Annotated in this window: 60 protein-coding genes and 1 tRNA gene (2 of these 61 running past the window's edge); 38 read left to right on the top strand and 23 right to left on the bottom strand. The window is 62.1% G+C overall.

Annotation, left to right across the window (positions count from 1 at the left end; genetic code table 11):
- Positions 1 to 713 carry the 5' portion of an aq_1923 C-terminal domain gene (locus tag NKH89_RS16720; RefSeq protein ID WP_023717248.1) on the bottom strand. 481 nt of this gene lie to the left of the window's left edge, so 713 of the gene's 1194 nt are visible here — the first part of the coding sequence; its start codon is at positions 711 to 713; its stop codon lies off the left edge, out of view.
- 367 nt (positions 714 to 1080) lie between these two features.
- Here NKH89_RS16720 and parC point away from each other — a divergent pair, with 367 nt between their 5' ends.
- Together parC and NKH89_RS16710 are read left to right on the top strand one after the other, a co-directional pair.
- A complete protein-coding gene (gene parC, locus NKH89_RS16715; RefSeq protein WP_352481243.1) occupies positions 1081 to 3333 on the top strand; it encodes a DNA topoisomerase IV subunit A in 2253 nt (750 codons plus the stop codon).
- A gap of 303 nt (positions 3334 to 3636) precedes the next feature.
- A complete protein-coding gene (locus NKH89_RS16710) occupies positions 3637 to 4857 on the top strand; it encodes an AI-2E family transporter (RefSeq protein ID WP_023717250.1) in 1221 nt (406 codons plus the stop codon).
- Here the strand turns inward: NKH89_RS16710 and NKH89_RS16705 are convergent.
- The 3 genes from NKH89_RS16705 to NKH89_RS16695 form a co-directional block, all read right to left on the bottom strand.
- Positions 4845 to 5741 carry a DMT family transporter gene (locus tag NKH89_RS16705; protein ID WP_352909341.1) on the bottom strand — a complete coding sequence of 299 codons (897 nt, stop codon included), beginning with the start codon at positions 5739 to 5741 and terminating at the stop codon, positions 4845 to 4847. The two genes, NKH89_RS16710 and NKH89_RS16705, sit on opposite strands and share 13 nt — an antisense overlap.
- A 122-nt stretch (positions 5742 to 5863) precedes the next feature.
- Positions 5864 to 6628, bottom strand: a complete 765-nt coding sequence (locus NKH89_RS16700) for an arginyltransferase (RefSeq protein WP_023717252.1) — start codon at positions 6626 to 6628, stop codon at positions 5864 to 5866.
- 136 nt (positions 6629 to 6764) lie between these two features.
- Positions 6765 to 7235 carry an RDD family protein gene (locus tag NKH89_RS16695; protein ID WP_023674465.1) on the bottom strand — a complete coding sequence of 157 codons (471 nt, stop codon included), beginning with the start codon at positions 7233 to 7235 and terminating at the stop codon, positions 6765 to 6767.
- A gap of 209 nt (positions 7236 to 7444) precedes the next feature.
- On the opposite strand from NKH89_RS16695, the gene sthA reads away from it, so the two are divergent.
- Positions 7445 to 8833 (top strand): Si-specific NAD(P)(+) transhydrogenase, encoded by a 1389-nt coding sequence (gene sthA, locus NKH89_RS16690; protein ID WP_023717254.1) that lies wholly within the window; start codon positions 7445 to 7447, stop codon positions 8831 to 8833.
- 9 nt (positions 8834 to 8842) lie between these two features.
- Here the strand turns inward: sthA and NKH89_RS16685 are convergent, their stop codons facing one another.
- Positions 8843 to 9517: an alpha/beta hydrolase gene (locus NKH89_RS16685; RefSeq protein ID WP_352481241.1), complete on the bottom strand. Its 675-nt coding sequence runs from the start codon at positions 9515 to 9517 to the stop codon at positions 8843 to 8845.
- A 216-nt stretch (positions 9518 to 9733) separates the two neighbouring features.
- Between NKH89_RS16685 and NKH89_RS16680 the strand changes: the two genes are divergently transcribed.
- Positions 9734 to 10906 (top strand): OpgC family protein, encoded by a 1173-nt coding sequence (locus NKH89_RS16680; RefSeq protein ID WP_023717256.1) that lies wholly within the window; start codon positions 9734 to 9736, stop codon positions 10904 to 10906.
- 22 nt (positions 10907 to 10928) lie between these two features.
- Here NKH89_RS16680 and NKH89_RS16675 read toward each other — a convergent pair whose 3' ends face one another.
- Entirely contained in the window at positions 10929 to 12011 is a 1083-nt protein-coding gene (locus NKH89_RS16675; RefSeq protein ID WP_023717257.1) for a LacI family DNA-binding transcriptional regulator, read from the bottom strand.
- Between the two features lie 166 nt (positions 12012 to 12177).
- Here NKH89_RS16675 and NKH89_RS16670 point away from each other — a divergent pair, with 166 nt between their 5' ends.
- Both NKH89_RS16670 and NKH89_RS16665 read left to right on the top strand, forming a co-directional pair.
- A complete protein-coding gene (locus NKH89_RS16670; RefSeq protein WP_023717258.1) occupies positions 12178 to 12321 on the top strand; it encodes a hypothetical protein in 144 nt (47 codons plus the stop codon).
- Between the two features lie 63 nt (positions 12322 to 12384).
- Positions 12385 to 12528 (top strand): hypothetical protein, encoded by a 144-nt coding sequence (locus tag NKH89_RS16665; RefSeq protein WP_023717259.1) that lies wholly within the window; start codon positions 12385 to 12387, stop codon positions 12526 to 12528.
- A 69-nt stretch (positions 12529 to 12597) separates the two neighbouring features.
- On the opposite strand, the gene NKH89_RS16660 is transcribed toward NKH89_RS16665, so the two are convergent.
- Positions 12598 to 12969 carry a DUF423 domain-containing protein gene (locus NKH89_RS16660; protein ID WP_023717260.1) on the bottom strand — a complete coding sequence of 124 codons (372 nt, stop codon included), beginning with the start codon at positions 12967 to 12969 and terminating at the stop codon, positions 12598 to 12600.
- Between the two features lie 56 nt (positions 12970 to 13025).
- Positions 13026 to 14285, bottom strand: coding sequence for a multidrug efflux MFS transporter (locus NKH89_RS16655; protein ID WP_352909340.1), 1260 nt, complete (start codon positions 14283 to 14285; stop codon positions 13026 to 13028).
- Positions 14286 to 14453: 168 nt separating this feature from the next.
- On the opposite strand from NKH89_RS16655, the gene NKH89_RS16650 reads away from it, so the two are divergent.
- Both NKH89_RS16650 and NKH89_RS16645 read left to right on the top strand, forming a co-directional pair.
- The gene (locus NKH89_RS16650) at positions 14454 to 15116 is read left to right on the top strand and encodes a GntR family transcriptional regulator (RefSeq protein WP_352909338.1); all 663 of its coding nucleotides are present in this window, start codon (positions 14454 to 14456) and stop codon (positions 15114 to 15116) included.
- A 96-nt stretch (positions 15117 to 15212) separates the two neighbouring features.
- Complete coding sequence (locus NKH89_RS16645) at positions 15213 to 15470, top strand: DUF982 domain-containing protein (protein ID WP_023674477.1); 258 nt, start codon at positions 15213 to 15215, stop codon at positions 15468 to 15470.
- Between the two features lie 52 nt (positions 15471 to 15522).
- Here the strand turns inward: NKH89_RS16645 and NKH89_RS16640 are convergent, their stop codons facing one another.
- Positions 15523 to 15681 carry a hypothetical protein gene (locus NKH89_RS16640; protein ID WP_023717263.1) on the bottom strand — a complete coding sequence of 53 codons (159 nt, stop codon included), beginning with the start codon at positions 15679 to 15681 and terminating at the stop codon, positions 15523 to 15525.
- 123 nt (positions 15682 to 15804) lie between these two features.
- Positions 15805 to 16848, bottom strand: coding sequence for an aldo/keto reductase (locus NKH89_RS16635; RefSeq protein ID WP_023717264.1), 1044 nt, complete (start codon positions 16846 to 16848; stop codon positions 15805 to 15807).
- A 280-nt stretch (positions 16849 to 17128) separates the two neighbouring features.
- On the opposite strand from NKH89_RS16635, the gene ppk2 reads away from it, so the two are divergent.
- Complete coding sequence (ppk2, locus tag NKH89_RS16630) at positions 17129 to 18049, top strand: polyphosphate kinase 2 (protein WP_023717265.1); 921 nt, start codon at positions 17129 to 17131, stop codon at positions 18047 to 18049.
- 51 nt (positions 18050 to 18100) lie between these two features.
- On the opposite strand, the gene NKH89_RS16625 is transcribed toward ppk2, so the two are convergent.
- The 3 genes from NKH89_RS16625 to NKH89_RS16615 all read right to left on the bottom strand — a co-directional run bounded on the left by NKH89_RS16625 (position 18101) and on the right by NKH89_RS16615 (position 21088).
- Complete coding sequence (locus tag NKH89_RS16625; RefSeq protein ID WP_352909336.1) at positions 18101 to 18748, bottom strand: dihydrofolate reductase family protein; 648 nt, start codon at positions 18746 to 18748, stop codon at positions 18101 to 18103.
- A gap of 399 nt (positions 18749 to 19147) precedes the next feature.
- Complete coding sequence (gene hemB, locus NKH89_RS16620; RefSeq protein ID WP_023717267.1) at positions 19148 to 20179, bottom strand: porphobilinogen synthase; 1032 nt, start codon at positions 20177 to 20179, stop codon at positions 19148 to 19150.
- Between the two features lie 87 nt (positions 20180 to 20266).
- Positions 20267 to 21088, bottom strand: a complete 822-nt coding sequence (locus tag NKH89_RS16615; protein ID WP_352495302.1) for a DUF2066 domain-containing protein — start codon at positions 21086 to 21088, stop codon at positions 20267 to 20269.
- Positions 21089 to 21282: 194 nt separating this feature from the next.
- On the opposite strand from NKH89_RS16615, the gene NKH89_RS16610 reads away from it, so the two are divergent.
- The 16 genes from NKH89_RS16610 to NKH89_RS16535 all read left to right on the top strand — a co-directional run bounded on the left by NKH89_RS16610 (position 21283) and on the right by NKH89_RS16535 (position 36061).
- Positions 21283 to 22326, top strand: coding sequence for an enoyl-CoA hydratase/isomerase family protein (locus NKH89_RS16610; protein WP_352495303.1), 1044 nt, complete (start codon positions 21283 to 21285; stop codon positions 22324 to 22326).
- On the top strand, positions 22323 to 22745 hold the full coding sequence (locus NKH89_RS16605; RefSeq protein WP_352495304.1) for a DUF6163 family protein: 423 nt from the start codon (positions 22323 to 22325) through the stop codon (positions 22743 to 22745). Before NKH89_RS16610 ends, NKH89_RS16605 begins: the two co-directional genes overlap by 4 nt.
- A 203-nt stretch (positions 22746 to 22948) precedes the next feature.
- Positions 22949 to 23464 carry a transcriptional regulator LdtR gene (gene ldtR, locus NKH89_RS16600; protein WP_023674486.1) on the top strand — a complete coding sequence of 172 codons (516 nt, stop codon included), beginning with the start codon at positions 22949 to 22951 and terminating at the stop codon, positions 23462 to 23464.
- A gap of 337 nt (positions 23465 to 23801) precedes the next feature.
- On the top strand, positions 23802 to 25055 hold the full coding sequence (locus NKH89_RS16595) for a L,D-transpeptidase family protein (RefSeq protein ID WP_023717271.1): 1254 nt from the start codon (positions 23802 to 23804) through the stop codon (positions 25053 to 25055).
- Between the two features lie 295 nt (positions 25056 to 25350).
- Positions 25351 to 26664 (top strand): serine hydroxymethyltransferase, encoded by a 1314-nt coding sequence (gene glyA, locus NKH89_RS16590; protein ID WP_352856119.1) that lies wholly within the window; start codon positions 25351 to 25353, stop codon positions 26662 to 26664.
- Between the two features lie 68 nt (positions 26665 to 26732).
- Positions 26733 to 27311, top strand: a complete 579-nt coding sequence (locus NKH89_RS16585) for an invasion associated locus B family protein (RefSeq protein WP_352909334.1) — start codon at positions 26733 to 26735, stop codon at positions 27309 to 27311.
- Positions 27312 to 27464: 153 nt separating this feature from the next.
- Positions 27465 to 27974 (top strand): transcriptional regulator NrdR, encoded by a 510-nt coding sequence (gene nrdR, locus NKH89_RS16580; RefSeq protein WP_023717275.1) that lies wholly within the window; start codon positions 27465 to 27467, stop codon positions 27972 to 27974.
- 2 nt (positions 27975 to 27976) lie between these two features.
- Positions 27977 to 29107 carry a bifunctional diaminohydroxyphosphoribosylaminopyrimidine deaminase/5-amino-6-(5-phosphoribosylamino)uracil reductase RibD gene (ribD, locus tag NKH89_RS16575; protein ID WP_023717276.1) on the top strand — a complete coding sequence of 377 codons (1131 nt, stop codon included), beginning with the start codon at positions 27977 to 27979 and terminating at the stop codon, positions 29105 to 29107.
- A gap of 30 nt (positions 29108 to 29137) precedes the next feature.
- Entirely contained in the window at positions 29138 to 29755 is a 618-nt protein-coding gene (locus NKH89_RS16570) for a riboflavin synthase (protein WP_023717277.1), read from the top strand.
- 130 nt (positions 29756 to 29885) lie between these two features.
- Entirely contained in the window at positions 29886 to 30380 is a 495-nt protein-coding gene (gene ribH / locus NKH89_RS16565; RefSeq protein ID WP_023717278.1) for a 6,7-dimethyl-8-ribityllumazine synthase, read from the top strand.
- Complete coding sequence (nusB, locus tag NKH89_RS16560; RefSeq protein WP_023717279.1) at positions 30377 to 30877, top strand: transcription antitermination factor NusB; 501 nt, start codon at positions 30377 to 30379, stop codon at positions 30875 to 30877. Before ribH ends, nusB begins: the two co-directional genes overlap by 4 nt.
- Positions 30874 to 32091 (top strand): MFS transporter, encoded by a 1218-nt coding sequence (locus tag NKH89_RS16555; protein WP_352909332.1) that lies wholly within the window; start codon positions 30874 to 30876, stop codon positions 32089 to 32091. Before nusB ends, NKH89_RS16555 begins: the two co-directional genes overlap by 4 nt.
- A gap of 159 nt (positions 32092 to 32250) precedes the next feature.
- Positions 32251 to 33162: a glycine betaine ABC transporter substrate-binding protein OsmF gene (gene osmF / locus NKH89_RS16550; RefSeq protein ID WP_352640062.1), complete on the top strand. Its 912-nt coding sequence runs from the start codon at positions 32251 to 32253 to the stop codon at positions 33160 to 33162.
- A 42-nt stretch (positions 33163 to 33204) separates the two neighbouring features.
- A complete protein-coding gene (locus tag NKH89_RS16545) occupies positions 33205 to 34371 on the top strand; it encodes an ABC transporter permease (protein ID WP_031193490.1) in 1167 nt (388 codons plus the stop codon).
- A gap of 5 nt (positions 34372 to 34376) precedes the next feature.
- Positions 34377 to 35315: an ABC transporter ATP-binding protein gene (locus NKH89_RS16540; protein WP_352481228.1), complete on the top strand. Its 939-nt coding sequence runs from the start codon at positions 34377 to 34379 to the stop codon at positions 35313 to 35315.
- Complete coding sequence (locus NKH89_RS16535; protein ID WP_352481227.1) at positions 35312 to 36061, top strand: ABC transporter permease; 750 nt, start codon at positions 35312 to 35314, stop codon at positions 36059 to 36061. The genes NKH89_RS16540 and NKH89_RS16535 overlap by 4 nt, the downstream gene beginning before the upstream one ends.
- Positions 36062 to 36086: 25 nt before the next feature.
- Here NKH89_RS16535 and NKH89_RS16530 read toward each other — a convergent pair whose 3' ends face one another.
- A complete protein-coding gene (locus tag NKH89_RS16530; protein ID WP_352481226.1) occupies positions 36087 to 36320 on the bottom strand; it encodes a hypothetical protein in 234 nt (77 codons plus the stop codon).
- A gap of 79 nt (positions 36321 to 36399) precedes the next feature.
- On the opposite strand from NKH89_RS16530, the gene NKH89_RS16525 reads away from it, so the two are divergent.
- Entirely contained in the window at positions 36400 to 36900 is a 501-nt protein-coding gene (locus tag NKH89_RS16525) for a DUF2165 family protein (protein ID WP_352481225.1), read from the top strand.
- Positions 36901 to 37153: 253 nt separating this feature from the next.
- Positions 37154 to 39295 carry a sodium-translocating pyrophosphatase gene (locus NKH89_RS16520; RefSeq protein ID WP_023717286.1) on the top strand — a complete coding sequence of 714 codons (2142 nt, stop codon included), beginning with the start codon at positions 37154 to 37156 and terminating at the stop codon, positions 39293 to 39295.
- Positions 39296 to 39416: 121 nt separating this feature from the next.
- Here the strand turns inward: NKH89_RS16520 and NKH89_RS16515 are convergent, their stop codons facing one another.
- Positions 39417 to 39950: an outer membrane protein assembly factor BamE gene (locus tag NKH89_RS16515; RefSeq protein ID WP_023717287.1), complete on the bottom strand. Its 534-nt coding sequence runs from the start codon at positions 39948 to 39950 to the stop codon at positions 39417 to 39419.
- A 114-nt stretch (positions 39951 to 40064) separates the two neighbouring features.
- On the opposite strand from NKH89_RS16515, the gene NKH89_RS16510 reads away from it, so the two are divergent.
- The 7 genes from NKH89_RS16510 (at position 40065) to NKH89_RS16480 (ending at position 44993) form a co-directional block, all read left to right on the top strand.
- Entirely contained in the window at positions 40065 to 40622 is a 558-nt protein-coding gene (locus tag NKH89_RS16510; protein WP_023717288.1) for a ubiquinol-cytochrome C chaperone family protein, read from the top strand.
- 22 nt (positions 40623 to 40644) lie between these two features.
- Positions 40645 to 41193, top strand: coding sequence for a YceD family protein (locus tag NKH89_RS16505; protein ID WP_352909330.1), 549 nt, complete (start codon positions 40645 to 40647; stop codon positions 41191 to 41193).
- A 123-nt stretch (positions 41194 to 41316) separates the two neighbouring features.
- Positions 41317 to 42387, top strand: a complete 1071-nt coding sequence (gene plsX / locus NKH89_RS16500; protein ID WP_352481224.1) for a phosphate acyltransferase PlsX — start codon at positions 41317 to 41319, stop codon at positions 42385 to 42387.
- Between the two features lie 9 nt (positions 42388 to 42396).
- Entirely contained in the window at positions 42397 to 43368 is a 972-nt protein-coding gene (locus tag NKH89_RS16495) for a beta-ketoacyl-ACP synthase III (RefSeq protein WP_023717291.1), read from the top strand.
- Between the two features lie 104 nt (positions 43369 to 43472).
- On the top strand, positions 43473 to 43796 hold the full coding sequence (locus NKH89_RS16490; protein WP_023717292.1) for an integration host factor subunit alpha: 324 nt from the start codon (positions 43473 to 43475) through the stop codon (positions 43794 to 43796).
- Positions 43797 to 44042: 246 nt separating this feature from the next.
- On the top strand, positions 44043 to 44585 hold the full coding sequence (locus NKH89_RS16485; protein ID WP_352481223.1) for a MerR family transcriptional regulator: 543 nt from the start codon (positions 44043 to 44045) through the stop codon (positions 44583 to 44585).
- Positions 44586 to 44660: 75 nt separating this feature from the next.
- Entirely contained in the window at positions 44661 to 44993 is a 333-nt protein-coding gene (locus NKH89_RS16480; RefSeq protein WP_023717294.1) for a hypothetical protein, read from the top strand.
- A gap of 122 nt (positions 44994 to 45115) precedes the next feature.
- Here the strand turns inward: NKH89_RS16480 and NKH89_RS16475 are convergent, their stop codons facing one another.
- Complete coding sequence (locus NKH89_RS16475) at positions 45116 to 45307, bottom strand: hypothetical protein (protein WP_352481222.1); 192 nt, start codon at positions 45305 to 45307, stop codon at positions 45116 to 45118.
- Positions 45308 to 45623: 316 nt separating this feature from the next.
- On the opposite strand from NKH89_RS16475, the gene NKH89_RS16470 reads away from it, so the two are divergent.
- Together NKH89_RS16470 and NKH89_RS16465 are read left to right on the top strand one after the other, a co-directional pair.
- On the top strand, positions 45624 to 45902 hold the full coding sequence (locus tag NKH89_RS16470; protein ID WP_352481221.1) for a helix-turn-helix domain-containing protein: 279 nt from the start codon (positions 45624 to 45626) through the stop codon (positions 45900 to 45902).
- A gap of 119 nt (positions 45903 to 46021) precedes the next feature.
- Positions 46022 to 46480, top strand: a complete 459-nt coding sequence (locus NKH89_RS16465) for a YbaK/EbsC family protein (RefSeq protein WP_023717299.1) — start codon at positions 46022 to 46024, stop codon at positions 46478 to 46480.
- A gap of 38 nt (positions 46481 to 46518) precedes the next feature.
- Here NKH89_RS16465 and NKH89_RS16460 read toward each other — a convergent pair whose 3' ends face one another.
- Both NKH89_RS16460 and NKH89_RS16455 read right to left on the bottom strand, forming a co-directional pair.
- Positions 46519 to 46713 (bottom strand): hypothetical protein, encoded by a 195-nt coding sequence (locus tag NKH89_RS16460; RefSeq protein ID WP_023717300.1) that lies wholly within the window; start codon positions 46711 to 46713, stop codon positions 46519 to 46521.
- A gap of 153 nt (positions 46714 to 46866) precedes the next feature.
- Positions 46867 to 47100, bottom strand: a complete 234-nt coding sequence (locus tag NKH89_RS16455; RefSeq protein ID WP_031193496.1) for a hypothetical protein — start codon at positions 47098 to 47100, stop codon at positions 46867 to 46869.
- A 499-nt stretch (positions 47101 to 47599) separates the two neighbouring features.
- Here NKH89_RS16455 and NKH89_RS16450 point away from each other — a divergent pair, with 499 nt between their 5' ends.
- Positions 47600 to 47899 (top strand): DUF1236 domain-containing protein, encoded by a 300-nt coding sequence (locus tag NKH89_RS16450; protein ID WP_023717301.1) that lies wholly within the window; start codon positions 47600 to 47602, stop codon positions 47897 to 47899.
- Between the two features lie 713 nt (positions 47900 to 48612).
- Here the strand turns inward: NKH89_RS16450 and NKH89_RS16445 are convergent.
- From NKH89_RS16445 to NKH89_RS16425, 5 genes are all read right to left on the bottom strand, one after another.
- Positions 48613 to 48689: transfer RNA gene (locus NKH89_RS16445), tRNA-Pro, on the bottom strand.
- Positions 48680 to 50014 (bottom strand): O-antigen ligase family protein, encoded by a 1335-nt coding sequence (locus tag NKH89_RS16440; protein ID WP_352481220.1) that lies wholly within the window; start codon positions 50012 to 50014, stop codon positions 48680 to 48682. The genes NKH89_RS16445 and NKH89_RS16440 overlap by 10 nt, the downstream gene beginning before the upstream one ends.
- The gene (locus NKH89_RS16435; RefSeq protein ID WP_352481219.1) at positions 50011 to 51546 is read right to left on the bottom strand and encodes an undecaprenyl-phosphate glucose phosphotransferase; all 1536 of its coding nucleotides are present in this window, start codon (positions 51544 to 51546) and stop codon (positions 50011 to 50013) included. Before NKH89_RS16435 ends, NKH89_RS16440 begins: the two co-directional genes overlap by 4 nt.
- Before the next feature lie 123 nt (positions 51547 to 51669).
- Positions 51670 to 52794 (bottom strand): glycosyltransferase family 4 protein, encoded by a 1125-nt coding sequence (locus NKH89_RS16430; RefSeq protein WP_352481218.1) that lies wholly within the window; start codon positions 52792 to 52794, stop codon positions 51670 to 51672.
- Positions 52795 to 52806: 12 nt separating this feature from the next.
- Positions 52807 to 53370, bottom strand: coding sequence for a polysaccharide biosynthesis/export family protein (locus NKH89_RS16425; RefSeq protein ID WP_023717305.1), 564 nt, complete (start codon positions 53368 to 53370; stop codon positions 52807 to 52809).
- Positions 53371 to 53625: 255 nt separating this feature from the next.
- Here NKH89_RS16425 and NKH89_RS16420 point away from each other — a divergent pair, with 255 nt between their 5' ends.
- On the top strand, positions 53626 to 54810 hold the 5' portion of the coding sequence (locus tag NKH89_RS16420; RefSeq protein ID WP_352495315.1) for a GumC family protein. 1071 nt of this gene lie beyond the right edge of the window; the window shows 1185 of its 2256 coding nt (coding positions 1–1185); its start codon is at positions 53626 to 53628; its stop codon lies off the right edge, out of view.

Below are 54810 nucleotides of genomic sequence, written 5' to 3'. Positions count from 1 at the left end.
CCGGCATTGTCGACCGAAATTTCGTATTTCGACAAATCCATCTTGCCGTCGGTAGGCTGCCAGGTGCCTTCCATCTCAAGATTGCCCGATATGTTCTGGTAGCCGAGTGCGTTGATGACTTCCTTGGACTTCGGATCTTCGACCAGCGTCAGGTCGGCAGTGAACTTTTCCGTGGTGCCGGAGAACGCCATGGCCTTGCCGTCGGCCGGCGGCGTGATTGCGATGGCAAGCCCGTCCATCGAGAAGGCAGGCTTGTCGGCGACCTTGACGGTCATGTTTTCGAGCTCGGCCGATTTGTACATCATCAGCGAGCCCAGCGGACCGCTTGCGCCTTCGGCCGGAACCGTCATGTCGTGGATGACGAAGGGGCTGAGATTGAGCGTGACGCCATCTTCGCTGTGTTCGAACGGCGAAGTCGATACGGTCGCGATTTGATAGCCGCCATTGGCTTCGGTCACGCCTTCGAGCTTGACGTCGCCGATCTTGAGCGCCTCCTTTTCGGCCGCCGGTCTGACCGCTACGCCTTGCAGAACCATGCTGGAGGTGTCGCCGGTTACTCCGGTCCAGGAGAGGTCGACGCCCTGGGCGGCGAGGGCAGCCTTCAGCCGGTCGGCGACCGCGGTATCCTGCGCGAACGCCGCATTCAGCGGCAGCGTCAGCAAAAAGGTCGAAAAAGCCAGTCTTTTAATAAGTGTCGAGTGTCTGATCGTCATCGAGAGCTCCCCTGAGAGTGTCCTGAAATTCTTTTCAATTCGTCGCGTCGTCACCATTCAGCGACGAACTGGACCGGAAAAAGGCGGGCCTCGGCACAATGGTCGAAAATCGCGGCCAAAGGCAAACCCGATCCATCAGGCTTGCGATAGAAGCCGGATGTAACGGATTGATGTTGGCCGGCGTCGCGACGCTTCCAATTCCTGTTGCACAATGCAGGTCGCGCAAAAGTGTGCAGCGGTTTTGCGCGACATGGATCAAAACAAGGACCTAAAGCGCGCGCATAAGGCCGGTCGAACGCGACGCGCTTTAGGAGGACGTATGCCGGCGCCTCTTGCCGCGAATCACCCGCTCGGCTAGTGCCAGCCCATGGGAAAAAGGCTTTTGCCGCCTGAAACTGGCGGCGGCGACAATATCGAGCCGGTCGATCTGAAGAAGGCGCTGGAAGAGCGCTATCTCGCCTACGCGCTGTCGACCATCATGCACCGGGCGCTGCCGGACGTGCGCGACGGGTTGAAGCCGGTGCATCGCCGCATAATGCATGCCATGCGCTTGTTGCGGCTCAACCCCGACCAGGGCTTTGCCAAATGCGCCCGCATCGTCGGCGAGGTGATGGGCAAGTTCCATCCACATGGCGACCAGTCGATCTACGACGCATTGGTGCGGTTGGCGCAGGATTTTTCGATGCGCTACCCGCTGGTCGACGGGCAGGGCAATTTCGGCAATATCGACGGCGATAACGCCGCCGCCATGCGCTACACCGAAGCGCGCATGACCGACGTGTCGACGCTGCTGCTGGAAGGCATCACCGAGGACGCGGTCGATTTCCGCCCGACCTACAACGAGGAAGACGAGGAGCCGGCCGTGCTGCCCGGCGCCTTCCCGAACCTGCTTGCCAACGGCTCGTCCGGCATCGCCGTCGGCATGGCGACCTCGATCCCGCCGCACAATGCGGCCGAGCTTTGCGACGCCGCGCTTCACCTGATCGATCATCCGGATGCGCCCGTCACCAAGCTGATGGACTTCGTGCAAGGTCCGGATTTCCCGACCGGCGGCATCATCGTCGACAGCCGAGCCTCGATCCTCGAAGCCTACGAAACGGGTCGCGGCGGCTTTCGCGTCAGGGCGAAATGGAGCCAGGAGGACCAGGGCAGGGGCACCTGGAACATAGTCGTCACCGAGATCCCCTACGGCGTCCAGAAGGCCAGGCTGATCGAAAAGATCGCCGAGCTCTTGATTGCGCGCAAGCTTCCGTTGCTCGAGGATATCCGCGACGAGAGCGCCGAGGACATCCGCGTCGTGCTGGTGCCGAAGAGCCGCTCGGTCGATCCCGGCATCATGATGGAATCGCTGTTCAAGCTGACCGAGCTCGAAAGCCGCTTTCCGCTCAACATGAACGTGTTGTCGCGCGGCAAGGTGCCGAACGTGCTGCCGCTGAAAGGCGTGCTCAAGGAGTGGCTTGAGCACCGCCGCGACGTCTTGATCCGCCGCTCCAAGCACCGTCTCGGCGAGATCGAGAGGCGGCTGGAGATCCTCGCCGGCTATCTGATCGCCTACCTCAACATCGACGAGGTGATCAGGATCATCCGCGAGGAGGACGAGCCCAAGCAGGTGATGATGGCCCGCTGGTCACTCACCGACACCCAGGCCGAAGCCATCCTCAACATGCGGCTGAGGGCGCTGCGCAAGCTCGAGGAATTCGAGATTCGTGAGGAATTCAACGGCCTGACCGGCGAGAAGAAGCAGATCGAGGCGCTACTTGCGTCCGACGCCAAGCAGTGGGCGACGATCAAGTGGGAAGTCGCCAATGTTCGCCAGAAATATGGGCCCGAGACCGAGATCGGCAAGCGCCGGACCGAGTTCGCAGATGCACCCGAACATGACCTGACCGATATCGCCCACGCCATGATCGAGCGCGAGCCGGTCACCGTCGTCGTATCGGAAAAGGGCTGGCTGAGGGCCATGAAAGGTCATCTGACCGATCACTCGGCCCTGACCTTCAAGGAAGGCGACAGCCTCAAGCTCGCCTTCCATGCCCAGACGACCGACAAGGTGCTGGTCTTCACCACCGGCGGCAAGTTCTACACGATCGGCGCCGACCGGCTGCCGGGTGGGCGTGGCCATGGTGAGCCGATCCGCATCATCGTCGACATGGACAACGACCAGGATATCGTCACCGCCTTCGTCCATGATCCCAAGCGCAAGCTGCTGCTGGTTTCGCATGACGGCAACGGTTTCATCGTGCAGGAAGAGGAGGTCGTCGCCAACACCCGCAAGGGCAAGCAGGTGATGAATGTCAAGGCGCCCGACGAGGCCCAGCGCTGCGTGACTGTCGCCGGCGACCATCTCGCCATTGTCGGCGAGAACCGCAAGATGCTGGTGTTCCCGCTGGCCGAGATCCCGGAGATGGGACGCGGCAAGGGCGTGCGCCTGCAGAAATACAAGGATGGCGGTGTCCTCGACCTCAAGACCTTCACGCTCGCAAGCGGTCTGTCCTGGCAGGATTCGGCAGATCGCACCTTCACCAAATCGCGTGACGAGCTTGCCGAATGGATCGGCGCCCGCGCCTCGGCCGGCCGCATGGTGCCAAAGGGCTTTCCGCGCACGGGCAAGTTCGGGTAGGCGCGCGAAGGAGCATGACCTTTCGGGGGGCGGTCAGGCGAGGTGGTGAAAGGGAATTCGTGTTTTCGTGCCCGGCGGCGCATTTTGTTCTTGCTTTGTGCTGGCAGCTATGCTACTAATTTCGCTATGGTGCTGATTCGCACCGACGACCCGCCTGCCAAGGCGGGTTTTTTGTTTCGGGCTCCTTTCGACCAAATTGGAATGCCGTCACGATTGCTGCACTATATCAGTGCATAAGCTTCGCCATGGGAAATCGCGGGGATAACGCATCTGGACGACACGGGGCGTTGGGGAGGTAGTCGCTTGAAGGAAGTCAGGATACAGAAGCCGGAGCGGCAGCAGCGCCTGTTTGGCCTGTCGACGCCGCTCAGGGCCGCTGTCATTCCGCCGCTGTCGGCGGCGCGCTGGCTCCTGGTGCTGATCGTCGCCGCCGGCGTTTATTTCTTCCACGGCTTCCTATTCCCGGTCCTTGCCGCCCTGGTGATCGCTTTCGCCAGCTGGCCGCTCTATCGGCGGCTGCTCGCCGGCGTCGGCGGCAACCGCACGATCGCCGCGACCCTTGCGATCCTGTTCATCCTGACCTTCCTGGTGGTGCCGATCGCGCTTGCCGGCACCTATGCCATCAACGAGGTGCGCGAATGGGTCGGCTGGGCGATCGAGACCAACCGCTACGGCGCGCCGACGCCGCACTGGATCGCCACGCTGCCTGTGGTAGGCGAATGGCTCAATGAACAATGGACGGTCAACGTTGGCCATCCAGGCGGTATCGGCGAACTGATCCAGCTGATCAGCGGCGCCAATATCGGCAGCATCTATCGCGGCGTGCTTGCCGCCGGCGGCAGCGCCTTCGGCCTTTTGCTGACGCTGCTGTTCATGATGATCGCGCTGTTCTTCGCCTATCGCGACGGCGAGCATTTCGCCGGGCAGGTCGATCGCCTCGGCGAACGCATCCTGCCGGCCAGATGGGAACGGATCTCACGCGTGGTGCCGGCGACGATCTCCTCGACCGTCACCGGCATGACGGTTATCGCCATCGGCGAAGGGCTGGTGCTGGGCATCGCTTACTGGTTGGCCGGCGTGCCGTCGCCGGTGACGCTCGGCGCACTGACCGGCATCATGGCGCTGATCCCCGGCGGCGCGCCGCTGTCGTTCACGCTGGTCTCGATTTATCTCGCCGCCAGCGGCTCGCCGATGGCCGGCCTGGCGCTGTTCATCTGGGGCGCCGTCGAACTCTTCGTCGTCGACAAGACATTGCGCCCGAAGCTGGTTGGCGGGCCGATAAAGCTGCCCTTCCTGCCGACTTTCTTCGGCCTGATCGGCGGCGTCAAGACAATGGGCTTTCTCGGCCTGTTCATCGGCCCGGTGCTGATGGCCCTGCTGGTCGCGATCTGGCGCGAATGGCTGCGCGAGGTGGAGCTGACCGATGAACTCGCTGCCGCCGAACCGGCGGAGCAGGAAGATGCACCGCCGCAGATCGAAATTGTCGCCGAACGCGCCGCCGCGAAAAAGAATCAGGCCGGGTGACTGACGGCGAGCCTGGCGCGGCGCTTACGCCCCTCGTGCAACTGCCAGAGCGAATGGCCGATCAAGGTGACGATGAGGATCGTGCCGCCGATCAGGCTGTTGCGCGACGGGGTCTCGGCGAAGATCATCCACACCCAGACCGGCGCCAGCACGGTTTCTAACAGGTAGAACATCGCCACTTCCGGCCCGGAAATGTATTTCGGACCGTTGGCGAGGCAGAAGAACGAGATCGGCATGATGACGGCGCCGTTGAAGACGATCCACCACGGTGCGTTGACGTGAAAACCCACCTTGGAAACCATCAGGGCGGCGATGGCCAGTGGCAGCACGACTCCGATCAGCGCGGTGAAGCCCATATCCTTGCCGCTGGCGCGGGAGATGGTGATGGCCGCGGCGATCATGAAGGCGGAGCATAGTGCCATCAGGTCGCCGAAGAGATGCCCGGTTCCGACGGAATCACCGACAATCATCACGACGCCGGCGATCATCAATGCCAACGCTGCGACCGTCAGGGGCTGTGGCCTCTCCTTCAGGAATAGCCACGACAAAAGGGCCGCGAACATGGTGGTGAAGGCCAGGATGAAAACGAGGTTGGCGGTCGAGGTGTTGTAGACGCCAGTGATGAAGGCGATCGAGCCGAGTCCGTAGAGGGCGGCAACGATGAGCCCTGACCAGCCCGGGATAAGCTGCGGTGCCTTTGCGCTCAGCGAGCGCCAGATGGCCCAGATGACGAGCGTGGCCACGAAGGTCGTGCCGGTGCGCAAGAGCAGGATCGTCCATGCCTCGCCGTCGGCGAGCCGGATCAGCGGAATGTCGACGGTCAGCGTCAACCCGCCGATGGTGGTGATCAGAAGGCCTCTCTGGTGGTCGTTGTGGGAAGACATGCAGCAATTCTCGCGATAGGCTTGGAGGCGCAAAATTGACCCGCCCGGTCTTCCGCCGATCGGCCGGAAGCCCAGCGGCATCCTCCTCGAAACAATTTAAGGGTGAATACCGAAAGCGGAAATCAGCGCGAAACCGCTTCGTGATTGTAGCGTTCCCAGCCTTTCGGGCCGAGATGCTCCTGCGGCTGGAAGCGCATCTTATAATTCATCTTGCGCGAGCCGTTGACCCAGTAGCCCAGGTAGACATGGGGCAGCCCCATCGCCCTGGCGCGGGCGATGTGGTCGAGGATCATGAAGGTGCCGAGGGAACGGTCCTCGAAGTCCGGGTTGAAGTAGGAATAGACCATCGACAGGCCATCGGCCATCTTGTCGGTGAGGGCCACGGCGATCAGTTCGCCCTGGCCCTTGCCGGTGATGAAGCTATCAGGTCCGCGGCGACGGTATTCGATGACCTTGGTGTCGACATGGGTATCCTCGACCATCATGGCGTAGTCGAGCACGGTCATGTCGGACATGCCGCCACGGCGGTGGCGGGCGTCGAGATAGCTGCGGAACAGCGAATACTGCTCGGTGGAGGGTTCGGCGTCGTGCATGGCGCCGACCAGATCCGAATTATGCTGTATGACGCGTTTCATGTTGCGGCTGGCGGTGAATTCCTGCGCCAGGATGCGCACCGACACGCAGGCGCGGCAGGTCTCGCAGGCCGGCCTGTAGGCGATGTTCTGCGACCGCCTGAAACCGCCCTGCGTCAACAGATCGTTCATCTCGGGGGCCTTGTCGCCGACCAGGTGAGTGAACACCTTGCGCTCGAACTGCCCCTCGAGATAGGGACACGGCGAGGGCGCGGTCAGAAAGAACTGTGGCGACTGGGTCGGGTGCTGCGTCATCGAGCCTTGGAAACACTCCTGCGAATCGCTCTACCTTTGGCGCGGACGCCGAAAAATTCAACAGGATTGTGAAAGCCTGGGTGATTGGACGTCTTCACTTTTGCGCGCAAAGGCCGCGGCCGCGCTTCAAAGCCGCTCAGCGGCCGCTGCGGCTGACGACCGTGCCGAGCAGCAGGTCGTGCAGCGTGCGCTTGCGGTCGGAAAACAGGCTCACCAGCAGGACCAGCGGCGAGAGGATGACATTGCCGGCCCAAAACAACACCGAATGGACGACGGCGGTCAGCCCGTCGATGCGGCTGCCGTCGAGCCGGTCGAGCCGGATGCCCATCATCTTCATGCCGGTGGTGGCCTGATCTTTACTGCCGAGCGTGTTCCAGATGTAGAGGATGGCGACGGCCGGCACGAGAATGGAAAACAGCATCCAGCCGAGGCCGAGCGTCAACAGCCCAAACAAGAACACCAGGATCGCGAAAGGAATGGTGAGCAGCGCGACGATGAAATAATCGATGACGAAGGCGAGAATGCGCCGCGTGCGCACGCCCTCATAGGCGCGGACGTCTTCGAGCCTGCTGGTGATGATTTCGCCGTCGAGAACGCGAGCGTTCATGTCATTTCCTCGTAATCGAACCCGGGTTAATGCACGGGCCGCGTATTGATGAAATGGTGAAGGTTCGCGGTGGAATCAAGATCGAACCATTCGCCACCGTAGATGGTGACGGAGTGCCCGGCGCCGTCTGACTTGTTGAATTCATGGCGCGGATAGCGTTAGCTTGCTGCGGCGCAACAAAAGGTGCCGAGCCGAGGGGACGGGGCGACATGGACTACGACATGCTGGTCATCGGCAGCGGCCCATCCGGGCGCCGCGCCGCGGTGCAGTCGGCCAAGCTCGGCAAGTCGGTGCTGGTGGTCGACAGGGGCCGGCGTCTCGGCGGCGTGTCGGTACACACTGGCACCATACCGTCGAAGACGTTGCGCGAGACGGTGCTCAACCTCTCCGGCTGGCGTGAGCGCGGCTTTTATGGACGCGGCTACCGGGTCAAGCAGGACATTTCGGTCGGCGATCTGGTCGAGCGCCTGCACAAGACGCTCGACCATGAGGTCGAGGTGCTGCAGCACCAGTTCATGCGCAACACGGTCAAGAGCGCTCGCGCCGCGGCAAAATTCCTCGGCCCCAATAAGGTCAGCCTGACCACCGACACCGGCGACTACAGCGAGGTTGGCTTCGCCCATGCACTGATCGCGGTCGGCACCCGGCCGCACCGGCCGCGCGACGTGCCGTTCGACAAAACACGGATTTTCGACAGCGACGAGATGCTGGAGCTCGACCGGCTGCCGCGCACGCTGACGGTGATCGGCGCCGGCGTCATCGGCGTCGAATATGCGACGATCTTTTCGGCGCTCGACGTTCCGGTGACGCTGGTCGAGCCGCGCAATACCATGTTGGATTTCGTCGACCGCGAGATCGTCGACGACTTCATCCATCAGATGCGCGACCGCGGCATGACCATCCGCTTGGGCAGCGCCGTCAAGGAGATCGCCTCCAAACCCGATTATGCCGAGGTGATGCTGGCAGACGGCCGCACCATACGTTCCGAGATGGTGCTTTATGCTGCCGGGCGTACCGGCAATGTCGGCAGCCTGGGCTTGGAAGCGGTCGGCATCGAGTCCGATTCCAGGGGCCGCATCAAGGTCGATCCGCAGACCTTCCAGACCAGCGCGCCCAACATCTATGCCGCCGGCGACGTCATCGGTTTTCCGAGCCTGGCCTCGACCTCGATGGAACAGGGCAGGGTGGCCGCCTGCCATGCGTTCGGCGTGCCCTTGCCGCCGCCGCCCGAAACCTTTCCCTACGGCATCTACGCCGTGCCGGAAATCTCCACCGTCGGCCAGTCGGAGGAGCAGGTGCGCGAGAGTGGTGCTGCCTACGAGGTCGGCGTGGCGCGGTTTCGCGAGACATCGCGCGGCCACATCATGGGCGTCAATACCGGCTTCCTGAAGCTTCTGTTCTCGATCGAAACACGCCGTCTGCTCGGCGCCCATATCGTCGGCGAGGGCGCGACCGAACTCATCCACATTGGCCAGGCGGTCATCAATCTCGGCGGCACCGTCGACTTCTTCGTCAACAACACCTTCAACTATCCGACGCTGGCCGAAGCCTACAAGATCGCCGGGCTGGACGCCTGGAACCGCATGGGGCGAGGATAGCTTCGAGGCTCATCGATCTGACGATGCAACGGCGACCGCAGGATCCGCCAGCCATTGCCTGACGATCTCGGCGTCCGGATCGCCGATTTCATGGCCGGAGGCAATGGTGTGGGTCTCGACCTTGGCGCCATGCGAACTCAGCAGGGCGGCCAACACCGCCGCGAATGGCGCATAGGTCAGGTCGGCGGCGCCGGCGATGATCAACGCCCGCGCCTTCGACAGGTCGGCCGGCGGCACCTCGTCAAGCACCGGCATCGGACGCAGCAATGCGGCGCGCTCGATCAGGCCCGGATGCAGCAGCATGACGCTTGAGACCAGATTGGCGCCGTTCGAATAACCGACAAAGGTCGCGCGGCTGAGATCGAAGCGGTGGCGCTTCGCGATGCCGTCGACGAAGCCCGCGAATGCGTCCGCCTCCGCACGGATGCTCGCCTGTTCGAAACGCGTCGGGGTGATTCGCGTGAACCAGCGGAACCCGCCCTCCTGAGGGATGCGGCCACGGACCGCAACCAGCGCCGCATGCGGCGCGATTTGCCGACCAAGCGGCAGCAAGGTCGTCTCATCGACTCCCGATCCATGCTGCAGGAACAGCCAGTCACCGGGTAAATTGGCGGGTCGATGGAGCCGGTAGAAAAAGCCTGAATTTTCCTGCAAAATACCGTCTTCGAGGCTCTCCTCGGCCATAGTCACATCCTTTTGATTTCGCGTTACTTTCGTTAGTTTGCCGGCTTCAAAACGAAATATTTTCAAGCTCCGCGAAAGTTGATTGAACCGGGCGCATTTCAGTCCGTTTCTTTGCCGATATAATCCCCCGCGGGAGGGATCGAAGCAGTGTGCGCCGGGTGGTCGCCCGGGTGGTCGCATGCCGGCATGAACAACCAGCTTTAAGGCCTTTTATCGATGACCATGCCAGTTTCGCCGGAACGCGATACGCGTATTGACGTGTTCCGGGCTCTCGCCCTCCTGACCATATTCATCGACCATGTGCCGGGCACCGTTTTCGAAACCCTGACCTACAAGAATTTCGGGTTTTCGGATGCGGCCGAGGCCTTCGTGCTGATCTCCGGCATGTCCGTCGCTCTCGCCTACGGCACCAAATTCCAGCCGGGAAACCGGCTGATTGCAACGCTGAAAATGTGGCGCCGCGCCGGCGTGCTCTATGTCACCCACATCGTCACGACGATGGTGGTCATGGCTATCTTCTGCGCGGCGGCGGTGTTTGCGAAACGGCCGGACCTTCTGACGCTGATCAACATCGAGCCGCTCGTCAGAAACCCGCCACAAGTCCTGGTCGGCATCGTCACGCTCGGCCATCAGCTCGGTTACAACAACATACTGCCGGTCTATGCAGCGCTGCTGTTGATGGCGCCGGCCTTCCTGCTGTTCATCAGCTATCGGCCACTGGCGGCGCTTGCCGTGTCCGCAGCCCTTTGGCTGCTTGCCGGAATCTACCAGATCGCGCCACCGAACTACCCGGAGCCCGGGTTCTGGTTCCTCAATCCGCTGTCATGGCAATTGCTGTTCAATATCGGCATGGCCAGCGTGTTGCATGTGCGGCGCGGCGGCACCATCCCGGTCAATCGCTGGCTGGTCGGCGCCGCCGCCGCCTATGTGCTCACGGCGCTCGTCTGGGTGCACAGCCCGCTGTGGGGGCATGTGTCATGGCTCGACCTGCCGGTGGTGCTGACCGGTTTCGACAAGACATTCCTGTCGTTGCCGCGACTGCTGCACATCCTGGCGATGAGCTACCTGGTCGTCGCCTTGCCTTCCGTCTCGAACCTGTTCCGCACCGGTCGTGACAATCCGCTCGCCATATTGGGCAAACGCTCGCTGCCGGTTTTCATTGCCGGAACGGTGATTGCCATGGCGGCGCAAGTGATGAAGCTGATCAACCCGGGCGGCATTGCCTATGACAGTCTGCTGCTCGCCGCCGGCATCGCCATGCAGTTCGCGCTCGCGTTCTATCTGGAGTGGCTGTCCGCCATCGGCTGGTCCGGCAAGGGCAAGCCGGTCCGCAACGCGCCGCCTGGCCGTCCATCCTTTGGCATCGGTCCCATGGCGGCCAATAGATAAGATTTGGAGCCGATCTGCCCAGTCAGCCTGTACTTGGCGGCGGTCCGGACGATGCCCTGACGACAAGTTCGACGTCGAGCGTTTCTCGCCGCACTGTGCCATCGAAGTCGAGGATTCTTCGCGCTGCCCGGCGGCCGATCTCGGCGATCGGCTGGGCGATGGTGGTGAGCGGAGGCTCGCAAATTGCGGCTTCAGGCACGCCGTCGAAGCCGACGACGGAAACATCGCGGGGAACCGTGATACCCCGTGCGTTGAGCCATTCCAATGCCACCATTGCGATCCGGTCCGACATCGCCAGGATGGCGGTCGGCGGTTCCGCCGAGGCGAAGATGGTTTCGAGACCAGCCCTTGTGCTCGCCTTGTCGTTTTCGGTCTCGTAGACCGGCACCTTGGCGGTGTCGACACCAAATTGGGAAAGCTCTTCGAAATAGCCGAGGAGGCGGTCACGGGTCCCGGTATAGGCTGCCGTCCGGACCTGCTCGGGCGAGACAAGTCCGGTGCTGTCGTCGGCGAAGGCCAGCGACAACACGGCGAAGCGGCGATGTCCAAGTACCGCCAGATGGTGCGCCGCCAGCCGGCCGCCGGCAACATTGTCGATACTGATCGCCGAGACCGTGTCGTCCTGCGAGCCGAACTCGAGCGCGACGAAGGGGAGCTTTCGTTCGCGTGTCAGCTCGACGAGGCGCGGACCGCCCTCGATGCAGAACAGGATGAAGCCGTCGACCAGGGCGCTCTGGATGTTCCAGGCAAGTTTTTCCTCGTTGCCAGCTGACACCAGGGCAATTCCCGCGCCGGTGGCGTCGCATGCCTCCGAGATGCCGGCCATCATCACGCGAGCAAAGGGGTCGTCGAAGAAATAGGACAGCGGCTCGGTGGTGGCGACGCCGATCGCATTGACCTTGCCGGCACGCAGCAGGCGGCCCTTTGGATCGGGGCCGGCATAGCCCAGCGCCTCGGCCGCCGCCTTGACCCGCTCGCGGACTTCCTCGCGCACGATTTCGGGACGGCTGAAGACATTGGAGGCAGTGCCGTGTGATACGCCCGCGGCTTTGGCGATGTCGGCCAGCCGGATGGGCCTCCTGCTGCCTTCGGTGAGTGATGCCATTTGTTTGTCTCCGGGATTCCGGTCCAACAGTATCGCCGATTACCTAACACCTTCCTTGGATCGATTCAAATTTTTGCTTGACATTTATGGTGCGGCGCGTATTCTTTGAATCGATCCAAGAGCGTTTTTCGTTCTACCGATTGGATCGATACAAGAGGAGAGTGCCATGCACCCCGTCAATTATCTGTTCGAGGACATTTACCGGAACGACTGGAGCATCCGCTCGAGCGCGGAGGCCCGGAAGCGGCGCGACAGGACCGGTCCGTGGATTCGCGACCTGCGTTTCCTGAAGCGACGCGAGTGGAGCTGATTGGCAGCGCATTTTTTCGCCTGCTGATTGGATCGATTCAAATAAGCTAGAGGAGATTAAGCCATGCACCCGGTCAAGCATCTGTTCGAAGACATCTATCGCAATTATTGGGGCATCTCGCCGGCTACCGAACGGCCGGAGCGACGGCGTGTGGTCAAGACGACCAAGCGCGACGGGCAAGTCCGGCTCGAACGTCCGCGAGACTGAGCTGGCAAGACAGAGCTCGTGGATCGAGCGCGGCTGGTGAAAGAGCAGCGGCCGCCATTGGTTGTCGCATCAATGGCGGCGCGGGCGCACCAGCGCCGAGGCGGCCATCACCAGCCAGCCGCCGATCAGCAAGGTGCCGCCGATCGGCGCCGACATCGGGAACAGCCGCGAGCCGAGGAAGTCGCGAGCGAGGAGATCTCCCGAGAACAGCAGAAGCCCGACGAGGAGGATGAGGCTTCCGCTTCGCAGGATGGTATTGCCACCGAGCAGCCCGACGGCAAGCAAAACCGGCGCATGCATGAGCAGGAAGGACGCGGCCGTACCGACGAAAGCGCCGCCGAGATGCGCCGACGCCGCCGAAAGCGCCACGCCGGTTGCGCCGCATAGGCCGCCGGCAAAAATCAGAATGCGGCTGCCTGCCGCGTGTTCATCCGTGCTCATTTTCCAGGCCTCCGTAATTGCTGGCGACCGCCTGAGATAGCGCTGCGCGAACCGTGTCAGGATTTGCCGGCTTCCGCCAGCATGTCGCGTTCGCGGCGCGACTGGACCAGCCAGTTATAGGCCGCTCCGCCCGCCATCAGCACGGATGTGCCGAGAAACACCGCGCGCATGCCGAAATGGCCACCAACGAAGCCGCCGAGCAACGGTCCGGCGACCTGCCCGACATATTGCGCCGAGATCGACAAGCCCAGCACATTGCCGCCGACGCCGTCAGGCACATTGTGGCGGATGACGCTGGTGATGCAGGGCAAAAGACCGCCAAGCGCCATGCCCATCAGGAAACGCAGGCCGACGAGCTGCCAGCCTTGCGTGACGAAGGCCTGCGGGATCAGGAGCAGCGCCGAGACTGCGAGCGCGGCAACGATGACGTTCCAGTGGCCGATACGGTCGGCGAGCTTGCCGAGCCGCGACGCCGACAGGATGGCGCCGAGCGCTGCCGCCGACATGACGATGCCGGAGACCAGCGTGACCTGGCTCGGATCTTCGATGAGCTGCTGGACATAGACGGTGATGATCGGCTCGATCGACATGGTGGCGAAACTCAACAGCGTCCCGGTCGCCAGCATGGCGACGACGGGGCGCTTGTCGGGAATTTGCGACCAGCCGCCTTTCGCCTTTTCTTCTGACGCGGCCTTGGCGGCAACCGGGCGAGGGGCCTCCTTGATCAGCAAGGTGGTTGCCAGAAAGGCCAGGAAAATGACGCCGCCGGCGAGCAGGAATGTGGCGCGGATGCCAATCAGCGGCGGCAGCGCGCCGCCGAGCAGCGGGCCGACCAGGGCACCGGCCGTGATTCCGGCCGACAGCACGCCCAGCGCCCAGCCGGAGCGATCCTTCGGCGTCTGCATGGCAACCAGGATGGTCGAGCCCGAAGAATAGCCGCCGGCAAAGCCGATCAGCAGGCGCAAGAACACCAATTGCCAGACAGTCTGCACCATGCCGGTCAGCGACATGCACATCGCCATGCCGAAACTGGCGCGCACCAGCATCAGTTTGCGGCCGTAGCGGTCGCCTAACCGCCCCCACAGGGGTGCGACCAGCGCGGCAGCAAGGAAAGTGGCGCCGTAGGCGATGCCCGACCACTGCACGATCGCCGCATGGCCCTCGGCGCCCAGCTGTTCGACGTAGAGCGGCAGGAACGGCAACAGCAGCGTCATCGCTGCGAGCGTGCTGAACGAGCCGGCAAAACACACGGCGAGATTGCGGCGCCAGTGGACGTTATGCGTGCCTTGCACGGCGAGGGTGGCGTCTTGCGGCATGTCAGAGACTGCTGTCGTTGGGTTGCTGCGGATACCATTTTGGGATACCAAACTGGTATCCGGCATGGACGCAAGGCTGGTCGCTGTCAATGCGGTCCCTGCAAAGTGATCGCCAGTAATGGCCGGTGAGCAGAGGGCCAATGAACCGGCTCCAACAACGGAACGCCAATGTCGCAGATGCAGAACGTCGAAAAGCAGCTTCGCGAGATGATCCTCGGGCTCGAGATCGGTCCCGGCGAGCGGCTGACGGAGCGCTGGGTCGAAAGCCGCTTCGGCGCCTCGCGCACGCCGGTCAGGGCGGCGTTACTGCGGCTCGAGACCGAAGGCCTGATCTGCCGCGACGGCCGCGGCTGGACGGTCTCGCCCATCAATCTTGCCGAGCTGGAGCAGATCGCCGTCTATCGCGAGGCGGTCGAGGTCGCGGCAGTCAGGCTGACTTGTGCCTTGCAGGACAGGGGTGCCGTCGAAATCATCGAGGCGATGCTCGATTCCTGCGACGACCAGACGCCGCGCGAGGAATGGCATCGTGTCGGCATGGATTTTCATATCGAGCTGGCGCGCCTGTCAGGCAACGAGTTCCTGTTCAGAGCGGTTCGTGATGCGATGACGCGCCTGTCGCGCGCCCGCTGGCTCGAGGTTCGCGACGAGGCAGCGCTTGGCCGTGCCTGGGCCGAACACCATGACATTCTGTCGGCGGTGCGGGCCGGCGATGCCGACGGGGCCGCCTGCCTGCTTTCATCTCATATCGACGGTAGCCGCGACCGGCTGGTCACGTCGTTGCGCGCAGACCGGCGCGGCCTGCGCGCCAGGGGATTTGCCGTCGTCGCTTGAGTGAGGATCGGCGGCCATTGATCACGAAAAAGGCAGATGAGCGAAGAAAGCTACTTTCGGTCTCGCTTCGCAAATGCCGATGGCGTAAGAGCGGCGATGGAAAACAACCGATTTGACACACCCGTGACCGTCAAGGGCGCGGCGGGAAGCAATCAGCTCTTGCGTACGGCCCGCGAGGCTTCCGACTACCTCCTCAACAATTGGCCCGGCAAGCGCAGCCCCAAGCACCGCGAAGCGCTGCAAGCCTGTCATGATGCGCTGGCCGGCGACAAGCCGGCCATGAACGCAAGACGGGCCTTCATTGCCGCCGCCCGCGAAGTGAACGTCTTCGTCAGCGACAAGGCGCCGGCCTGAGGCATAGCGGGGACTTGATCGAGACCCGGGCCGCCTGACAGGCCTGATATCATCACTCGGCCGTTTCGGTGTTGGTTTGGGACTCGCTTTCGCCCTCGGGCTTCGAGCGCTCCTTGGCCGCGACCTTGGCAGCCTGCTTTTCCGCCTTCTTGGCAGCCTTCTGCCGGTCGCGTTCCTTGCGTTCCTGACCGTAGTTCGGTGCTCGTGGCATATCGTTTCCTTTCATTGTGCTTGGCCTTTGCCTAGGAGCATTGGGCCACAAACACAACACCGCAAGGCACGATCGGCTCCATATCTCGTCGCAGTCCGGGGAGCCCCGCTTCAGGGCGTTTTTTCAGGCGCCGTCCCGGTCGAGGACGAGATCGGCGGGCCCGAACCGGTCCTTTGCCGTGAATTGCTGGTGCCAGTAGGGATAGAGCACGGGCGGCCTGCTGACCACGTCGAGGCGTGTGCGCTCCTCATCGCCGAGCACCAGGCTTGCAGCAGCGATATTGTCCTTGAAATGCGCTTCGGTTCGTCCGCCGATCACCAGCGAACTGACGGCGGGCCGGCCAAGCAACCAGGCAAGCGCCACCTGCGCTGCCGACACGCCGTGGTTCTTGCCGATATCGATCAGCACGTCGACGATCCGCCACAGCCGGTCCTCGTCGCGGATCGGCGGTTCCGACCAGCCGCTGAGCTGGCGGGCGGTCGGCTGGTCACGGTGATATTTGCCGGACAGCAATCCGCCGGCGAGCGGGCTCCAGACCAGCACGCCGAGCCCCTGGTCGACCGAGATCGGCAACAATTCATACTCGGCCTCGCGGGCTTCCAGAGTGTAGTGGATCTGCTGGGTGACGAAGCGCGGCTGGTGATGACGGTCACTGATACCGAGCCCCTTCATCACCTGCCAGCCGGAATAATTGGAACAGCCGACATAGCGGACCTTGCCCTGCGCGACCAGCGTGTCGAGCGCGGCGATGGTTTCCTCGAGCGGTGTCAGGCCATCCCACTCGTGCAGGAAATAGATGTCGATGACATCGGTCCTGAGGCGCTTCAGGCTCCTCTCGCATTCGCGGATCAGATGATAGCGCGACAGGCCTTCATCATTGGGGCCTTTGCCGATCCGCATGCGCGCCTTGGAGGCGATCAACACGTCGCCCTTGCGCTTGCCGCCGAGCGCCTCGCCGATGATCTCCTCTGACACCCCGTTCGAATAAACGTTGGCGGTGTCGATGACGTTGATGCCGGCATCGATGCAAAGGTCGATCATCCGGCGCGCCTCGTCGAGATCGGTCTTGCCGACCGCCGAAAACGCACCGCCGCCGCCGAACGTCATGGTGCCCATGGTCAGCGTCGAAACCTTCAGCCCGGAACGGCCGAGAGTGCGGTATTCCATGTCGTATCCTCATGATTTTATCGGGAAAGGGCGTTTCAAACGACAGCCCTGAATGAACCGGGCATTTGTAGGATAATTCGTTCCGCTTGTCGCCCGTGTTGCAGGGCAACATCGATCACATCTTACGGATTGGACGCGCAGCCAGCGCAACAGCGGCTGCAATAAAACCGTCATTGCTGGCCTATACTAACATCGGTTCAGCGCTTCGATTTCCGGCCGCCGGGCCGGGCGGCAGAGCGCCTGACAGCGGCCGACACGGCCTGTAAGCGGAGCAGCGCAAATGACCGAGATAAAACAGAATTCCCCGGCCAGGGACTGGCTGGAAGCGGAACTCGCCGACACGCTCGACGAAGATTATGAGCTGGAAATCTCTGAGCCGGCGCTGTCGATGGAGATCGCCAAGATCTATAAGAATGCGCATCCGCCATCGATCGACCGCCTGCAATATTTTCGGGATCTAATCACGCTGCAATCCGAATTGATCAAGCTGCAGTCCTGGGTCGCCTATCACAAGAAGAAGCTCGTCGTGGTATTCGAGGGCCGCGACTCGGCGGGCAAGGGTGGCGTCATAAAGCGCATCACCCAGCGGCTCAATCCGCGCATCTGCCGCGTCGTAGCACTACCGGCGCCGACCGAGCGCGAGAAGTCGCAATGGTATTTCCAGCGCTACGTTCCGCATCTGCCGGCCGGCGGTGAGATCGTGCTGTTCGACCGCTCCTGGTACAACCGCTCCGGCGTCGAGCGGGTGATGGGCTTTGCCCAGCCGGATCAGGTCGAGGAGTTCTTTCGCGACGTGCCGGATTTCGAACGCATGCTCCTCCGCTCAGGCATTACGCTTGTCAAATACTGGTTTTCGATCACCGATGAGGAGCAGCAGATGCGCTTTTTGATGCGCATCCACGACCCGATGAAGCAATGGAAATTGTCGCCGATGGACCTCCAGTCGCGCGTGCGCTGGGAGCAGTACACCAAGGCCAAGGAAGAAACCTTCGCCCGCACCAACATCCCGGAAGCTCCCTGGTTCATCGTCGAGGGCAACGACAAGAAGCGGGCGCGGCTGAATTGCATCGACCATCTCCTCAAGCAAATGCCCTATGAGGAGGTGCCGCACGAGGAGATCACACTACCGGAGCGCGTCTTCAATCCCGAATACGAACGTCAGGTGCTGCCGCGCGAACTGTATGTGCCGGAGAAATACTGACTAAAGCAGCGAGGAGGGGCGCTGCCTCCGTGGGCAGCGCCCTGCAACAAGCTAGGCGCGCTCGATGATGACATGCGTGGCCTTCGGCGTCGCGACCTGCTCGCTGCAGCGGTAGCCGAGCTTGGGCATGTCGATGCCGGCAAAAAGGCTCTCGCCTGCGCCGAGCAGGACAGGTGAGATCGCCAGATGCATCTCGTCGATGAGCTTTTCCTTGAGATACTGCCGGATCGTAGAAACGCCACCGCCCAGCCGTACATCCTTGCCGTCAACCACTGCTTTCGCCTTCTCCAGCGCTGAGTGGATGCCGTCGGTCACGAAATAGAAGGTCGTGCCGCCCTCCATGACAATGGGATCCCGCTGATGGTGCGTCAGCACGAAGACCGGCACGTGGTATGGCGGATTGTCTCCCCACCAGCCTTTCCAGCTCTCGTCAGGCCACTCGCCGCGGATCGGCCCGAACATGTTGCGGCCGAGGATCCAGGCGCCGACATTCTCGAAGCTGCGCGCCGCGAACGCCTCGTCAGTGTCCGTGGTCCCGCCATCCTTGCCGAGAACCATCTTGCGGAAGGTGCGGGTGCCGAACATCCATTCGTGCAGGGCTTCCCCGCCAACACCCAGCGGGTTCTTCAGGTCTTGGTCGGGACCGGCGCCGAAGCCGTCGATCGACAAGGTGAAAGCGCTGACGCGAAGTTTGGACATGAGAGCCTCCTTGATAACCAATTGTGAGATGCAAGCAGTTATCGGGTAGCTTAACTGATTGCATTTTGCAAGCGGTTTTTTGAATCGCCGGGGCCAATCGCTTCCAAATCATGTTGGAATGACCAATCTCAATGTTGGCGCCGCCCCTCATCCGCCTGCCGGCACCTTCTCCCCGTATAGTGACGGGGCGAAGGGGCTGGCCGCAACCTCGGCGATGTTTTTGCAACGCTGGAGATTGGCGAAATCTTTTGCGAACGCGTCTTTCTCCCCGTCACTATACGGGGAGAAATGCCCGGCAGGGCAATGAGGGGCAGCGCAAACCTGAAGCGATTGCCTGCGGTGGCCATGTCGCGCTTTGGACGAAGGAACGTTACTCGATGTGGGCGCTACGGAGGCGCATCACCCCTTCAGCATCTCAGCCACTTCCGGCGCGAAATAGGTCAGGATGCCGTCGCAGCCGGCGCGCTTGAAGGCCAGCAGCGATTCAAGCATCGCCTTTTCCCCGTCGATCCAGCCATTGGCGGCGGCGGCCTTGATCATCGAATATTCGCCCGACACTTGATAGGCGAAGGTCGGCATCTGCAACTCGTCCTTCAGCCGGCGGATGATGTCGAGATAGGGCAGGCCGGGCTTGACCATCAGCATGTCGGCGCCCTCGGCGAGATCCTGCTCGGCCTCGCGCACCGCTTCGTCGGAATTGGCGTGATCGATGTAATAGGTCTTCTTGTCGCCCTTGAGCAGGCCGGCGGTGCCGACCGCCTCGCGGTAGGGGCCGTAAAAGGCGGATGCGAACTTGGTCGCATAGGACATGATCGCTACATCCTGAAACCCATTGGCGTCCAGCGCATCGCGGATGGCACCGATCCGGCCGTCCATCATGTCCGAGGGGGCGATGATGTCGGCCCCTGCCGCCGCCTGGATGACGGCTGCTGCCGTCACCTGCTCCACCGTTTCATCATTGACGATAATGCCGTCGCGCAAGATGCCGTCATGGCCATGCGAGGTGAACGGGTCCAGCGCCGCGTCGGTGATGATGCCGATCTCCGGCACCGCGCGCTTGATGGCGCGGGTGGCGCGGTTGATGATGTTTTCCGGATCGAGGATGTGCGAACCGGTCTGATCGCGCAGGCCGAGCTCGACATTGGGGAAAGTGGCGATCGCCGGAATGCCAAGCTTAGCCGCGCGCTCAGCCTCCTTGACGGCGAGGTCGAGCGACAGGCGGAAGACGCCGGGCATGGCGGCGATCGGTTCGCGCACTTGTCTGCCGTCGACGACAAAGATCGGCCAGATCAGATCGTCGACCGAGAGCCGGTTCTCCTGGACAAGGCGTCGCGACCAATCGGCCTTGCGCATGCGCCGCAGCCGCCGGCTGCCGGTGATCTCGTCGACGCTGCGCGCGCCGGCAGGCTTTGCAGGGGTGAATTTGTTCATCGCCAAAACTCCGGATCGGGCGACTTTTACCACGAGCCTCCGCTGCTGACCAATGCGACACGATTGTGCCAGCGGTCCTGTCGGGCGCTATTCTGGTTGGCCATTGCCTGACAGGATCTGCGCAGCACCCCGCATGGCGACGCGGAATGCCTCGTCGAAGTTGACGCCGCGCACTTGCCACTTGTAGGTCTTGCCGGCCATGGCAAGCCGCCAATCGGCGATCCAGCCCAACTCCTTGTCGCTCCAGACCAGGCTGCCGGCCAAGAGCTCTTGGTTGCCGACAGTTCTCGCCAGCAATTCGGGTGAGAGCGCACGCACCTGTTCGAAAATCGCCCCGGTTTTTACCAGAGCGGCCTTGCTTGGAATGACGATCTTCATCGCCAACGGTCCGGCTGCCGATTGAAAGGACTCTGCCATATAGGGGCTTTCGTCTCCGTCGCTCGCCAAGACAAAATGCTGGCGTGCATCTTGCACAGCCAGCAGTACCGAGATGATCGGCCGCTCGCCGAGCCACGGCTTGCTGCCGAGCTCAGCAAGCACTTTATCGATCACCGGCGGCGTGTACTGGCAAGTGAGATCGTGCGGCCGGTCGTACGTGCCTTGATCATCATGGTTTGGAATACCTTCCATGCGATCGCGGTAGCGGAAGCTGCTGACGAAGCTGCCGGCCTTGTCGCGCAGTGCTGTCATCTGAGGTTTCGCCGGCAGGCGCTGGTCGCCGGATACCCGCACCAGCACTTTGTCGAGGCAGACCTTGAAGCCGGCCTGACGATGTTCTTCTCCCTGACCATTGACGATGGTTTGCGACTGGTAGAGTTCGGCGAGGCTTGTCGCCAAGGCTGGATGGCCAGCCAGGCAGGTGCCGATCAACCCGATTGCCATCAGCGCAGGGCGCGAAAATCGAATCATAGACGACGTCCCGTCGGTGCGCGTTGCAACGCGCCTGCCATGACTTTTTCGTCATTGCTGCCTCTAGCCATCGATTGTTAGCACCGGCGTCCGGTCCGGGCCAGAGGCTGCGCTGGCGTGCCCGCCATTGACGCGGCCATGCGCCACGCTTTAGCACTTCACTCCCGGCGGGGCGCGGGGAGGGTTCTCTGGCGATGGATTTTGGCGGAGGCGACGAGATTCGCTTCGAAAGATTGGGCAGGGCCGGCGTCGTCACGCTGACGCGGCCGCAGGCGCTCAATGCCGTAACCCACCGCATGGTCAAGGCGCTGGACAAGGCGCTGCGCAGCTGGGAGCGTGACGACGGCATTGATGTCGTTGTCGTCAAGGCCGAGGGCAGGGCGTTTTCGGCAGGCGGCGACATCCTTCATATCTATGAGGCCGGCCGGGCAGGAAAGCCTCCGGTCGATTTCTTCGCCGACGAATACCGGCTGAACGCCCGTATCGCCCGTTTCAAAAAACCCTATGTCGCGCTGATCGACGGCATCGTCATGGGCGGCGGCGTCGGCATCTCCTTCCATGGCTCGCAGCGGGTGCTGACCGAGAACGCCCAGTTCGCCATGCCCGAGGTCGGCATTGGCTTTTTCCCGGATGTCGGCGCCAGCCATCTGTTGCCGGATCTCGGCGGCAGCTTCGGCATGTATCTGGCGCTGACCGGCAACCGCATCCGCCATGGCGATGCTTTGTGGTCGGGCCTGGCCACGCATACGATCAGAGCGGAGGATCAAGCTGGCTTTCTCGACCGGCTGGCGGCAAGCGGCGACCCGGAATCGGTGCTGCGCGGCTGCTTCGTCCCGGCCAAACGCGAGACCGACATGCCGACGCTCGAAGCCATCGCCAGGCATTTCGCGCAGCCGTCGCTGGCCGATATCGTCGCCAGCCTGGAGCGGGCAGCCACTGCCGACGAGTTCGCGGCAAAGACGCTGGCCACCATCCGCACCCGGTCGCCGACCAGCCTGCATGTCGCCTGGCGCCAGATCAGCGTCGGGCAGACGTTGTCGATGGACGAGTGCATGAAAATGGAGTTCCGTATCCTCAACCGCATGCTTGCCGGGCACGACTTCTATGAAGGCATCCGCGCTGCCATCATCGACAAGGGCTCGACGCCGCAATGGCGGCCGGCAGGCATCGATAACGTCAGCGCCGTGGACGTCGAAGCCTATTTCGCACCGCTCGGCGAACGGGAACTGAAGCTGTGAGCGACGTCGCCTCGAGACGCGTGGTGCTGCAGCCCTCGACGGTCGAGGTCATCTTCGCCTGGTTCCAGCGCGTCATCGCCGGCTACTGCCTGCTGTTCGGCATCTTGTACTGGATCCGGCTGATCGGCTTTTACCCCGGCCCGTTGTGGCGCTTCGACCTGATGCCGGTGCACTGGCAGGTGGCGGCGGTGGTGCTGGCGGTGTTTTTTCCATTCGCCGCCGCCGGCCTGTGGATGCTGGCGTCCTGGGGGCCGGTGATCTGGTTCATCTGCGCGGTGACCGAGACGGTCATGTATGCCGGCTTCCCCGAGCTGTTCGGCCACCGGCTGCTGATCGTCGCCTCGCATCTTGCGGTGGCGCTGCTCTACATCGTATTCCGCGTGGTGATCTGGATCCAGAAGCGGCAGGCCCGGCGATAGCAATTCCGGTCAAGGATCGGTGGCTAAATCTTTAGGTTAATTATCCTTGCTCGGGTGACCGTCCGTTAAGCCTCTTTCGAAACCCCTTACCGGTAAGCTCTTGTTAGCCTTGGCGTTTAAGTCGAATTTTATGAGTATTCGATAGTGTCGTGATCAAGGTGAAGAACAAAAAATCACCGGGCGACAAACGAGAGGCAAAGACAATGATCAATTCGCGTCCGGCGGCGAAGACCGCCAACGTATCCGATGACCGCCGCGAGGCGATCCGTTCGCTGTACATGGAATCGCTGCAGTTGGTCGAACGGCTGCATCGCCGTCTGCTTGACGTGATCAAGGACGAATTCGACCGCAACGGCCGCTCCGACATCAACGCCATCCAGGCGCTGCTCCTGTTCAACATTGGCAATTCGGAGCTGACCGCCGGCGAACTGCGCTCGCGCGGCTACTATCTCGGCTCGAATGTCTCCTACAATCTGAAGAAGCTGGTCGATCTCGGCTTCATCAATCACCAGCGCTCGCGCATCGACCGCCGTTCTGTGCGGGTTTCGCTGACGCCGAAGGGCAATGAGGTGGCGGAGGTCGTCGCCGGCCTATATGAGCGCCATGTCGGCTCGATCGAGCAGGTCGGCGGCATCAACACCGAAGAGTTCAAGCAGATGAACCGCGCCCTCCAGCGGCTGGACCGGTTCTGGAACGATACCATCGCATACCGGATGTAATCGCACCCGCTGCATCAAGATCTGAAGCTGGACCACGGAAGCGCTCCCGCGGAGCGGACCAAAGGCCGATGCCGAAAAGCACCGGTCTTTCCGTTTCGTCAGGCCGGCCGATCCAAATTCGAGCAACAGCCACGTTGCCGCCATATTCCAGTGGAACCGAAGATGCGGGTGATGCTGGGGCCAAAGCCGTGCATTTGTCCTGTGCTCAAATCACTTCCATGTGTTTTTACACCGAAGTGATGCGGGCCATGGTTGGCTAATTGTTAAGAAGCCAACTCTAGAGTGCGGGCGAGACCGCCCGGTAGGTTGAATTGTAGCAAGAATGTCTGGACCGCCCATGAGAACCAGCCGCCGTTTCTTCCTTTCAGGAGCCTCCGCGCTCGCAGCCGCTATGGTCGCCGGCCGCGCCAGTGCGCAGGATGTGATCGGGGATATCCTGAAATCCTCGGCCCGCGGCAATTGGGACGACCAGTTCGACGCCCGCCCCAGCCAGGGCGGCAAGGTGGCCTCGACGCTGCCGATCTTCAGCCTGCAGACCGTTTCGTTCACCGAGCAGGCGGTCGCGCAATACCAGAACATTGTCGCCCAGGGCGGCTGGGAGCCGGTTCCCGACACCAAGAAATTGCAGCTCGGCGTCGACGATCCGGACGTGGTCCCGCTGCGCAAGCGTCTGATGATTGCGGGCGATCTGGCGCAGAGCGCCGGCATTTCGACAGCCTTCGATTCCTATGTCGACTCCGCGGTCAAGCGCTTCCAGGCGCGCCATGGCCTGCCTGCCGACGGGACGCTGGGCCAATATTCTTATGCCGCGATGAATGTTTCGGCGCCAATTCGGCTCGGCCAGTTGCAGACCAATCTGCAGCGGCTGCGCGAGCGCGCCGGCACGCTGGGCAACCGTTACGTGCTGGTCGACATCCCGGGCGCCCAGATCGAAGCCGTTGAGAACGATCGCGTCGTGCTGCGCCATACCGCAATCGTCGGCAAAATCGACCGGCAGACGCCGATCGTCAATTCCAAGATCAACGAGATCATCGTCAATCCCTACTGGAACGCGCCGGTCTCGATCGTGCGCAAGGACATCATTCCGCTGATGCGGAAGGACCCCAACTATCTCAAGGACAGCCACATCCGTCTGTTCGCGCCGGATGGCAGCGAGGTTGATCCGCTGACCGTCGACTGGTCGACCGACGACGCCGAGAAGTACCGCTTCCGCCAGGATCCGGGCGCTGGCAACGCCATGGCCTCGGTCAAGATCAATTTCCCCAGCCCGGACGGCGTCTACATGCACGACACGCCGCAGCAGAGCCTGTTCGGCAAGATGATGCGCTTCGATTCCTCGGGCTGCGTGCGCGTCCAGAACGTGCGCGACCTCGTCACCTGGATTCTGCGCGATACGCCGGGCTGGAATCGCCAGCACTTCGAGGCGGCGATCAAGAGCGGCGAGAACGTCCCGGTGCAGGTCACCAATCCGGTGGCGGTCTATTTCCTCTACATCTCGGCCTGGTCGACGGGGCCGGGCGTGGTGCAGTTCCGCGACGACATTTACGGCCTTGACGGGGCCAACGAGCTGCAGATCACATCCGCGCTCTAAGCAGCTGAGCTCATTTGCAAAAGGCCGCCGCAAGGGCGGCCTTTTTTATTGTCGTCGTCGTTCTCTGAGCTTTGCGCATGATTCCGAAAATCGGCTCGCCACGGATCACATGCAAACCATGCGGCGCTGTTCAGGAAATCACGCGAAGCCCTGCTGTCGGCCGGCAGGCGAGGAAATAATGTGCTTTCAGGGCGCTGGCGCAATCCGGCCAGCAAATTTCGCGCAGCAAACGTGGCGGGCCGAAAGCAACTGTGTTAATGGCGCGACAGACCCCGAACCTTGAGGATTTCAGCCCATGGCAACAGCAGCGGCAGTGTCGAACAAATTCGAATCCTTCTTCGAAACCACGCTTGCCGATGCCGACCCCGAGATTTTCGGCGCCATCCGCAACGAACTCGGCCGCCAGCGCCATGAGATCGAGCTGATTGCCTCGGAAAACATCGTCTCGCGCGCCGTGCTCGAGGCGCAAGGGTCGATCATGACCAACAAATATGCCGAGGGCTATCCGGGCAAGCGCTACTATGGCGGCTGCCAATTCGTCGATGTCGCCGAGGAACTGGCCATCGAACGCGCGAAAAAGCTGTTCGGCTGCAACTTCGCCAACGTCCAGCCGAATTCCGGCAGCCAGATGAACCAGGCGGTGTTCCTGGCGTTGCTGCAGCCCGGCGACACCTTCATGGGCCTCGACCTCAATTCCGGCGGCCACCTGACGCATGGCTCGCCTGTCAATATGAGCGGCAAATGGTTCAAGGTTGTCTCCTATGGCGTGCGCAGGGAAGATCATCTGCTCGACATGGATGCGATCGAGAAGACCGCCCATGAGACCAAGCCGAAATTGATCCTGGCCGGCGGCACCGCCTATTCACGCGTCTGGGACTGGAAGCGTTTTCGCGAGATTGCCGATTCGATCGGTGCCTATCTGATGGTCGACATGGCCCACATCGCCGGCCTGGTCGCCGGCGGCGTGCATCCTTCGCCGCTGCCGCATGCTCATGTGGTGACCACCACGACGCACAAATCGCTGCGTGGGCCGCGCGGTGGCATGATCCTTTGCAATGACGAGGAGATTGCCAAGAAGATGAATTCGGCCGTCTTCCCCGGCCTGCAGGGCGGACCGCTGATGCATGTCATCGCCGCCAAGGCGGTGGCTCTGGGCGAAGCGCTGAACCCGAGCTTCAAGATATATGCGGAGAGCGTCGTCGCAAATGCCAAGGCGCTGGCCTCCAGCCTGCAGGAAACCGGTCTCGACATCGTCTCCGGCGGTACCGACAACCATCTGATGCTGGTCGATCTGCGTCCCAAGAACGCCACCGGCAAGCGCGCCGAAGCTGCCCTTGGCCGCGCTAACATCACCTGCAACAAGAACGGCATCCCCTTCGATCCGGAAAAGCCCTTCGTGACCTCGGGCGTTCGGCTCGGCACGCCGGCCGGCACCACGCGCGGCTTCGGCCAGGCCGAGTTCCGTGAGATCGGCAAGCTGATCGCCGAAGTGCTGGATGGACTGAAGGTCGCCAATTCCGATGAGGGCAATGCGGCCGTCGAGACAGCCGTGAAGGCCAAGGTGGCGGCATTGACGGATCGTTTTCCGCTTTATCCGTATCTTGGTTGACCGACGCTAGTGACCTCCATGTGCGGGACAATCCCGGTGCGACAGCAAGGCACCTGCGGAGAAGCTCAATGATGCCAACTTTCCGTTTCGCCGGCTTTGGTGCCTTGCTGGCATCGGCTATCTTGCAGCTGTCCGGCCTCGCCTTGGCACAGACCGAGCCGACCCCGGCAGCACCCAAGACAGAGACCTTCGGCAGGTGGTCCACCACGGTGGACGAGGTCAACACCGGTGAGGATGTGCGCAAGACCTGCGCCGCCTCGACGGTCTTTTTCGACGCAAACGGCACCAGCGGCACCCTTACGCTAGCCATCTCGAATGGCGACGTACTGCCGCCCGAGGGCTTTCCGAGCCTCATCATCGCCGTGAGAAACGGTGACTTGCCTAAGGGCGACAACATCCCGGCGGTGTTCCGCGACGTCAACGACAAGATCAAGGCTGGTTTTCATCTTATCGCCGACGGCCAGTGGATAGTGAACAACAAGCCCGAGACAACCCTCGCCATACTGCGTGCCATGCGCCGTACCAGCGCCCTCGATGTCAGCTTCGCCGACAAGCCGGTCGCGACCATATCGATGGACGGCTTCACCAAGGCCTATCGCTATCTCGGCACGTCCTGCGGCTTCCCGACCGGCGACGTCGCTCCCTGATTGGCGGATTGCCGTCCAACTGATTGCCGCTCTCGCAATTTTCCTCGTGCCTCGCTATCTCTGAGACGCGATCGGTCATCGGCCATACTTTGCCATCGTGGCAAAAACCTCTAAGCCTTTCGCTCCACGAGAATCGCGAACCGAAGGCTCTCCATGCGCTGTCCCTACTGCCAGTCCGAAGATACGCAGGTGAAGGATTCGCGCCCCGCCGAAGACGGCGCGGCGATCCGCAGGCGGCGCGTCTGCCCGGATTGCGGCGGCCGCTTCACCACTTTCGAGCGCGTCCAATTGCGCGATCTCGTCGTGGTGAAGAAGTCGGGACGCAAGGTGCCGTTCGACCGCGACAAGCTGCTGCGCTCGGTCGAGATTGCGGTACGCAAGCGTAACGTCGACCCGGAGCGCATCGACCGCGCGGTGACCGGCATAGTGCGCCAGCTGGAAAGCTCGGGCGAGACCGAGGTCGCCTCCGGCGAAGTCGGCCGGCTGGTCATGGAGGCGCTTAAGTCGCTCGACGATGTCGCCTATGTGCGCTTTGCCTCCGTCTACCGCAATTTCCGCGAGGCCAAGGATTTCCACGACGTGTTGGGCGAGCTCAAAGGCGACGAGCTCAAAAGTGACGAGCCCAGGGGCCGAGAGCTGAAGAGCGAAGAGGACGCCGGCTGAGCATGGCAGGGTCCGAGCGCAGCACGGCGAAGCAAGAGGTCCTCGATCGCCGCTATATGGCGGCAGCCCTCAGGCTGTCGCGCAAAAATGCCGGCCGGACGTCGACCAATCCTTCCGTCGGCACGCTCATCGTACGCGATGACGGCGACGGGCCAATGATCGTCGGCAGCGGCGTCACGGCCGTCGGCGGCCGGCCGCATGCCGAAACCGAGGCGCTGGCCGAGGCCGGTGAGCTGGCGCAAGGCGCCACCGCCTATGTAACGCTGGAGCCTTGCGCCCATCACGGCCGCACGCCGCCTTGCGCCAATGCGCTGGTCAGCGCCGGCGTGGCGCGGGTGGTTGGCGCTGCCAGCGATCCGGACCCGCGTGTTTCCGGCAAGGGCTACGCCATCTTGCGTGCCGCGGGCGTCGAGGTGATGGAAAAAGTGCTGGCGGCCAAGGCCGCGGAGCAGATGGCCGGCTATTTGATTCGATCTCTGAAAAAACGCCCGGAAGTGATTCTAAAGCTTGCGCTTTCGAGCGACAATAAGATCGGCGTGAAAGGCGAGGGGCAGGTCTCCATTACCGGCGATATCGCGCGGCGCGAAGTCTATCTGATGCGCGCCGAAGCGGACGGCATATTGATCGGCATCGGCACCGCGCTGGAGGACGATCCGGCGCTGACGGTGCGGCTGCCGGGACTTGAGAACCGTTCGCCGGCGCGCATCGTGCTCGACCGCCAGATCAGGCTGCCGGAGACCTCGAAGCTGGTTTCCGGCGTCGACCGGGTCCCGCTCTATGTCGCCGCGTGTGCCGAGGCCGATCCACGTCGGCGGGCCGCGCTCGAACGCACCGGAGTGCGCTTCATCGGCACTGAGACGTATGAAGGCGATATTGCGCTGCCGGAACTGCTCGAGGATCTGGCGGCGCTGGGCATGGCGAGCGTGCTGGTCGAGGGCGGCGCCAAGGTGGCCAAGGCGTTCCTCGACGAACAACTCGTCGATCGCATCGTGCTGTTTCAGGGGCCGGATGCGATCGGCGAGGACGGCATTGCATCGCCGATAGATGCCAACCATATCCCGCCGGGATTTCGCAAATTGCGCGACATGCGTTTCGGCGAAGACACATATGCCGAATGGACAAGAGACATTTAGGACCGAACTGATGTTCACTGGGCCAAAGTAATGTTCACTGGAATCGTCACCGATGTCGGCACCGTCGCCGCCGTGAAGCCGCTCAGGGAAGGCGTCGGTTTGCGCATCGACACCGCCTACGATCCGCAGACCATTGCCATTGGCGCTTCAATTTCGTGCGGCGGCGTCTGCCTGACGGTAACGGGATTGCCGGAAGACGGCGCGAACGCACGCTGGTTCGAAGTCGAGGCCTGGGAAGAAGCACTCAGGCTGACGACCGCGATGGGCTGGAAAACCGGCGCGCGCATCAACCTGGAGCGGGCGCTGAAGATCGGCGACGAGCTTGGCGGCCATATCGTGTCAGGCCATGTCGACGGAATGGCCGAGATCGTGGCCCGCAAGGAAGAGGGTGACGCCGTTCGCTTTACCCTGGAAGCACCGCGCGAGCTTGCCAAATTCATCGCCCCCAAGGGTTCCGTCGCGCTCGACGGCACTTCGCTCACCGTCAACAAGGTCGAAGGCACCCGCTTCGACGTGCTATTGATCCACCACTCGCTGACGGTCACCACCTGGGGCGAACGCCAGGTCGGCGACCGCGTCAACCTCGAGATCGACACCATGGCCCGCTACGCGGCGCGACTGGTGGAGGCGGCCAAAGAGGGACTTTGAGGCGATCGCCCATAAAGTCCATTCCCTGATGCGGCCGCCACCGGGTTGGCCTTGAACGTTCCTTCAGCAATCTTCCGCTTGCGATCAAACCGGCTTCGGCCTAAGTCACCGGCGATCCCCGGAGACATCTATGGCTGGCACATCCCAACACGGCAAAGCGTTCATCCGTCCGAAGAAGAAGGCCCACCTTCTTGTCATCGAGGCGCGCTTTCACGACGACCTTGCGGACGCGTTGCTCGAAGGCGCGACCAGCGCGCTCGACGAAGCGGGCGCGACATACGATGTCGTCACCGTTCCGGGCTCGCTCGAAATCCCGGCGGTGATTTCCTTCGCGCTCGACGGTGCTTCCGAAGGCGGGACGAGCTATGACGGTTTCGTCGCCCTCGGCACGGTGGTCCGCGGCGACACCTATCATTTCGATATCGTCGCCAATGAATCCAGCCGTGCCCTAATGGACCTGTCCGTGCAGGATTCAGTCTGCATCGGCAATGGCATCCTGACCACCGAAAACGACGAACAGGCCTGGACACGGGCCAGGCGCTCCGAAGGCGACAAGGGCGGCTTTGCGGCGCGTGCGGCGCTGACTATGATCGCCCTAAAGGAACAATTGGGAGAGCGAACGTGAGCGAACCCGCTTCGCCCGGCCAGCCTGCGGTTCGCCATGCCAACAAGCGCGGTGCTGCCCGCCTGGCGGCTGTGCAGGCGCTCTACCAGATGGATGTCGCCGGCAGCGGCGTGTTTGAGATCACCGCCGAATACGAGGCGTTCAGGCTCGGCAAGGAAGTCGACGGCGCGCTCTATCGCGAGGCCGATGCGCAATGGTTTCGCGCCATTCTTGCCGGCGTTGTCGAGCACCAGAAGACCATCGATCCGATTATCCGCCAGGCGCTGACCGAGGACTGGCCGCTGTCGAGGCTCGATTCGACGTTGCGCGCCATATTGCGTGCCGGCGTCTACGAATTGATGAAACGCGAGGACGTGCCGGTGGCGGTCATCGTCTCCGAATATGTCGACATCGCCAAGGCATTTTACGAAGAAGACGAGCCGAAACTGGTCAATGCGGTGCTTGATCGCGTGTCGCGCCGCGTGCGTGGCGAGGGCCGCGGCAAGGACGCCTCATGACTGCTATCGTCGTCGTTGAGGCCGGCAAGGAAGCGCGTCGCACCGCTTTCATCCTCGCAGCCTCGCAGGCGATCATCGGTTCGGCGGCACCCATCGCCATTTCCATGGGCGGACTGGCCGGGCAGTACCTCCTCGAAGCCGACAAGTCGCTGGCAACCGCGCCGATCACCGGCTTCAATGTCGGCGTGGCGCTCGGTTCCCTGCCGGCCGCGGCGATCATCCGCCGGCTCGGCCAGCGCGACGGCTTCATGACCGGCACTGCGGTCACAGCGCTTGGCGGGCTGGTCGCTACGTTGGCGCTGTTTCATGCCAGCTTCTGGCTGTTCGCTTTCGGCCTTGCCGTGATCGGGATCGGCGGTGCCTTTGTCCAGCAATTCCGCTTTGCCGCCGCCGACAATGCTCCGCCTGAATTCAAGGCGCGCGCCATCTCCTTCGTGCTGGCCGGCGGCATCGTCACCGCCATACTTGGGCCGCAGATCGTCATTTTCACCGGCGACCTGTTCTCGCCGGTGAAGTTTGCCGGCTCGTTTGCGTCCATCCTGGTGCTGGCGGCGGTTGGCGCCGCCATCCTCTCTTTATTGAGCATCCCAGCCAAGGCAACCGAGAAGGTGGAAATCGCCGACAGCGACGCCCGGCCGCTCTTAGAAATCGTCACCAGGCCGCGCTTCGTCGCGGCGCTGTTTTGCGCCATCGGCAGCTACGCGCTGATGAGCTTCGTCATGACCGGCGCGCCACTGGCCATGGTCGGCTGCGGCCTTTCGACCGACGACGCCACGCTCGGCATTTCCTGGCATGTGATGGCGATGTTCGCGCCGAGCTTCTTCACGGGGTCGCTGATTTATCGTTTTGGCGCGGAGCGGATCGTGGCCATCGGCCTGGTGCTGCTCATTGGCTGCGGTATAGTCGCGCTGTCGGGGTTGGCACTGTGGCAGTTCTGGACAACGCTGATCCTGCTCGGCCTCGGCTGGAACTTCAGCTTCATCGGCGCCACCGCCATGGTGGCTGACAGCTACCAGCCATCCGAAAAAGGCAAGGTCCAGGGGTTCCACGATTTCGTCCTGTTCGGCTCCGTCGCCTTCGCCTCGCTGATGTCGGGCGCAGTCTACAATGCCTGGGGCTGGGAGATGCTGAACTGGATGATTTTTCCGGTCGTCGCGCTGTGCTTCGTGGCACTGGGCGTGTTGAAGATGACGGGCTTGCGTGCGGCCAGCTGACGCCACGCTGTCGGGACGAGACAACAGCGGATTCACCCAAATCCGAACAAAATTATTGCGTCCATCACCCTTCTTATGAAACCGTGTACCCCGACGGGGCATCGAAGCCATGCTCATATGCGGCAGCCATATTCCGGTTCACAGCAAGGGATTTGTGAGATGTTTTCAATCAAGGTTCTGGCCGGCACCGTGCTGGCGCTCGGCATCACGGTGGCCTCGGCGAGTGCCCAGGTGGTGGTGTCGTCGAAGATCGACACCGAGGGCGGCGTGCTCGGCAACATCATCCAGCTGGTGCTGAACGCCAATAATATCCAGACCACCGACCGCATCCAACTCGGCGGCACGCCTGTGGTACGCAAGGCAATTACGGCCGGCGAGATCGACATCTATCCGGAATACACCGGCAACGCCGCATTCTTCTTCGAGAAGGCCGACGATCCGGTGTGGAAGGATGCCGCTAAGGCCTACGAGACTGCCAAGAAGCTCGATTACGACGCCAACAAGATCGTCTGGCTGTCCCCGTCACCGGCTAACAACTCCTGGGCGATCGCCCTGCGTAAGGAGGTCGCCGATACCAACAAGCTCGTCACCCTTTCCGACTTCGGCAAATATGTCTCGGGCGGCGGCAAGGTGGTGCTGGCGGCGTCCGCCGAGTTCGTCAATTCGGCGGCCGCGCTGCCCGCTTTCCAGAAGACCTATGGCTTTACGCTGAAGCCGGACCAGTTGATCACGCTGTCGGGCGGCGATACGGCGGCGACCATTGCCGCTGCGGCCAACCAGACCAACGGCGCCAACGCGGCCATGGTCTACGGCACCGACGGCGGCATCGCGCCCTCCGGCCTCGTCGTGCTTGAGGACGACAAGGGTGTGCAGCCGGTCTACCAGCCGGCGCCGATCATCCGCGAGGCGGTGCTGAAGGAGCACCCGGAAATCGAGACGCTGCTGAAGCCGGTCTTCGCCAAGCTCGATCTCGTCACGCTGCAGGAGTTGAATGGCCGCGTCCAGGTTGGCGGCGAACCGGTCAAGGGCGTCGCCGAAGGCTTTTTGAAAAAGAACGGCTTCCTCAAGTAAGGCGATTCCGGCGCGCCGCTTTCGAGGTGCGCGGATCGGCCGATGGGGGAGGGCGTGCGCATCCGGTTTGACAAGCTCGGCGTGGTTATCGCGGCGATATCGGCCTATGCGGCTTTTGCGGCACCATTCGCCACGTTCCGCGCCAATCGCATCGTACCCGGCGAGGCGCGCTCGATCCTCGAATCTTTGCCTGCGGCGGTCGGTCCGCTATTGATGGCGATTGTTGTCGCAGCGGCGCTCATTGCATTGCTGAAAACGCCGCTTGCTCTGCGCCTCGCCGCCAGTGTGGTTCCACTTGCAGCGCTGGCGCTGCTGATCGGCGTTGCCGGCAGCTTCCTGACGCCCGCCGGCAACACCTTCGCCCGTATCTCGCCGGCTTCGGGCTTCTGGCTGTTTATCTTCGCCTTCACGCTTCTGCTCGCCGACGTGCTTACAAGGCTGAACCTGTCGCCGCAGGCACGCGTCGGCGTGCTTGTTGTCGCCGCAGCGGCGATCGGCCTGCTGCTGGTCTCGGGGAGCTGGAACAGCCTGTCGATCCTCAAGGAATATTTCAATCGCGCCGATAGTTTTTGGGCGGAAGGCTCCAAGCACGTGACGCTGGCGCTGGGTTCGCTGGCGGCAGCAGTGATTATCGGCCTGCCGCTCGGCATCCTCTGCCACCGCGTCGAGAAATTGCGGGCCGGCGTGCTCAACGTGCTGAACATCATTCAGACCATTCCTTCGATCGCGCTGTTCGGCCTCTTGATAGCACCGCTCGGCTGGGTCGCTTCGCATGTGCCGGGTGCTGCCGCGCTCGGCATTCGCGGCATCGGCACGGCGCCGGCTTTCGTCGCCCTGTTCCTCTATTCACTGCTGCCGGTGGTGGCCAACACCGTGGTCGGCCTTGCCGGTGTGCCGCGTGCCGCCAACGACGCAGCGCGCGGCATGGGCATGACCGACCGCCAGCGGCTGTTCGGCGTCGAGTTTCCGCTGGCTTTCCCGGTGATCCTCACCGGCATTCGCATCGTGCTGGTGCAGAATATCGGCCTCGCCACCATTGCCGCGCTGATCGGCGGCGGCGGCTTTGGCGTATTCGTATTCCAGGGAGTCGGCCAGACGGCGATGGACCTGGTGCTGCTCGGTGCCGTGCCGACGGTGGCGCTGGCCTTCGCCGCCGCCATCATCCTCGATGCAGTGATCGAAATGAGCGCCAGCAAGCGCAGGGTTTAAACGGCATGATCGAGATCGAAGGCATCACCAAGCGCTACGGCGAGACGACAGTGGTCGACGACGTGTCGATAGTAATCGAGCCGCGCAGCATCGCCGTCATCGTCGGCACCTCCGGCTCCGGCAAGACGACGCTGCTTCGCATGATCAACCGGCTGGTCGAGCCGACATCGGGCGTGATCAAGCTCGACGGCGTCGACAACCGCTCGGTGCCTGATTATGAGCTGCGTCGCAGCATCGGCTATGCCATCCAGGGCCACGGTCTGTTTCCGCATCGCACGGTGGCACAGAACATCGCCACTGTGCCGGTATTGCTCGGCTGGGACGCCAACCGCATCAAAGCCCGCGTCGACGAGCTGATGACGCTATATCAGCTCGACCCGCAAGCCTACGGGCCACGCTATCCGCATGAGCTTTCCGGCGGCCAGCAGCAGCGCGTCGGCGTCGCCCGGGCGCTTGCCGCGGAACCCAACGTGCTGTTGATGGATGAGCCGTTCGGCGCGCTCGATCCAATCATCCGCAACAAGGCGCAGGAGGATCTGCTGGCGATCCAGAAGCGCTTCGGCACCACCATCATCCTAGTCACCCATGACATGGAAGAGGCCGTTCACATGGGCGACAAGATCGCGGTGATGGACGGCGGCAAAGTAGTGCAATATGCCGCGCCGGCCGAGATACTGGCGAAACCGGCCAGCGCGTTTGTCGAGACCCTGGTTGGCGCCAGCGAAAAACCGTTCCGGCTGTTATCGCTTGGCCGGGTGCGCGACGCGGTGGAAAAAGGCACGGCCGAAGGCGAGGCGATCCCCGGTGATGCCAGCCAACGCGACGCGTTGGCCGAACTCCTGTGGTCGGGCCGCCCGGCACTGCCGGTGAAAGATACTGATGGCAAATCGCTTGGCCGCGTCACTGTGGATGGACTGGTTAAACGCGCGGCGAGGCCGGCATGAAAGCCTGGCTTCCATCACTGCTCAGGCTTGCCCTGGTGGTGCTGCTTATTGCCTTCGTCACCAATCCCGGCTGGTTCGAACCGCTGCTGAAGCCGCTGACAGAGAACAACGCGCCGGTAATCTACAATCAGGGCAGCCTTTTGACGTTGACGCTGCTGCATCTGCAGACCGTCCTGATCGCAACGGTTGCCGCGACGATCGTTGCGGTCGCGCTCGCCATTCTGGTCACCAGGCCAGCCGGCGCCGAATTCCTGCCGCTGTCGCGCAGCCTGGTCAATATCGGCCAGACCTTTCCGCCGGTGGCGGTGCTGGCGCTTGCCGTGCCGGCCGTCGGCTTCGGCGAAAAGCCGACGCTGATTGCGTTGTTTCTCTATGGCCTGCTGCCGATCTTCGAGAACGCGCTGACCGGCCTGACGACGCTGCCGGCCAATGTCGTCGAGGCGGCGCGTGGCGCCGGCATGACCGGCTGGCAAAGGCTGGTCAAGGTCGAACTGCCGCTCAGCGCGCCGATCATCCTCGGCGGTATCCGGCTGTCGGTGGTGATCAGCCTCGCCACCGCGACCATCGGCTCGACAGTGGCGGCGAGGACATTGGGCGAGGTGATCATCGCCGGCCTGCTGTCGAACAACCTCGCCTTCATCCTGCAGGGCGGCCTGATCGTCGCCGCCCTTGCCGTGCTGATCTATGACGGGCTGTCGGCGATCGAGCGCTACACGGGCCGGCGCATGGGGCGCGAGGTGGAGTAGCCCCTCGGGGCAAAGTTCGCTTCTTTCAAAGGCCACTCGAACGCGCCGGATGATCGAGCGTCAGTTCGAGCGTGGTGCCCGTCTCGCTGGCGATCCAGCGGCGGCGGATGATGGCGAAATCGTGCTGTGTGCCGGCTCTAACCACAGAGACTAAGTCGCCCACCGCGCAATAGCTGTCCAGATCGAGGGTTTCGAGAATCGCGGCAATGTCTTGCTTCCCGGCATAATGTCTCGCGACAGTCGTGAGCACTATGATCACTGGTCCCCCCGTTGCGCGATCTTCGGGATTCGGCGATTGATGAGTGCGATGCCCCGATCTTTCAGCAGGAGTTCTTGCCATGACCGCGCGTTTCTCCAAGATCATCATGTGTTTGTGTCTGGCGGCTTTCGCCTTCCTTGTCGCCTTCGGCAACATCACCGATTACGGCTCAAACTTCGCCTTTGTCCAGCATGTGCTGAGCATGGACACGACCTTTCCTGGCAACGCCCTGATGTACCGCTCGATCACCAACCCGTCGCTGTGGACGGCGGGCTACTGGCTGATCATCATTGGCGAGGCGCTGACCTGCTTGCTCTACCTAGTCGCCGCCTGGCGACTCTGGCAGGCGCGCAACGCCAGCGGACAGGCATTCAACGATGCCAAGAAGTTCGCCATCATAGCCGCCACCATGGGTTTCCTCGTTTGGTATTTCGGCTTCATGGTCGTTGGCGGCGAGTGGTTTGCCATGTGGCAGTCTTCGACATGGAATGGTCAGGAGGCGGCGTTCAAATTCTACATGACAATGCTGGTGGTGCTGATCTTCGTCGTCCAGCCGGACGGCGACCCGCGCAAAGTTTGACGGCCGTTCGCCGATTTCAATCGATCTAATCGGATGGCAGTGTCGAAAGGCGCGCTGCCGTCCAGCCTTTTGGATGAAACCCGGGATGTTTTGAGCGAAAACCGGACAAAAACCGAACAATATCTTGACGTTCCGAGCCCTGTTTCGCATAAGCCGCTGCGAAGGGACGGATTCCGGTTGCGGAAAATTCGTCCCCTGTCTCAACGGCCCGGGGAGGGGTTCTTTTGGGCCACCAATCGAGGAAAATTCGGCAATGACCATACTTTCAGCTGTCATCGCCTGCGGTCTGCTTTCAGTCCTTTACGCCATCTGGGCGACACGTTCGGTCCTCGCGGCCGATCAGGGCAATGCACGCATGCAGGAAATTTCCGCGGCCATCCGCGAAGGCGCGCAAGCCTATCTGGCGCGCCAGTACACCACAATCGCCATCGTCGGCGTCGTGGTCCTGCTGCTCGCCTGGTGGCTGCTTTCGATCACCGCCGCCATCGGCTTCCTGATCGGCGCCGTTCTATCGGGCGCCGCTGGATTCATCGGCATGCACGTCTCGGTGCGCGCCAATGTGCGCACCGCGCAGGCGGCTTCCAACAGCCTCGCTGCCGGCCTCGAGATCGCCTTCAAGTCTGGGGCTATCACTGGCATGCTGGTTGCTGGCCTGGCCCTGCTTGGCGTCTCGATCTATTACCTGATCCTGACCCAGTTCATGGGCCTTCAGCCCGATGACCGTGTCGTCATCGACTCGTTGGTTTCGCTTGGCTTCGGCGCCTCGCTGATTTCGATCTTCGCTCGTCTCGGCGGCGGCATCTTCACCAAGGGCGCCGACGTCGGCGGCGATCTCGTCGGCAAGGTTGAAGCCGGCATTCCCGAAGACGATCCACGCAATCCGGCCACCATCGCCGACAATGTCGGCGACAATGTCGGCGATTGCGCCGGCATGGCCGCCGATCTGTTCGAGACCTATGCGGTGACCGTGGTCGCCACCATGGTCCTTGCCGCCATCTTTTTCGGTGGCACCGCCGTTCTCGGCGCGACCATGCTCTATCCGCTGGCCATCTGCGGCGCCTGCATTCTCACCTCGATCGCCGGCACCTTCTTCGTCAAGCTCGGTTCCAGCGGCTCGATCATGGGCGCTCTCTACAAGGGCCTGATCGTCACCGGCCTGCTGTCAATTGTCGGCCTTGCCGTCGCCACTTCGGCATGCATCGGCTGGGGTGAGATCGGCACCGTCGCCGGCATGGCCATCACCGGCACGAACCTGTTCATCTGCGGCCTGGTCGGCCTTGTGGTGACAGGCCTCATCGTGGTGATCACCGAATATTATACCGGCACCAACAAGCGTCCGGTGAACTCCATCGCCCAGGCCTCGGTCACCGGTCACGGCACCAACGTCATCCAGGGCCTGGCGGTCTCGCTCGAAGCGACGGCGTTGCCGGCGATCGTCATCGTCGGCGGCATCATCTCGACATACCAGCTCGCCGGCCTCTACGGCACGGCGATCGCGGTGACGACGATGCTTGGCCTCGCCGGCATGATCGTCGCGCTCGATGCCTTCGGCCCAGTCACCGACAATGCCGGCGGCATTGCCGAAATGGCCGGCCTGCCCAAGGAAGTGCGCCAGTCCACCGACGCGCTCGACGCTGTCGGCAACACCACCAAAGCGGTAACCAAGGGCTACGCCATCGGGTCGGCCGGCCTCGGCGCGCTGGTGCTGTTTGCGGCCTACTCTAACGACCTGAAGTTCTTTGCCGCCAATAGCGACAAATACCCCTACTTCCAGGGCATGGGCGACGTCTCCTTCGACCTCTCCAATCCTTATGTCGTCGCCGGCCTGATCTTCGGCGGCCTGATCCCGTATCTGTTCGGCGGCATCGCCATGACCGCCGTCGGCCGCGCCGCCGGTGCTATCGTCGAGGAGGTGCGCAAGCAGTTCCGCGAGGATCCGGGCATCATGGCCGGCACCTCGAAGCCGAACTATGCGCGCGCCGTCGACCTTCTGACCAAGGCAGCGATCCGGGAGATGATCGTTCCATCACTGCTGCCGGTGCTGGCGCCGCTGGTGGTCTATTTCGGTGTCCTCCTGATCTCCGGTTCGAAGGCATCCGCCTTTGCCGCGCTCGGCGCCTCGCTGCTCGGCGTCATCGTCAACGGCCTTTTCGTTGCCATCTCGATGACCTCCGGCGGCGGTGCCTGGGACAACGCCAAGAAGTCGTTCGAAGATGGTTTCGTCGACAAGGACGGCCTCAAGCACCTCAAGGGCTCCGAAGCACACAAGGCCTCTGTGACCGGCGACACGGTCGGCGATCCCTATAAGGATACTGCTGGGCCGGCGGTCAACCCGGCGATCAAGATCACGAACATCGTCGCGCTGCTGCTATTGGCCGTGCTCGCGCACGGCTAAGCTCGGTCGCCACGGCTCAAGACAAAAACCCGCGGGATCGCTCCCGCGGGTTTTCATTGCCTGAGATGTGCCGCCGCTTACAGGGAAGCGAAAAGAAAAGAAGCCGACACCGTCGAGTGGATCAGGTGCCGCCGAGCGTACTGCCGCCGCTGGCGCCCGGAACACCAGGCGTCAGCTTGCTGGCGCCACTGATGATCTGGCTGAGGAAGTTCTGGTCCTTGCCGCCGGTCGGCGTGGTGCGCGAGATGAAGTCGAACACCTTGCCGTCCTTCAGGCCGTAATTGGCGATCTGGGTGACGCGCCCGTCATCGCCAAAATAGACCGCCAGCACATGCTGGTCGACTAGCCGCGGCTTGTCGAAGGCGACATAGCGCTTGCGCGTCTGCGAAATGTAATAAAAGGCCTCGTTGTCGAAGGTCGCCTTCGTCGAGGGAGTGCCGAGCGCCAGCAGCACCTGTTCGCGGCTCGAGCCGACCGGCACCAGGTCGATCGCCTGCTGGTCGATGACGTAGCCCTGCGTCAGCGTCTCGCTCGGATTGAGATCGCCGATCATCTTGGACGAATTGCAGGCGGAAAGCGCCGCAGCGATCACCAGCAGCGAAACCGCACCGGCGGGCCTAGGCAGGAAAGTCGACTTGAATTTCAGCGCGCGCAACTACAACTCCATAAGCTGGCCGCAACTTGCGCTGGGCCGCAAAACCGGTAAACCAGCTTGCTTGCCGATGCAACAAGGCCACTTCAACAAACGGTCCCGGGAGACCACCCTCAAATGTTCCAGCGCCTCTTTGGCCGCGAACGTCACGCCAACCGCGCCATCACCGAGGCGCTTTACGCACAAATCGTGGCGGCGGCGCGGCAACCGGTGTTTTATTCCGCCTGGAACGTGCCGGACACGCCGCTCGGCCGCTTCGAGATGCTGTCGTTGCACATGTTCCTGTTCCAGCACCGGTTGCGCGGCGAGGGCGGTGCTGCGGCAGAGGTTGCGCAGGTGCTGATCGACGAGTTCTTCATGGATGTCGAACATTCGTTGCGGGAATTGGGCATTGGCGACGTCGGCGTGCCGAAGCGAATGCGGAAACTGGCGAAGATGTTCTATGGCCGTACCGCCGCCTATGACGATGCGCTGAAACGAAATGACCATGATGCGCTTGCCGCCGCCCTTTCCCGCAATGTCAGGCCGGATGCCGGCGCCTGGCCGCAAGCGTCGCAACTGGCACTCTATGCCGCCGATGCATCAAGGCAACTCACGCAACAGCCGACCGAATCGATCGTTTCCGGCACGGTGGCATTTCCAGTGGCCAACTCTGAGCGAAGGCAGGCCGAATGAAGGCGGCGAAGTGGAGGCGAAGATGAAACATCCTGATACCCACAGCCCAGTGTCATTCCTGGCAAATGTCGCCCGGATGCCGCAAAAAGGGCTGCCGGTGGTGATCGATGCCGACGCCGGGCAGCGCGCCATACTGGCCGTCGAGCATGAGCTGCTTTCGGTCGAGAACTATCGCGCCGAACTTCTGATCGAGCCGTGGAAGCGCAATGGGGTGAAAGTCAGCGGCCATGTCGAGGCCGATATAACGCAGGCCTGCATCATCACTCTCGACCCGGTCGAGGCGCATATCGACGAGCCGGTCGAGGCGCTGTTCCTGCCGGAACAATCCAAGCTCGGGCGGCAAGGTTTCGACGGTGGCGGTGAGATCCTGCTCGACGCCGAAGGGCCGGACAGCCCGGAAACCTTTTCCGGCGACGCGATCGACGTCGGGGCGCTTGCCGAACAGTTCTTTGGCTTGGCGATCGATCCCTATCCGCGCAAGCCGGGTGTGTCGCTGGAGGCCGCCGGCGATGCCGAGCCTGTGGAGAATGAATTCCAGCAAAAGCTCAGATCACTGCTGGGAAAATCCTGATGGCTGACCCAATTTGAGAAAAGTTGGTTGTGCGGCAGCCCAAAACCGTTATTTTCGCCGAACCTTCGCGAGCCCCGTACCTTGGCAAGCCCGCTGGCCAAGCAACCGTGAGATGAACACCGCGTGATCAGGATTTCCATCGATGCCATGGGCGGCGATCACGGGCCAAGCGTGGTCATCCCGGCGCTCATGACTGTCGCCACCCGCCGTCCGGACATACGCTTCGTCATCTATGGGCGCGAAGAAGCGGTAAGGCCTGAACTCGCCAAATTCCCCAAGCTAGCGGAGGTGAGCGAGTTCATCCACTGCGAGATCGCAGTCCGGATGGACGACAAGCCGAGCCAGGCACTGCGCCATGGCCGCTGGAAGTCATCGATGTGGAAAGCCGTCGAAGCGGTCAAGGCAGGCACGGCGGACGCCTGCATCTCGGCTGGCAATACCGGCGCACTGATGGCGATGTCCAGATTCTGCCTTCGCACCATGGCGACCATCGACCGCCCGGCGATTGCGGCGCTCTGGCCGACATTGCGCGGCGAAAGCGTGGTGCTGGACGTCGGCGCAACCATCGGTGCGGATGCGCATCAACTGGTTGATTTTGCCATTCTGGGTACCGGCATGGCGCGCTCGGTTTTCGGCATCGAACGGCCGAGCGTCGGCCTGCTCAATGTCGGCGTCGAGGAGATCAAGGGTCAGGAGGAGGTCAAGGAAGCAGGCCGTATGCTGCGCGAGGCCAACATGGCCTCGATGAACTACCATGGCTTTGTCGAGGGTGACGACATCGGCAAGGGCAGTGTCGACGTCGTCGTTACCGAAGGATTTGCCGGCAATATCGCGCTCAAGACGGCGGAAGGCACGGTCAGGCAGATCGCCGGCTACCTGCGCGCCGCGATGAACCGGACACTGATGGCCAGGATCGGCTATATCTTCGCCAAGACCGCCTTCGATCGCCTGCGCGAGAAGATGGATGTCGGCCGCTCCAATGGCGGCGTCTTCCTGGGATTGAACGGCATCGTGGTGAAAAGCCATGGCGGGGCTGATTCGGATGGCTTCGCTGCGGCGATCGAGCTCGGCTACGACATGGTGCGCAACAATCTGCTTGACCGCATCGAGGCCGATCTCGACCTGTTCCATGCCCGCAATCCGAATGCCCAGACAATCCGGAAATCCGACGTCGTCATCGACGCAAAGGAATAGGAAAGAGCATTGATCAGATCAGTCGTGCGCGGCACGGGCGCCGCGCTGCCCCGCCGCATTATGAAGAATGCCGATTTTGAAGGCATGGTCGAGACCTCGGACGAATGGATCGTCCAGCGCACCGGTATTCGCCAGCGCCACATTGCGGCCGACGACGAGACGACGGCCTCTCTGGGTGAGGCGGCAGCGCGCGCAGCCCTCGACAGCGCCGGCCTGACGGCTGACGACATCGACCTGATCGTGCTGGCGACCTCGACGCCCAACAACACCTTTCCCGCGACCGCAGTCGAGATCCAGAACCGGCTCGGCATGCACCACGGTTTTGCCTTCGACCTGCAGGCGGTCTGCTCGGGTTTTGTCTATGCGGTGACGACCGCCGACCTCTATATCCGCGGCGGCTTGGCCAGACGGGTGCTGGTGATCGGCTCGGAAACGTTTTCGCGCATTCTCGACTGGAACGACCGCTCGACCTGCGTTTTGTTCGGCGACGGCGCCGGCGCGATAGTGCTGGAAGCAGGCACGGGGGCAGGCGGCATCGCCGACCGAGGCGTTCTGGCGGCCAGCCTGCGCTCCGACGGCATCCACAAGGACAAGCTTTTTGTCGACGGTGGGCCGTCGACTACCGGAACGGTCGGGCACCTCAGGATGGAAGGCCGCGAAGTGTTCAAGCATGCGGTCGGCATGATCACCGACGTCATCGAGGCGACGTTCGCACAGGCCGGCATCAGCGCCGCTGATCTCGACTGGTTCGTGCCGCATCAAGCCAATAAACGAATTATTGATGCTTCGGCCAAAAAGCTCGGGATAGAGGAGCGGAAGGTGGTGGTGACCGTCGATTTGCACGGTAACACATCGGCTGCTTCCGTGCCGCTGGCACTATCCGCGGCCGTCGCCGACGGCCGCATCAAAAAGGGTGACCTGGTGCTGCTTGAGGCGATGGGCGGCGGCTTCACCTGGGGCGCCGTCCTGCTGCGTTGGTAAGTGCCGAACTAACGGGTTCGGGTCCTTGACCTTGACGGATCAATTACTTAGGTTCTGCCGTTGCTTGTATCGATTTTATTTTTTGAGCTGATGGGACGGTTCGTATGGGGGGAAAGACACTTACGCGCGCCGACCTCGCCGAAGCCGTTTACCGCAAGGTTGGGCTGTCGCGTACTGAATCGGCCGAGCTTGTCGAGGCGGTGCTGAATGAGATCTGCGAGGCGATCGTTCGCGGTGAGACGGTGAAACTGTCGTCCTTCGCGACCTTCCATGTCCGTTCCAAGAACGAACGCATCGGGCGCAATCCCAAGACCGGTGAGGAAGTGCCGATCCTGCCGCGCCGGGTGATGACCTTCAAGTCATCGAACGTGCTGAAGAACCGCATCCTGCGCTCCCATCAAAACAGCAAGGCCAAGGGCAGCAAGTAGATTCCCGATCTCCCTTGCCGAGAATCCATGCTTCAGGCTTCGGTTGAAAAACGAAGCCTGCTTTTACGCCGGGCTTGAATATTGTTTCATAAACCGCTGAAATAAGATGCGATTCGGCAGGCCGGATCGGTATTTGGGTGTGATCCGCCCCGGTGGACGGAAAAGCTGCTCTCTTTGTTTTACCGTGATGTTGCCCAAAACCGGTCCCCGCCTTTCGCGATCATGCTCTAGCGTGAGGATTCGCCCATGGACAAGAGCCCCGATGCTTTCCGCACCATCAGCGAGGTCGCGGAGGATCTGGATTTGCCGCAGCACGTGCTGCGCTTCTGGGAGACGCGTTTCAACCAGATCAAGCCGATGAAGCGCGGCGGCGGCCGCCGCTACTACCGGCCGCAGGACGTCGAGCTGATCAAGGGCATTCGCCACATGCTCTACGATCAGGGCTATACGATCAAGGGCGTACAAAAGCTGTTGCGCGAGAACGGCAACCAGTTTTTGATCGCCGTCGGCAATGGCGACATGGCGGCGGTCGAGGCGATCTCGCAGCGCCGGCAGGCTGACGCGGTACCGCTGACGCCAGCGGCGCAGCCGCGCGGCCCCGACGACGAGATGCTGGTCGGCCAACCGAGGGTGAAACCCAGCCGTCGTTTTTTCGGCATCGGCAAGAGCGACGAGGAAGGCCCGGTTCCGCCGGACACGTCAAAACTTTCCCGTGATAATCGCGCATTGCTGCAGGAGGCGCTGTTCGACCTGCTCGAATGCAAGCGCCTGCTCGATCAGGTTCGCTAAAGCCCGCCGGGGCTGACCGGAACGGTCTTCGGGGTCATGCGTTAGGCTTCCTTCTGCAGATGAAGGAACCACGTCATGGCATCGCTTTCGAGCATCTCCGACACCGATCTGAACAAGCAGGTCGCGGCCCTGACCAGGGAACTGGCCACTTTGAAGAAAGCCGTGTTGAAGCGGGGCGGCGCCTATTACGAAGACGGTCGCGATACCGCGTCGGACTATTATTCGGATATCGCCGAGCGTCTCGGCGACACCTTGCCGGCAATCAGAAGGCAAGGCCGGGCGATCGAGAAGACTGCCCGTGATCACCCGGCGACGGCGGCCGCTGTCGGGCTGGTTCTGGTCGGGCTGGTCGCCAGTCTGTTTCTCGGTGGCCGGCAGCAAAAAGCGCCGCGAGCGCGTTCAAGGTAGGGGAAATGCGGTGGTCAGCGGGACCGCCGCCATTTCGTCGACGCGGCAAACCCCGGCAAGCTGGCCGCTCTTGATCAGAGGCCAAGAACGCCTGCTTGCCGGTTGTCTGTCCCAGGGTGTTTTCAGTACGTCTTCGCCACAACCTTCTTGTGATGATGGCGATGGTGGTGGACGCGGTGATGGTAGTGATGACGGTGATGCTTCTTGACGGTGGTGTGCATCGTCGCTGCATTCGCGCTGCTCGCGCCGATGATCGGCATCGAGAGGGCAAGTGCGATTGCAAGTCCAAGGGCGGAGAGAAGAGACTTCTTCATGACATCGTTTCCTTTTTGCGCAGGGCGAATTTGAGCGTCACCGATTCAGGTCGGTGACTCGAGCACTGCGGTCGGGACTATCGCCTTGGAGTTTTTCGGCAGTTTTTCCGGCCTGTAGAATTTTGTTTCCGAACTGTGTCCGCCGACGATCCGGCCAGATGTGAGCGCCCCGGCATCCACATTCATTCCGGCGTCGGTTCACGATGCCGTGACGCTATCTTTGATGCTTGGCAAATCACCGGGGAGCGGGCATTCTCCCGATCGTCTCAGGCAACAACATGATTTGATCTAACTCTTTCATCCCACGGAGTTGCCAATGCCCCAAATAGCAAAACGCGAACCTTACTCCGAACTGGCGGCGAGCGCGGTTACGCCTGAACGCAGTGCCGTCCGAACCGCCCGGGAAGCCCGTGGATACAGTATCGAAGAGCTGTCCCTGGCGTGCGGGCTGGCAGCCTATGAGATTGCCGACATCGAAAGCGGCAACGATGCCGATCCTTCGAAACGTCGGCGTATTGCCTCCGCGCTTCAACTTCCGGAAAGCGCTCTGTTCGACGAAGCCGTGTTGCCTGCGAAAAGGCGGTCCGTGTCGTAGCGGCGTGCCATGCGTTTATTCGACGAGCTCGCCATGGGTTGCCCTGGCGGGCTTCGTTTTTCCGGCCACGTAGCGGACTTGCCGGCCGCCACGGCGACGCGAGACGGAAATCGCCGGAGATGAGCCTCGAATCCGTTCGCGCTTTCTTCGTCGCCCACGCGCCCGAAATCGACGTCATCGTTACGCAAGCCAGCTCGGCGACGGTGCCTCTGGCTGCCGAAGCGCATGGCGTAGCGCCGGCGCAGATTGCCAAGACGATCTGCCTGCGCGCCGGCGACCAGACGATGCTGATCGTGGCCAGCGGCATCTCCAGGCTGGACAATCGCAAATTCAAGGACCGGTTCGGCGGCAAGGCGCGAATGCTGGATGCCGAGCAGGTGCTCGCCGCGACCGGTCATCCCGTCGGTGGGGTGTGCCCGTTCGGCCTACCGGCACCGCTCCCGGTGTACTGCGACGTCTCGCTGCGCGCCTTTGACGAGGTCGTCCCCGCCGCAGGCGCGACGAACGCCGCCGTCCGGCTCAGCCCGCAACGCATGGCCGAACTCGTCGACGCCGAGTGGGTGGATGTCTGCCAGTAGCCCTTTATCCGGGTCGTGGGATCCGGTGAGCGTTACCGCTATTCGGTCTTCTGTGGCTCTTCTTTCTTGATCGTCTGAGCGTCCGCGGCTGTCGACATATCGGCCTTCTCGACGCTCGCTGTCCTCGTCTGCGTGTCGACCGATGCCTGGACCTTTGAATGCGCGGGGCAATCCGCAGAGGCAGCGGATATGGACAGGGTCAGTGCGGCGGCTGTTGCGAGGAATGTCTTCATGATCATTCTCCTCTTTCATTGGATATTCGTTGGGAAGATTAGCCCGTCTGGCACCGACCGCAAAATCACATTTGTTCACGCGCGCCCTTGCGTGCACGGAAGCCTACGCTGGACCAATAATTCAAATGGTTGCGCGGATAGCCGCTTGCCGTATCAAAACCCACTGCCTCCGGCCGGAGGATTTTTGGCGTAAAAAATCTCGCCGCTCAGAGCCAGTCTCAAATCTTCGGCGCTGAGCTGACCACTTTCGAACAAATCCATCACCCTGCGGCCGAGCACTTCTCTGCCTGGATCGCCGTCAGCGAGGCCTAGTTCACGGCATCGGGCATCAAGTGCTTTGGCCAACATGGTCAGCTCGGCAGGACAGGTAGCTCCTTGAAGCGACATTGCATCTCTCCCGAAAAGGCCGAAAGGGCGTGTCATCTTCGAAGCGTCCGCTCGCCCTTACAACTGCGGACGACGGCAATTCAACTAGAGCCAACCTTTTTCGAACTCAACATTCGAACGTATTAAAAACGCCGCCCGCGCTCCAATGGGAGGATCCTGCTACAATACGGTATGGCCGTCCGTATAGCGGTTGTCCTAATGCTTCTTTTCGCCTTCGCCTACGGTTTCGCAAAACTCGTGGAACATTATGGCAGCGTTGGCGACAGGCCCTCTCCGTGTGAAGAATTGCCCTATCCTGATTGTCCTGACCCAAAAGCTCCTCCCCGGGAAGAAACTAAGCCTTGAGCAGGTGCTTGTTTGTAGGCGGCCTCATGGCCATGGCACCGGAGTTCGCCCACCGCCAGCGGAACAACAAGTCTTTCGGCTCGTTTAGGTAAGTAGCCCCGCACGGAAGCATCAAGCACCGTAGCGGAAGGTTGCCTCGCTGGAGGATTGCTATATGGGAAAGCAACTTTTATCTGCTGCGACAGGAATCTTTCTTTTCGTAGGTATCGGAACCGCCGCTGCTCAGGACGTCATCATTCAGCCTGAGCAAGACACGGTGATCCGGGAGTATGTAAAGAAGAAGCCGGTAGCATCCCTGAGCCTTCCCGGTGTTGAGCTCAACATTGGCACCGCTCTGCCCGACACAGTCGAGCTTTACGAAGTGCCGGACGTTCAGTACCGCTATGTAGTCGTCGAGGGACGAACCGTCCTGGTTGATCCAGGTACCCGCAAAATTGTTAAGATCTACGATTGATTTTCTGCCTGAAGCCCGCCGTGCCGAAAAAGCGGCGGGCTTGTTTGCGTTCAGCCGCCAATCGCGGTAGCGGACGATGCGCTCGCGTCCTCACGGAAACCGGCGGGGTGAGTTGCCACGTTTCGTTCCCAGGCCGCCAGCATCCAGGTTGGGTTCTTCATGCTTGCTGCCATTGATCCTTCCGGCATTCCCGCAAGCAACGAGGGCCGGGCACGTTGCGCTTGCTCGACTTTCCTGACCCCGTCGCTGCCGCCCTGAAAAAGTTTCAGGCCAAGCCGGCCGCCGGCGTTGAACCAGTTCGTTCCAACCGCCGGTTGGTGGACGCGCTACCGCTCATGCGCCTAATGTCGACTTGATCCGCGCGCACCTGGCAAGCCCGCCCACCCGAGTCCCCCGCCTGGTGCAACAGCGCTTGATCGGCCCCGCCGTACTTCATGTGCGGCGGGTTTTTATTTACTCGATGGAACAACCCGGCCGGCGCGACGGTTCATCTCAACGCAGCAAGTCCCTCCTCATAAGAATTGCTGCCAGATCGGGTTGCACCGATCTGCCCGCGTCCTTCTCCCGGAAGGCGCGAGCTTTTTGCATGCTGGTTTGGGCTATTCCACATTGACCTGGCGAGCGAAGCCCTTGGTCGAAATCGTGTTGCGCTGGCTGCAATGCGGCTATTCTGTATGGCCAGTTGGGGGAACTGGCTAAGCCTTTGGATTTAATGGTCGGAGTGGCCGGATTCGAACCGACGACCCCTTGACCCCCAGTCAAGTGCGCTACCGGGCTGCGCTACACTCCGGACCGGTCGCGATGTATCGTGATAGACTGGGTCCGGTCAACCGAATTCGGCTGCTGTCCGGCCTGAAGCAACAGCAACGGAGGTTGCGGGCGCCGCGCCGCCCGCAACTGCCACTGATGGCGGTATTCCAGCGCGATGGCGCCCCAGATCAGGCCGAGCAGCAGGTAGACATGCCGCCAGTGGTCGATGTCGATGAAGGTGCCGAGCCCGATATTGCCGATGAAGGCGACATAGGCGCATAGTAGATAAGGCTGCCAGGGCCGGTCGCGCAGCAGAATGCGGAAGCCGGCGGCGATCGTCCAGCACGTCAGCGTCAGGAACGACACGAAGCCGAGCCACCCGTAATCCATCAGCATCTTCAGCCAGATGTCGTGCGTGTCCTCGCCGAACATCTTGCCGAATACGAGCGGGCCGATGCCGAACGGATGCTCCAGCGCCATCTGAAAGCCGATCGTGTAGCGGGCGAAGCGGCCGAGGCGGGCGGTGTCGTAGCTTTGTTCGAGTTGCGCGCGATTCGAGAACATCTCCGCCACGCCAGGCAGTTGCAGGATGACGATCATCGCAATGACCAGCAGTCCGACGGCGGCGATGGTCATGACGACGACGCGCAGCCGGAATTTGCCGCTGGCGCTCTGCAGGAACAAGGCCCCGGTCAGCAGGATCGCCGAAACGGCGAACATGCCCCAGGCGCCGCGCGAAAAAGAAAAGAAGATGCCGGCGGTGATGATCAGCAGCGGCACCGCCAATAGAGGCATGCGCGCGATCGAGCCGGTAAGCAGCAGATAGAGCAGGTAGATGCCCGGCAGCACCAGGAACGGCCCGAACACGTTCGGGTCCTGGAAGGCGCCGGCGGCACGGTCGTATTTGGTGAAGATCTCCGCTCCTGGAAACGCATGGAAATAGCCGGCTATGCCGACCAGCGAAGTCAGCACTGCCGACACGACATAAGCGACGAAGATCACGCGGTAGAGACTGGGCTGGACGGCCGTTACGGAAGCGAAGAAAACCGCAGTGAGGGTCAGGAACAGCGAGACGGCGAGATAGAGCGGCGTGGCGGCGAGGTCCGGCATCTGCGTCATCGAGATCATTCCGCCGATGTTCATGATCATCAGCAGCACCAGAAGTGGCACCGCCGCGCGCTGTATGCGCATGCCGAACAAGGGCCACACCACGATCAGCCCGATCATATAGAGGTCGTATGGCGCCGGCTCGGCAATAACGAAACCGGACAGGAAGACGCCGAGGAAAACTGCCCCTGACGCAATCAGCGCAATGAGCTTGGCGTTGACCGCCGCCGCCGGCAATTCGTAGGCCGTCGCGCTCAATACGCATTTTCCGTGTTGAGCAGGCGGATCGGCGTCAGGAACAGGATTCTCAGGTCGAACAACAGCGACCAGTTCTCGATGTAATAGAGGTCGTATTCCGTGCGCATGCGGATCTTCTCGTTGGTGTCCATCTCGCCGCGCCAGCCATTGATCTGAGCCCAGCCGGTCACGCCGGGCTTGACCTTGTGTCGGGCGAAATAGCCGTCGACCACCTCATTGTAGAGAAGGTTGTGCGACTGCGCGGCAATGGCGTGCGGGCGCGGCCCGACCAGCGACAGCGAACCGAACAGCGAATTGAAGAACTGCGGCAATTCGTCGATCGAGGTCTTGCGGATGAAGCGGCCGACGCGGGTGACGCGCGGATCGTTCTTGGTCACGGTCTGCTTCGCCGTCGGGTCCGCCTTGTCGGTGTACATCGAACGGAACTTATAGACGTCGATGATTTCGTTGTTGAAGCCGTGCCGCTTCTGGTGGAACAGCACCGGGCCCTTGCTGTCGAGTTTGATCGCGATCGCGGTCGCCAGCATCACCGGCGAGAACACGATGATGCCGATGATCGAAAAGACGATGTCAAAGGCGCGTTTCGCGACCGAATCCCAGTCGTTGATAGGCTTGTCGAAGATATCGAGCATCGGCACCGAGCCGATGTAGGAATAGGCGCGCGGCCTGAACTGCAGCGCATTCGAATGCGCCGACAGCCGGATGTCGACCGGCAGCACCCACAGCTTCTTCAACAGTTGCAGCACGCGCGATTCGGCGGTCAGCGGCAGCGAAACGATCAGCATGTCGATGCGTGCGATGCGGGCAAATTCAATGAGCTCGGAAATCGTGCCGAGCTTGGGATAGCCGGCGACAACCGGCGGCGAACGCTTGTCACCACGATCGTCGAAGATGCCGCAGATGCGGATGTCGTTGTAGGGCTGCTTTTCGACCGAGCGGATCAGCACCTCCGCCGCCTTGCCGCCGCCGACGATGACGGCGCGGCGCTCCATCCGCCCGTCGCGCGCCCAGCGCCGGATCAGCTTCGACATCACCAGCCGGAGACCCAGGATCAGCACGAAGCCAATAACGAACCACGTGCCGAAGAGCAGGCGCGAATAGTCTTCCGACATTTTCATGGTGAAGGCGGTGAGCGCCATCAAGGCGAAGGTTCCAGCCCAGACCAGCAGGAGGCGGCCGAAATTGGCGATCGGCCGCATCAGCGCGACGATCTGGTAGCAGTCGGTGACGTCGAGCAAAACGACCGCGAGGAACGAGGTGGCGGCGATCGTCAGCGAGTATTGCCAGGCAAGATAGCTGAAAAAGCCGACATAGTAGAAATAGACGGCAAGACCCGACACCAACAGCAGCGCGAATTCCGCCATGCGCAGGACGCCGCTGACCATGATCGGCGACATCGTATCGCGCCGGTATTGCGAGGCGACCTGGCGGGCAACGTCGTTCATGCCGCCGGCCGTGTTGTTCTCGGCAGGGGCGTCGAATTTGCGCACCGCGTCTAGCGAAAAACGGCGCGCGGGGTCGATTTCGTTCATGGGGCGTCCGTAGGTTTCCCTCAGGTGAATAGCAAAAGAGAGCTAAGAAACCCTTGAAACAACAGATGGCTTTGGAGACGCTTTCACCGGGGGCCTTTTGCAGCCGAGTGGATATCAGTTGCTCTACTGTTTGAGCGCGGCGAAATAGGCCTTTTCGATTTCGGCGGCCATTACATCCGCGCCGAACCGTGCCTTGAGTTCGGCGGCACCGGGCATCAGGCCTTTGTAGGCGTCGAGATCGGCCAGAGCGGCGCTTATCTTGTCGCCAAGTTCGCGCGGGTCGGGCCGGATCAGGGCAGGGGAGCCGGTGTCGAAGATTTCCGGTATGCCCCCGACCGACGTCGCGATTAGCGGCTTGCCGGCGGCAAGCGTTTCCAGAACGATATAAGGCATGGCTTCCGCGCGCGAGGGAACGACGACCAGCTTGGCCAGCGTGAAGGCGAGCCTGGCTGGCATCGGCGGCAGGAAGCTGACCTCGAGGCCGAGCTGATCTACCTTGGCGCGATAGCGCGGCAGGTCGTCGCCGTCGCCGACCATCAGCGCTTTCAATGGGCGACCGAGCCGTGTTGCGGCTCGCCCCAGCGCATCGATGAAGATGTCCGGGCCCTTGAGGTCGCGCATCATGCCGATATAGAGGAGGTCGACGGCATTGTGCTCGGTCTGCACCGGCTCGAACTCGGCGGCGCGCAGGCCGTTGTGTACGAGAGCGTTCGGAATGGGCGGCTCGCCGACCTTCCTGCGATAAGTCCGCCGCTCATAATCGGAAACAAATAGCAGGCAATCGGTGAAGCGAGCCATGAAGCGTTCGAGCGCGAAGAACAGCTTCCCCATCGCCGTGGTTTCGTCATAGTGCAGTGAGCCGCCATGCGGCGAATAAAGGCGGGCTACGCGAGACCTGGATACCCGCAACAATGAGCCGAACAGACGGGCATAGGCGCCACCTTTGGCGCCATGCCCGTGCAGCACGTCCGGCCGCAATTCTTTTATGATCCTATAGGTGCGTCGGGCCGAAGCGAGATCGCCTGGCCCGACATGCCGCTGCATCGGTGTGCGATGAATGCCGAGCGCCAGGCTGCCTTTCATCTGTTCGAACAGCCGTTCCTCGAAATCGCCGCCAGTCGTCGAATCGCAGACGATGCCGACGGCATGGCCGGCGGCGACCTGAGCCTCGGTCAGGTCGCGCACATGCCGGAAGATGCCTCCGACGGGTGAGCGAAAGCAGTGGACGATCCTGAGTGTGTCCGCCACTTGGTCAGCACATCAAAACAGGCGTTCGCGAACATAGACTGTGTCGCCGGGCAACAGCGGGTCGGAGGTCACCACGCGTCCGGTTATAACCTTGCCGTTGATGTCGCGGGTAATGTCGACGCTTTCCTGGTTGGCGCGTGGCGTGAAGCCGCCGGCGATGGCGATGGCTTTCTGCACGGTCAGGCCCGGAACGTAGGAATATTGGCCCGCCGCGCCCACTTCACCCATGACGAAGATCGGCCGGTAGCGATCGATTTCGACCGAAACGTCAGGATCGCGCAAATAGCCCTGGCGCAGTTTCTCGGCGATCTCGCCCTCGAGTTGCTGGGCGGTGTGGCCGCGCGCCGGCACGTTGCCGACGAGCGGCAGCGAGAGATAGCCGGATTGGTCGACGCTGTAGGTGTTGGTCAATCCTTCCTGCTCGAACACGGTGACGCGGACGCGGTCGCCGGCACCGAGGCGATAGGGCTGGTCGAGCACTTCATGGAAGGCGGCCGGCGTCGGCCGGTAGCTTGAGCAGCCCGAAAGCATCGATACGGCAAGCAGCGCGCGGAAAAGGGGAGCAGTGCTTTTCATGAGCGGACACGTACCTTTGAATAGCCGGCGACTCTGCGGCAAACCTTAACGATCGAGCTCGGTTATCATCCTGTTAGGGTTAATGGCCGGTAAAGGCGCGCGGCCGATGCGGGCCCGATCGACAAATGCAGATGGTTTTCAGCCTCTTGTTTGCGGCTTGTTAGCAGAGCCTAACAGGTGCTTACCGCGTTATTAACGGCTGAGTTACCATAGTTGTTTACGGTGCATGCTGACTCAGTACCGGAGCAGGGATGCATGTCCGTTCAATCCGCGGCCGCAGATGTCGACGTCGATCTCAGGCAGCTTTTCGCCAGCCTGGCGCGAAACTGGCTGCGCATCCTTGTCGTCGCGCTGGCTGTAACCGGCCTGGCCTTTGCGCTCGCCTGGCTTGCAACGCCCGAATACAAGGCGGCAGCCAAGCTGGAGATCGGGCCTCGAGAATCGGAGTTCACGCGGCCAGCCGGTGCCAACGGCAACGAGCGGTCGATTCCCGACGAAGAGGCTGTGGCCACCGAGGTCCAGATCATTTCGTCCCCTGACATCCTCAAACAGGTGGCGGCGAAGCTCAACCTCGCGAAATTGCCCGAATTCGACGAGGCGCTGAAGATGTCGGCGCTGAGCCGCACCCTTGTCCTCGTTGGCTTGAAAAGCGATCCCTTCGAGATTCCGCTGGAAGAGCGCGTGCTGGACGCAATGCATGACAAGCTCAACGTCTATGGCGTTGAAAAAACCCGCGCGATCGCTATCGAGTTCTCGTCAGAGGATCCACAGCTTGCCGCCGCAATCCCGAACGCCATCGCAAACGCCTATATCGCCTCCAAGGGCAACGCCAAGCTCGAATCGAATTCCGCCGCCACCGACTTTCTGGCGCCGGAAATCGCGGACCTGCAGAACCGGGTGAAGGAGGCGGAGGCCAAGGTTGCCGCATTCCGTGCGCAGTCCGATCTTTTGATGGGCGGCAACAATTCGGTGCTTGCCACCCAGCAGCTGTCCGAATTGTCGAGCGAACTGTCACGGGTACGCGCCAACCGCGCTTCGGCGGAAGCGACCGCCGACAGTGTGCGCAGGGCGTTGCGCAATGGCGGCTCGCTGGATGCCGTTCCAGAGGTGTTGTCTTCCGACCTGATCCAGCGCCTGCGCGAGCGGCAAGTCGAACTCAAGAACAACATCGCCGACCTTTCCACCACCTTGCTCGACAATCATCCGCGCATCCGTGCGCTGAAGTCGCAGCTCGCCGATCTCGACCGCCAGATCCGCAACGAAGCGGAAAAGATCATGAAGGGTCTGATGGCGCAGGCCGAGACGGCGAAGGCACGAGAGGCTCAACTCGTGGCCGACGTCAACACCCTGAAGGCGGCGTCCGCCCGCGCCGGCGAAGAGCAGGTGGAACTCGATGCCCTGCAGCGCGATGCCGCGACCAAGCGCCAGCAACTCGATCTC

Origin of the sequence: Mesorhizobium sp. M0923, assembly GCF_040319365.1 — a bacterium.
Lineage (GTDB): Bacteria > Pseudomonadota > Alphaproteobacteria > Rhizobiales > Rhizobiaceae > Mesorhizobium.
The sequence above is the reverse complement of the archived record's forward strand: the minus strand, read 5'-3'. Positions and strand labels throughout refer to the sequence as shown.

What these genes read in the sequence shown, in the direction of transcription:
- NKH89_RS16535 (WP_352481227.1), top strand. Translation starts at nt 35,312, where the DNA reads ATGAAAGCCTGGCTTCCATCACTGCTCAGGCTTGCCCTGGTGGTGCTG.
- NKH89_RS16460 (WP_023717300.1), bottom strand. Translation starts at nt 46,713, where the DNA reads ATGAAGACATTCCTCGCAACAGCCGCCGCACTGACCCTGTCCATATCC.
- NKH89_RS16520 (WP_023717286.1), top strand. Translation starts at nt 37,154, where the DNA reads ATGACCATACTTTCAGCTGTCATCGCCTGCGGTCTGCTTTCAGTCCTT.
- NKH89_RS16665 (WP_023717259.1), top strand. Translation starts at nt 12,385, where the DNA reads ATGCACCCGGTCAAGCATCTGTTCGAAGACATCTATCGCAATTATTGG.
- sthA (WP_023717254.1), top strand. Translation starts at nt 7,445, where the DNA reads ATGGACTACGACATGCTGGTCATCGGCAGCGGCCCATCCGGGCGCCGC.
- NKH89_RS16450 (WP_023717301.1), top strand. Translation starts at nt 47,600, where the DNA reads ATGGGAAAGCAACTTTTATCTGCTGCGACAGGAATCTTTCTTTTCGTA.
- NKH89_RS16700 (WP_023717252.1), bottom strand. Translation starts at nt 6,628, where the DNA reads ATGACGCAGCACCCGACCCAGTCGCCACAGTTCTTTCTGACCGCGCCC.
- ldtR (WP_023674486.1), top strand. Translation starts at nt 22,949, where the DNA reads ATGATCAATTCGCGTCCGGCGGCGAAGACCGCCAACGTATCCGATGAC.
- NKH89_RS16480 (WP_023717294.1), top strand. Translation starts at nt 44,661, where the DNA reads ATGGCATCGCTTTCGAGCATCTCCGACACCGATCTGAACAAGCAGGTC.
- NKH89_RS16680 (WP_023717256.1), top strand. Translation starts at nt 9,734, where the DNA reads ATGACCATGCCAGTTTCGCCGGAACGCGATACGCGTATTGACGTGTTC.
- NKH89_RS16525 (WP_352481225.1), top strand. Translation starts at nt 36,400, where the DNA reads ATGACCGCGCGTTTCTCCAAGATCATCATGTGTTTGTGTCTGGCGGCT.
- NKH89_RS16470 (WP_352481221.1), top strand. Translation starts at nt 45,624, where the DNA reads ATGCCCCAAATAGCAAAACGCGAACCTTACTCCGAACTGGCGGCGAGC.
- NKH89_RS16585 (WP_352909334.1), top strand. Translation starts at nt 26,733, where the DNA reads ATGATGCCAACTTTCCGTTTCGCCGGCTTTGGTGCCTTGCTGGCATCG.
- NKH89_RS16455 (WP_031193496.1), bottom strand. Translation starts at nt 47,100, where the DNA reads ATGTCGCTTCAAGGAGCTACCTGTCCTGCCGAGCTGACCATGTTGGCC.
- NKH89_RS16475 (WP_352481222.1), bottom strand. Translation starts at nt 45,307, where the DNA reads ATGAAGAAGTCTCTTCTCTCCGCCCTTGGACTTGCAATCGCACTTGCC.
- NKH89_RS16490 (WP_023717292.1), top strand. Translation starts at nt 43,473, where the DNA reads ATGGGGGGAAAGACACTTACGCGCGCCGACCTCGCCGAAGCCGTTTAC.
- NKH89_RS16485 (WP_352481223.1), top strand. Translation starts at nt 44,043, where the DNA reads ATGGACAAGAGCCCCGATGCTTTCCGCACCATCAGCGAGGTCGCGGAG.
- NKH89_RS16615 (WP_352495302.1), bottom strand. Translation starts at nt 21,088, where the DNA reads ATGATTCGATTTTCGCGCCCTGCGCTGATGGCAATCGGGTTGATCGGC.
- NKH89_RS16625 (WP_352909336.1), bottom strand. Translation starts at nt 18,748, where the DNA reads ATGTCCAAACTTCGCGTCAGCGCTTTCACCTTGTCGATCGACGGCTTC.
- NKH89_RS16505 (WP_352909330.1), top strand. Translation starts at nt 40,645, where the DNA reads ATGAAACATCCTGATACCCACAGCCCAGTGTCATTCCTGGCAAATGTC.
- NKH89_RS16435 (WP_352481219.1), bottom strand. Translation starts at nt 51,546, where the DNA reads ATGAACGAAATCGACCCCGCGCGCCGTTTTTCGCTAGACGCGGTGCGC.
- osmF (WP_352640062.1), top strand. Translation starts at nt 32,251, where the DNA reads ATGTTTTCAATCAAGGTTCTGGCCGGCACCGTGCTGGCGCTCGGCATC.
- NKH89_RS16465 (WP_023717299.1), top strand. Translation starts at nt 46,022, where the DNA reads ATGAGCCTCGAATCCGTTCGCGCTTTCTTCGTCGCCCACGCGCCCGAA.
- NKH89_RS16660 (WP_023717260.1), bottom strand. Translation starts at nt 12,969, where the DNA reads ATGAGCACGGATGAACACGCGGCAGGCAGCCGCATTCTGATTTTTGCC.
- ppk2 (WP_023717265.1), top strand. Translation starts at nt 17,129, where the DNA reads ATGACCGAGATAAAACAGAATTCCCCGGCCAGGGACTGGCTGGAAGCG.
- NKH89_RS16670 (WP_023717258.1), top strand. Translation starts at nt 12,178, where the DNA reads ATGCACCCCGTCAATTATCTGTTCGAGGACATTTACCGGAACGACTGG.
- NKH89_RS16675 (WP_023717257.1), bottom strand. Translation starts at nt 12,011, where the DNA reads ATGGCATCACTCACCGAAGGCAGCAGGAGGCCCATCCGGCTGGCCGAC.
- NKH89_RS16635 (WP_023717264.1), bottom strand. Translation starts at nt 16,848, where the DNA reads ATGGAATACCGCACTCTCGGCCGTTCCGGGCTGAAGGTTTCGACGCTG.
- NKH89_RS16510 (WP_023717288.1), top strand. Translation starts at nt 40,065, where the DNA reads ATGTTCCAGCGCCTCTTTGGCCGCGAACGTCACGCCAACCGCGCCATC.
- NKH89_RS16705 (WP_352909341.1), bottom strand. Translation starts at nt 5,741, where the DNA reads ATGTCTTCCCACAACGACCACCAGAGAGGCCTTCTGATCACCACCATC.
- NKH89_RS16655 (WP_352909340.1), bottom strand. Translation starts at nt 14,285, where the DNA reads ATGCCGCAAGACGCCACCCTCGCCGTGCAAGGCACGCATAACGTCCAC.
- nrdR (WP_023717275.1), top strand. Translation starts at nt 27,465, where the DNA reads ATGCGCTGTCCCTACTGCCAGTCCGAAGATACGCAGGTGAAGGATTCG.
- glyA (WP_352856119.1), top strand. Translation starts at nt 25,351, where the DNA reads ATGGCAACAGCAGCGGCAGTGTCGAACAAATTCGAATCCTTCTTCGAA.
- NKH89_RS16610 (WP_352495303.1), top strand. Translation starts at nt 21,283, where the DNA reads ATGGATTTTGGCGGAGGCGACGAGATTCGCTTCGAAAGATTGGGCAGG.
- NKH89_RS16640 (WP_023717263.1), bottom strand. Translation starts at nt 15,681, where the DNA reads ATGCCACGAGCACCGAACTACGGTCAGGAACGCAAGGAACGCGACCGG.
- ribD (WP_023717276.1), top strand. Translation starts at nt 27,977, where the DNA reads ATGGCAGGGTCCGAGCGCAGCACGGCGAAGCAAGAGGTCCTCGATCGC.
- hemB (WP_023717267.1), bottom strand. Translation starts at nt 20,179, where the DNA reads ATGAACAAATTCACCCCTGCAAAGCCTGCCGGCGCGCGCAGCGTCGAC.
- NKH89_RS16595 (WP_023717271.1), top strand. Translation starts at nt 23,802, where the DNA reads ATGAGAACCAGCCGCCGTTTCTTCCTTTCAGGAGCCTCCGCGCTCGCA.
- NKH89_RS16570 (WP_023717277.1), top strand. Translation starts at nt 29,138, where the DNA reads ATGTTCACTGGAATCGTCACCGATGTCGGCACCGTCGCCGCCGTGAAG.
- NKH89_RS16650 (WP_352909338.1), top strand. Translation starts at nt 14,454, where the DNA reads ATGTCGCAGATGCAGAACGTCGAAAAGCAGCTTCGCGAGATGATCCTC.
- NKH89_RS16645 (WP_023674477.1), top strand. Translation starts at nt 15,213, where the DNA reads ATGGAAAACAACCGATTTGACACACCCGTGACCGTCAAGGGCGCGGCG.
- NKH89_RS16685 (WP_352481241.1), bottom strand. Translation starts at nt 9,517, where the DNA reads ATGGCCGAGGAGAGCCTCGAAGACGGTATTTTGCAGGAAAATTCAGGC.
- NKH89_RS16695 (WP_023674465.1), bottom strand. Translation starts at nt 7,235, where the DNA reads ATGAACGCTCGCGTTCTCGACGGCGAAATCATCACCAGCAGGCTCGAA.
- NKH89_RS16425 (WP_023717305.1), bottom strand. Translation starts at nt 53,370, where the DNA reads ATGAAAAGCACTGCTCCCCTTTTCCGCGCGCTGCTTGCCGTATCGATG.
- parC (WP_352481243.1), top strand. Translation starts at nt 1,081, where the DNA reads ATGGGAAAAAGGCTTTTGCCGCCTGAAACTGGCGGCGGCGACAATATC.
- NKH89_RS16555 (WP_352909332.1), top strand. Translation starts at nt 30,874, where the DNA reads ATGACTGCTATCGTCGTCGTTGAGGCCGGCAAGGAAGCGCGTCGCACC.
- NKH89_RS16540 (WP_352481228.1), top strand. Translation starts at nt 34,377, where the DNA reads ATGATCGAGATCGAAGGCATCACCAAGCGCTACGGCGAGACGACAGTG.
- ribH (WP_023717278.1), top strand. Translation starts at nt 29,886, where the DNA reads ATGGCTGGCACATCCCAACACGGCAAAGCGTTCATCCGTCCGAAGAAG.
- NKH89_RS16545 (WP_031193490.1), top strand. Translation starts at nt 33,205, where the DNA reads ATGGGGGAGGGCGTGCGCATCCGGTTTGACAAGCTCGGCGTGGTTATC.